General features: G+C 41.4%; 50 protein-coding genes (2 of these 50 only partly in view). 23 read left to right on the top strand and 27 right to left on the bottom strand.

The window, feature by feature from the left end:
• A protein-coding gene (locus tag ACFEL9_RS07805) for a Gfo/Idh/MocA family protein (protein WP_385888012.1) crosses the window boundary here: on the bottom strand, positions 1-289 show its beginning. 884 nt of this gene lie to the left of the window's left edge; 289 of the gene's 1,173 nt are visible here — the first part of the coding sequence; its start codon is at positions 287-289; its stop codon lies off the left edge, out of view.
• Positions 290-401: 112 nt separating this feature from the next.
• On the opposite strand from ACFEL9_RS07805, the gene ACFEL9_RS07800 reads away from it, so the two are divergent.
• From ACFEL9_RS07800 to ACFEL9_RS07770, 7 genes are all read left to right on the top strand, one after another.
• Positions 402-1,622 carry an MFS transporter gene (locus ACFEL9_RS07800; protein WP_385888009.1) on the top strand — a complete coding sequence of 407 codons (1,221 nt, stop codon included), beginning with the start codon at positions 402-404 and terminating at the stop codon, positions 1,620-1,622.
• Positions 1,623-1,671: 49 nt separating this feature from the next.
• Entirely contained in the window at positions 1,672-2,904 is a 1,233-nt protein-coding gene (locus ACFEL9_RS07795) for a nucleoside permease (RefSeq protein ID WP_385888007.1), read from the top strand.
• Between the two features lie 46 nt (positions 2,905-2,950).
• Positions 2,951-3,847 carry a hydroxypyruvate isomerase family protein gene (locus ACFEL9_RS07790; protein ID WP_385888004.1) on the top strand — a complete coding sequence of 299 codons (897 nt, stop codon included), beginning with the start codon at positions 2,951-2,953 and terminating at the stop codon, positions 3,845-3,847.
• Positions 3,848-4,222: 375 nt separating this feature from the next.
• Positions 4,223-5,908 carry a GMC oxidoreductase gene (locus tag ACFEL9_RS07785; RefSeq protein WP_385888002.1) on the top strand — a complete coding sequence of 562 codons (1,686 nt, stop codon included), beginning with the start codon at positions 4,223-4,225 and terminating at the stop codon, positions 5,906-5,908.
• 3 nt (positions 5,909-5,911) lie between these two features.
• Positions 5,912-7,636, top strand: coding sequence for a GMC oxidoreductase (locus ACFEL9_RS07780; RefSeq protein ID WP_385887999.1), 1,725 nt, complete (start codon positions 5,912-5,914; stop codon positions 7,634-7,636).
• 66 nt (positions 7,637-7,702) lie between these two features.
• Positions 7,703-8,269, top strand: coding sequence for a gluconate 2-dehydrogenase subunit 3 family protein (locus ACFEL9_RS07775; protein ID WP_385887996.1), 567 nt, complete (start codon positions 7,703-7,705; stop codon positions 8,267-8,269).
• A gap of 32 nt (positions 8,270-8,301) precedes the next feature.
• The gene (locus ACFEL9_RS07770) at positions 8,302-9,231 is read left to right on the top strand and encodes a sugar phosphate isomerase/epimerase family protein (protein ID WP_385887994.1); all 930 of its coding nucleotides are present in this window, start codon (positions 8,302-8,304) and stop codon (positions 9,229-9,231) included.
• Positions 9,232-9,318: 87 nt separating this feature from the next.
• Here ACFEL9_RS07770 and ACFEL9_RS07765 read toward each other — a convergent pair whose 3' ends face one another.
• The 6 genes from ACFEL9_RS07765 to ACFEL9_RS07740 all read right to left on the bottom strand — a co-directional run bounded on the left by ACFEL9_RS07765 (position 9,319) and on the right by ACFEL9_RS07740 (position 15,554).
• Positions 9,319-10,785 carry a lipopolysaccharide biosynthesis protein gene (locus ACFEL9_RS07765; protein ID WP_385887992.1) on the bottom strand — a complete coding sequence of 489 codons (1,467 nt, stop codon included), beginning with the start codon at positions 10,783-10,785 and terminating at the stop codon, positions 9,319-9,321.
• 5 nt (positions 10,786-10,790) lie between these two features.
• The gene (locus tag ACFEL9_RS07760) at positions 10,791-11,897 is read right to left on the bottom strand and encodes a glycosyltransferase family 2 protein (RefSeq protein ID WP_385887989.1); all 1,107 of its coding nucleotides are present in this window, start codon (positions 11,895-11,897) and stop codon (positions 10,791-10,793) included.
• 69 nt (positions 11,898-11,966) lie between these two features.
• On the bottom strand, positions 11,967-13,169 hold the full coding sequence (locus tag ACFEL9_RS07755; RefSeq protein WP_385887986.1) for a glycosyltransferase: 1,203 nt from the start codon (positions 13,167-13,169) through the stop codon (positions 11,967-11,969).
• Between the two features lie 15 nt (positions 13,170-13,184).
• The gene (gene tpiA, locus ACFEL9_RS07750) at positions 13,185-13,946 is read right to left on the bottom strand and encodes a triose-phosphate isomerase (protein ID WP_385887984.1); all 762 of its coding nucleotides are present in this window, start codon (positions 13,944-13,946) and stop codon (positions 13,185-13,187) included.
• Positions 13,947-13,976: 30 nt separating this feature from the next.
• Positions 13,977-15,155, bottom strand: coding sequence for a putative sugar nucleotidyl transferase (locus ACFEL9_RS07745; RefSeq protein ID WP_385887982.1), 1,179 nt, complete (start codon positions 15,153-15,155; stop codon positions 13,977-13,979).
• A 144-nt stretch (positions 15,156-15,299) separates the two neighbouring features.
• Positions 15,300-15,554 carry a type B 50S ribosomal protein L31 gene (locus ACFEL9_RS07740; RefSeq protein ID WP_385887980.1) on the bottom strand — a complete coding sequence of 85 codons (255 nt, stop codon included), beginning with the start codon at positions 15,552-15,554 and terminating at the stop codon, positions 15,300-15,302.
• Positions 15,555-15,733: 179 nt separating this feature from the next.
• Between ACFEL9_RS07740 and ACFEL9_RS07735 the strand changes: the two genes are divergently transcribed.
• Positions 15,734-16,621 (top strand): AraC family transcriptional regulator, encoded by an 888-nt coding sequence (locus tag ACFEL9_RS07735; protein WP_385887977.1) that lies wholly within the window; start codon positions 15,734-15,736, stop codon positions 16,619-16,621.
• Positions 16,622-16,902: 281 nt separating this feature from the next.
• Here the strand turns inward: ACFEL9_RS07735 and ACFEL9_RS07730 are convergent, their stop codons facing one another.
• The 5 genes from ACFEL9_RS07730 to ACFEL9_RS07710 form a co-directional block, all read right to left on the bottom strand.
• On the bottom strand, positions 16,903-17,394 hold the full coding sequence (locus ACFEL9_RS07730) for a YajQ family cyclic di-GMP-binding protein (protein WP_385887974.1): 492 nt from the start codon (positions 17,392-17,394) through the stop codon (positions 16,903-16,905).
• A 166-nt stretch (positions 17,395-17,560) separates the two neighbouring features.
• Complete coding sequence (locus ACFEL9_RS07725) at positions 17,561-20,056, bottom strand: TonB-dependent receptor domain-containing protein (protein ID WP_385887972.1); 2,496 nt, start codon at positions 20,054-20,056, stop codon at positions 17,561-17,563.
• A 229-nt stretch (positions 20,057-20,285) separates the two neighbouring features.
• The gene (locus ACFEL9_RS07720; RefSeq protein ID WP_385887969.1) at positions 20,286-22,781 is read right to left on the bottom strand and encodes a TonB-dependent receptor domain-containing protein; all 2,496 of its coding nucleotides are present in this window, start codon (positions 22,779-22,781) and stop codon (positions 20,286-20,288) included.
• Positions 22,782-23,137: 356 nt separating this feature from the next.
• On the bottom strand, positions 23,138-23,902 hold the full coding sequence (locus ACFEL9_RS07715; protein WP_385887966.1) for a LytR/AlgR family response regulator transcription factor: 765 nt from the start codon (positions 23,900-23,902) through the stop codon (positions 23,138-23,140).
• Positions 23,886-25,052 (bottom strand): sensor histidine kinase, encoded by a 1,167-nt coding sequence (locus tag ACFEL9_RS07710; RefSeq protein WP_385887964.1) that lies wholly within the window; start codon positions 25,050-25,052, stop codon positions 23,886-23,888. The genes ACFEL9_RS07715 and ACFEL9_RS07710 overlap by 17 nt, the downstream gene beginning before the upstream one ends.
• A gap of 101 nt (positions 25,053-25,153) precedes the next feature.
• On the opposite strand from ACFEL9_RS07710, the gene ACFEL9_RS07705 reads away from it, so the two are divergent.
• The 3 genes from ACFEL9_RS07705 to ACFEL9_RS07695 are packed head-to-tail and all read left to right on the top strand — an operon-like array spanning position 25,154 to position 28,811.
• Complete coding sequence (locus tag ACFEL9_RS07705) at positions 25,154-26,170, top strand: threonine aldolase family protein (RefSeq protein WP_385887961.1); 1,017 nt, start codon at positions 25,154-25,156, stop codon at positions 26,168-26,170.
• Positions 26,171-26,179: 9 nt separating this feature from the next.
• Positions 26,180-27,832, top strand: a complete 1,653-nt coding sequence (gene pgi / locus ACFEL9_RS07700) for a glucose-6-phosphate isomerase (RefSeq protein ID WP_385887958.1) — start codon at positions 26,180-26,182, stop codon at positions 27,830-27,832.
• A 31-nt stretch (positions 27,833-27,863) separates the two neighbouring features.
• Positions 27,864-28,811, top strand: a complete 948-nt coding sequence (locus ACFEL9_RS07695; protein WP_385887955.1) for an alpha/beta hydrolase — start codon at positions 27,864-27,866, stop codon at positions 28,809-28,811.
• Positions 28,812-28,858: 47 nt separating this feature from the next.
• Here ACFEL9_RS07695 and ACFEL9_RS07690 read toward each other — a convergent pair whose 3' ends face one another.
• The 4 genes from ACFEL9_RS07690 to ACFEL9_RS07675 all read right to left on the bottom strand — a co-directional run bounded on the left by ACFEL9_RS07690 (position 28,859) and on the right by ACFEL9_RS07675 (position 37,965).
• Positions 28,859-29,320, bottom strand: coding sequence for a DUF3276 family protein (locus tag ACFEL9_RS07690; RefSeq protein ID WP_385887952.1), 462 nt, complete (start codon positions 29,318-29,320; stop codon positions 28,859-28,861).
• Positions 29,321-29,484: 164 nt separating this feature from the next.
• A complete protein-coding gene (locus ACFEL9_RS07685) occupies positions 29,485-31,347 on the bottom strand; it encodes an ABC transporter ATP-binding protein (RefSeq protein ID WP_385887950.1) in 1,863 nt (620 codons plus the stop codon).
• Between the two features lie 468 nt (positions 31,348-31,815).
• On the bottom strand, positions 31,816-32,571 hold the full coding sequence (locus tag ACFEL9_RS07680; RefSeq protein ID WP_385887947.1) for a CHAP domain-containing protein: 756 nt from the start codon (positions 32,569-32,571) through the stop codon (positions 31,816-31,818).
• A gap of 72 nt (positions 32,572-32,643) precedes the next feature.
• Entirely contained in the window at positions 32,644-37,965 is a 5,322-nt protein-coding gene (locus ACFEL9_RS07675) for a CHAT domain-containing protein (protein ID WP_385887944.1), read from the bottom strand.
• 347 nt (positions 37,966-38,312) lie between these two features.
• Here ACFEL9_RS07675 and ACFEL9_RS07670 point away from each other — a divergent pair, with 347 nt between their 5' ends.
• The 9 genes from ACFEL9_RS07670 to ACFEL9_RS07630 all read left to right on the top strand — a co-directional run bounded on the left by ACFEL9_RS07670 (position 38,313) and on the right by ACFEL9_RS07630 (position 45,378).
• Positions 38,313-38,846, top strand: coding sequence for a GNAT family N-acetyltransferase (locus ACFEL9_RS07670; protein ID WP_385887941.1), 534 nt, complete (start codon positions 38,313-38,315; stop codon positions 38,844-38,846).
• Between the two features lie 125 nt (positions 38,847-38,971).
• On the top strand, positions 38,972-40,519 hold the full coding sequence (locus tag ACFEL9_RS07665; protein ID WP_385887938.1) for a S10 family peptidase: 1,548 nt from the start codon (positions 38,972-38,974) through the stop codon (positions 40,517-40,519).
• An 86-nt stretch (positions 40,520-40,605) separates the two neighbouring features.
• The gene (locus ACFEL9_RS07660) at positions 40,606-41,364 is read left to right on the top strand and encodes a prolipoprotein diacylglyceryl transferase (RefSeq protein WP_385888626.1); all 759 of its coding nucleotides are present in this window, start codon (positions 40,606-40,608) and stop codon (positions 41,362-41,364) included.
• A complete protein-coding gene (locus tag ACFEL9_RS07655) occupies positions 41,324-42,712 on the top strand; it encodes a radical SAM protein (protein ID WP_385887935.1) in 1,389 nt (462 codons plus the stop codon). Before ACFEL9_RS07660 ends, ACFEL9_RS07655 begins: the two co-directional genes overlap by 41 nt.
• A gap of 2 nt (positions 42,713-42,714) precedes the next feature.
• A complete protein-coding gene (locus ACFEL9_RS07650; protein WP_385887933.1) occupies positions 42,715-42,912 on the top strand; it encodes a hypothetical protein in 198 nt (65 codons plus the stop codon).
• Positions 42,913-42,996: 84 nt separating this feature from the next.
• Positions 42,997-43,413, top strand: a complete 417-nt coding sequence (locus ACFEL9_RS07645) for a hypothetical protein (RefSeq protein WP_385887930.1) — start codon at positions 42,997-42,999, stop codon at positions 43,411-43,413.
• A gap of 149 nt (positions 43,414-43,562) precedes the next feature.
• Positions 43,563-43,976 carry a DUF1801 domain-containing protein gene (locus tag ACFEL9_RS07640; protein WP_385887928.1) on the top strand — a complete coding sequence of 138 codons (414 nt, stop codon included), beginning with the start codon at positions 43,563-43,565 and terminating at the stop codon, positions 43,974-43,976.
• Positions 43,977-43,983: 7 nt separating this feature from the next.
• Positions 43,984-44,184 (top strand): helix-hairpin-helix domain-containing protein, encoded by a 201-nt coding sequence (locus ACFEL9_RS07635; RefSeq protein WP_385887925.1) that lies wholly within the window; start codon positions 43,984-43,986, stop codon positions 44,182-44,184.
• 507 nt (positions 44,185-44,691) lie between these two features.
• A complete protein-coding gene (locus ACFEL9_RS07630) occupies positions 44,692-45,378 on the top strand; it encodes a hypothetical protein (RefSeq protein WP_385887922.1) in 687 nt (228 codons plus the stop codon).
• A 3-nt stretch (positions 45,379-45,381) separates the two neighbouring features.
• On the opposite strand, the gene ACFEL9_RS07625 is transcribed toward ACFEL9_RS07630, so the two are convergent.
• A complete protein-coding gene (locus ACFEL9_RS07625) occupies positions 45,382-45,834 on the bottom strand; it encodes a DUF4268 domain-containing protein (RefSeq protein ID WP_385887919.1) in 453 nt (150 codons plus the stop codon).
• Positions 45,835-46,149: 315 nt separating this feature from the next.
• On the opposite strand from ACFEL9_RS07625, the gene ACFEL9_RS07620 reads away from it, so the two are divergent.
• The 3 genes from ACFEL9_RS07620 to ACFEL9_RS07610 all read left to right on the top strand — a co-directional run bounded on the left by ACFEL9_RS07620 (position 46,150) and on the right by ACFEL9_RS07610 (position 47,487).
• A complete protein-coding gene (locus ACFEL9_RS07620) occupies positions 46,150-46,839 on the top strand; it encodes an aspartate/glutamate racemase family protein (protein ID WP_385887916.1) in 690 nt (229 codons plus the stop codon).
• An 85-nt stretch (positions 46,840-46,924) separates the two neighbouring features.
• The gene (locus tag ACFEL9_RS07615) at positions 46,925-47,233 is read left to right on the top strand and encodes a hypothetical protein (protein WP_385887914.1); all 309 of its coding nucleotides are present in this window, start codon (positions 46,925-46,927) and stop codon (positions 47,231-47,233) included.
• 32 nt (positions 47,234-47,265) lie between these two features.
• A complete protein-coding gene (locus ACFEL9_RS07610) occupies positions 47,266-47,487 on the top strand; it encodes a hypothetical protein (RefSeq protein WP_385887911.1) in 222 nt (73 codons plus the stop codon).
• A gap of 87 nt (positions 47,488-47,574) precedes the next feature.
• Here ACFEL9_RS07610 and ACFEL9_RS07605 read toward each other — a convergent pair whose 3' ends face one another.
• The 10 genes from ACFEL9_RS07605 to ACFEL9_RS07560 all read right to left on the bottom strand — a co-directional run.
• Positions 47,575-48,915 carry an OmpA family protein gene (locus ACFEL9_RS07605; protein WP_385887908.1) on the bottom strand — a complete coding sequence of 447 codons (1,341 nt, stop codon included), beginning with the start codon at positions 48,913-48,915 and terminating at the stop codon, positions 47,575-47,577.
• A gap of 170 nt (positions 48,916-49,085) precedes the next feature.
• The gene (locus ACFEL9_RS07600; RefSeq protein ID WP_385887905.1) at positions 49,086-50,774 is read right to left on the bottom strand and encodes a L,D-transpeptidase family protein; all 1,689 of its coding nucleotides are present in this window, start codon (positions 50,772-50,774) and stop codon (positions 49,086-49,088) included.
• A gap of 193 nt (positions 50,775-50,967) precedes the next feature.
• Positions 50,968-51,156 carry a thiamine-binding protein gene (locus ACFEL9_RS07595; protein WP_385888623.1) on the bottom strand — a complete coding sequence of 63 codons (189 nt, stop codon included), beginning with the start codon at positions 51,154-51,156 and terminating at the stop codon, positions 50,968-50,970.
• Positions 51,157-51,267: 111 nt separating this feature from the next.
• Positions 51,268-51,567 carry a DUF952 domain-containing protein gene (locus ACFEL9_RS07590; RefSeq protein WP_385887902.1) on the bottom strand — a complete coding sequence of 100 codons (300 nt, stop codon included), beginning with the start codon at positions 51,565-51,567 and terminating at the stop codon, positions 51,268-51,270.
• Positions 51,568-51,583: 16 nt separating this feature from the next.
• Positions 51,584-52,582: a chorismate synthase gene (locus tag ACFEL9_RS07585; protein ID WP_385887900.1), complete on the bottom strand. Its 999-nt coding sequence runs from the start codon at positions 52,580-52,582 to the stop codon at positions 51,584-51,586.
• Positions 52,583-52,593: 11 nt separating this feature from the next.
• Complete coding sequence (gene aroA / locus ACFEL9_RS07580; protein ID WP_385887897.1) at positions 52,594-53,886, bottom strand: 3-phosphoshikimate 1-carboxyvinyltransferase; 1,293 nt, start codon at positions 53,884-53,886, stop codon at positions 52,594-52,596.
• A gap of 29 nt (positions 53,887-53,915) precedes the next feature.
• Positions 53,916-54,971, bottom strand: coding sequence for a 3-dehydroquinate synthase (gene aroB / locus ACFEL9_RS07575; protein ID WP_385887894.1), 1,056 nt, complete (start codon positions 54,969-54,971; stop codon positions 53,916-53,918).
• Positions 54,972-55,164: 193 nt separating this feature from the next.
• Positions 55,165-56,253, bottom strand: coding sequence for a chorismate mutase (locus tag ACFEL9_RS07570; RefSeq protein WP_385887892.1), 1,089 nt, complete (start codon positions 56,251-56,253; stop codon positions 55,165-55,167).
• A 265-nt stretch (positions 56,254-56,518) separates the two neighbouring features.
• Positions 56,519-57,454, bottom strand: a complete 936-nt coding sequence (locus ACFEL9_RS07565) for a prephenate dehydrogenase (protein WP_385887890.1) — start codon at positions 57,452-57,454, stop codon at positions 56,519-56,521.
• 75 nt (positions 57,455-57,529) lie between these two features.
• Positions 57,530-57,671, bottom strand: partial view of a pyridoxal phosphate-dependent aminotransferase gene (locus tag ACFEL9_RS07560; RefSeq protein WP_385887888.1) — the end only. It continues 1,013 nt past the right edge of the window; 142 of the gene's 1,155 nt are visible here — the last part of the coding sequence; the start codon falls outside the window, past its right edge — the gene reads right to left on this strand; its stop codon occupies positions 57,530-57,532.

The raw sequence follows: 57,671 nt of genomic DNA, 5'->3' as shown, positions 1-57,671 counted from the left end.
CTGGTTCAAAATGAACATGATTCGGAGTGACGATACTTACAAAATCCATTCGCTCATCTACAGGCAATGAGTTTTCAGCTCGTATCATTTCTTTATATGATCCGTAGATGCGCTGTGGCGGCAGGTTTAACAACTCACCAGCCTGTTTAGATTTTTCTGGATCGCTGCTAAAAGCACCGCATACCAATTCAATTTCGCCATCCATATTGGCTGCAATGCGGTGTACTCCGCCAATAAAAGCACCAGGGCCGCCCCCTACCATTCCCATTCGTAATTTTCTATGCAACATTTCAAACATTTGTTAGTGAAGAGAGAATTATTTTTTTCTCTCGTAAAATAAATATGGTTTTAAAAATAGTACATTTAGCTTTTACAACAATCTTAATTACAAATCTAACGACATGCAAGCTGTAAATAGAAATCAACTTTTCCTGGCTAGTTGTATTGCTTTAATTTTCACCTCACTCACTTTCGCTTTTCGTGCATCTTTAGAAGGAGTATGGGGCGCTGAATTTAATCTCACTAAAGAACAAGTCGGATGGATATTTAGTCCTGCCTTCTGGGGATTTACTCTGGCGATGGTAATTGGGGGACCTCTGTGTGATGTACTTGGTATGAAACGATTGTTAGTCTTCGCATTTATAGGTCATATTGCCGGAGCTATTATTTATATTATAGCTAAAGACGCCACCATGCTGTTTATTGGTACACTTTGTATTGGTATTGGTAATGGAATGGTAGAAGCAGCTTGCAATCCACTTGTTGTTTCGCTATATCCAAATAACAAAACCACTATGTTGAACCGCTTCCACGTTTGGTTCCCGGGAGGAAATGTAATTGGCGGATTGTTAGCTTTTGTTGTTCTTACACAACTGAATCTTGACTGGAGAATTCTTCTTGTGCCTCTATTTATAGCAGTTGCTATCTATGGTTTTTTGTTTTTCAAGTTAAAATTTCCTCAAACAGAAAGAGTGACAACAGGCGTAAGTACAAAGGAAATGTTCGCCGCTTGTTTGAACCCACTATTTCTCATCATGCTGGCTTGTATGTTTTTGACTGCCGCTACTGAATTGGGTACTACTACATGGATATTGGCTTTGCTTGAAGGGTCAGGTGTGTCCGGAATCCTGGTGTTGGTTTTCATTTTCGGAATTATGGCTTTAGGTAGATCATTTGCAGGCCCTGTTGTTCATCGTCTTAATCCGAATGGAATGCTGATCTTTTCAGCTTTATTCGCAGGAATTGGTTTATTGCTGTTAAGTCAGTCAAGCGGATATGCTGCATTTGGCGCTGCCGCCGTCTTTGCAATAGGAATTTGTTTTTTCTGGCCCACCATGCTCGGTTTTGTATCTGAATATGTACCCAAATCCGGCGCACTTGGCCTTTCACTAATGGGAGGCGCCGGCATGTTTTCTGTTTCTTTAATTTTACCTGTTATGGGAAAATGGCTTGATGAGGCGAAAGCAAAAGCTATTGCTGAGGGAATTGATCCATCCAGGGCAGAAGCAATAGCAGGATCGGAGACTTTCATGAAGGTGGCTATAATGCCGGCTATCCTGTTGGTTATTTTTACAATTATCTATTTCGTAAGAAAGAACAAACTTAAACCAGCGGTAGCCTGATCACAATAAAAAAATTCAGTATACATCTTCTTAATTTTTTTCAGATTACATGAAATCGACAACCCGTATCCAGCTCTCCCTGATGATGTTTATTGAATTTTTCATTTGGGGAAGCTGGTTTGTTACACTCGGAACATTTTTAAGTACTAACCTAAGTGCAACCGGGGGCCAGACGGCGAGTGTGTTTTCCACCCAATCATGGGGTGCCATCATTGCTCCTTTTATCATCGGCCTGATTGCAGACAGGTATATTAATGCTGAAAAAATATTGGGCTTTCTTCATATTGTTGGGGCCATCCTGATGTACCAGATGTATAATTCCGATAGCATCGCTGTATTCTATCCATACGTGTTGGCATATATGATTCTTTACATGCCAACTATAGCGCTGGTAAATTCAGTTTCATTTAATCAAATGAAAGACCCCGAGAAAGAATTTTCCAGCATCCGTGTATGGGGAACAATTGGCTGGATTGTGGCGGGTTTGTTGATCAGCTTTTTATTTCATTGGGATACCGAAGAAAACACCGCCAAAGGATTTTTAAAAAATACCTTTTTAATGGCTTCCGTTGCCTCTCTTATTTTGGGATTATTTAGCTTCACATTACCCAAAACACCACCTTCTAAAAAAAGTGGTGAAAAGGTGAGTATAAAAGAGATCATTGGGCTGGATGCATTAAAATTGCTGAAAGACAAAAATTTTGCTGTTTTCTTTATCTCATCCATTCTTATTTGTATCCCGCTTGCTTTTTATTATCAAAATACCCATGCCTTTCTATCAAACATAGGTGTAACAAATCCAACCGGTAAAATGACGATTGGACAGATCTCGGAAGTCTTGTTCCTGTTGCTATTACCTTTGTTCTTTAAAAAATACGGCTTCAAAAAAACCATATTGATCGGCATGCTGGCCTGGGCGCTTCGATATGTTTTATTTGCATTTGGCAATGCAGGCGATCTGAGTTTTATGTTGCTGATCGGTATCGCCCTGCACGGCATATGTTATGATTTCTTTTTTGTTTCAGGCTATATTTATACCAATTCGAAGGCCGGAGAAAAATACAAAAGTGCTGCACAAGGTCTTATTACATTAGCCACGTACGGTGTAGGAATGCTGATTGGGTTTGAAGTAGCCGGTATGATCACCGACTCATACAAGATTTCGGATAAAGAATTTGATTATAAAATGATCTGGCTTATCCCCGCTATCATTGCTGCGGTGGTATTTTTATTATTCTCCGTTTTATTCAAGGATGAAAAAAAGACAAATATTACAGTCTAATTCAGGCGATACCATAATTCATTTGTAACTTGTAAGGCTCAAAAAAATGACAAACAAAACAACATCCCGACGTAAATTATTAAAACAACTGGCAGCCGGAACTTTAGCGACAGCGATCATTCCTCCATTCCAGGCATGTGCCACTGATACTATGGACGAACAAAAATTAAAAGGCAACATTAATCATTCGGTTTGCCAATGGACCTATGGCTTTATGCCACTTGATGAACTTTGTGCAGAAGCAAAAAAAATGGGGCTAAAGGCCATTGACCTGATTGGCCCGAAAGATTGGCCAACGCTTCAAAAGCACGGGCTTGAATGCTCCATGTGTTATATTGGCGGAAAAGTTAGCCTCAATGAAGGGTGGAACAATCCAAAATTTCATGATCAGTTGGTAAAAGATTACCTGGAAGCAATTCCCCTTGTGGCAAAAGCAGGATACAAAAACCTGATCTGTTTTAGCGGCAATCGCAATGGCATGGACGACACTACCGGTCTGAAGAATTGCGTGGAAGGATTAAAAAAAATCTTACCCCTGGCAGAGCAACACAATGTGATTATTCAAATGGAATTGCTAAATAGCAAAGTGGATCATAAAGATTATATGTGTGATAAAACGCCGTGGGGAGTTGAACTCTGCAAGCAATTGGGTTCACCCAACTTCAAACTATTATATGACATCTACCACATGCAAATTGACGAAGGCGATGTGATAAGAACCATCCGGGATAATCATCAATATATCGGGCATTATCATACTGCAGGTGTTCCCGGCCGGCATGAGATCAATGAAACCCAGGAATTGTTTTATCCCGCTATCATGAAAGCAATCCTTGACACCGGACATAAAGGATATGTAGCCCAGGAATTCATTCCTACTGGTAAAACAACAGAAGATAAACTGGCAGCATTGAAATATGCGGTTAAAGTGTGCGATGTATAGTAACCCACAACCCCCTGATCATTCGACAAGTCAGGAGGGACATGCAGAAACACAGCCCCTGCCTACCGTCAGGCAGGCTTGCTTTTCGAAATGGTTTAAATAAAATTGAGATTGCTGAAAACCGAAGTCATAGAAAAATATTATAGAGAACCTTCCCCTTCCGCCAGCGGGCGGAGCGAATTACGTAAACTTATTTCTTTAATCGACCAGGGGTGGGTTGCCGCTACTTCGACTCTTCGATAAGCTCAGAGCTCAGTAGCGAACAAAAAGCACAAGAGTGCGGACTTGCCTACCGGCAGGCAGGCGCAACCAAGCTGATAGCAGTACTAATGCTGGTAACAAAAAACAATAAATAATAAACTATATCCTCATATTATGGCAGATAATGTATATGATGCAATTGTGATCGGTTCAGGTATCAGTGGTGGCTGGGCTGCAAAAGAATTGACCCAAAAAGGACTGAAAGTGCTGATGCTGGAACGTGGTCGAAATATAGAACATGTAAAAGATTATGTGAATGCGAACAAAGAGATTTGGGAATTTCCTCATAGAGGCGGAAGGACACAAAAAATGATAGAAGATTATCCGGTGTTGAAACGTGACTATCCACTCAATGAAACCGTATTGGATTATTGGGTAAAAGACAGTGAAAGTCCCTATACAGAAATTAAACGATTCGATTGGTTTCGCGGCTATCATGTAGGAGGCCGATCACTGATGTGGGGTCGTCAAAGTTATCGCTGGAGTGAACAGGATTTTGAAGAGAATGCTAAGGATGGTTATGGTGTAGACTGGCCTATCCGCTATAAAGATCTGGCGCCCTGGTATAGCTATGCAGAAAAATTTGCGGGTATCAGCGGTTCCAAAGAAGGTCTTGCGGTTTTACCCGATGGAGAGTTTTTGCCGCCGATGGATATGAATGTTGTAGAAAAAGATGTAGCAGCAAGAATAAAACAACATTATAAAGGTACCCGGCATATGTTTATTGGGCGGACAGCCAATATCACCGAACCGAAACCTGAACAGGGAAGAGTAAATTGTCAATACCGGAACCGGTGCTGGAGAGGCTGTCCATTCGGAGCTTACTTTAGTACTCAATCTTCTACATTGCCGGCAGCAATGGCAACCGGCAATCTTACCCTGCGCCCTTTTGCTATTGTTACTAAAATTTTATATGATAAGGATAGCAAAAAAGCGACCGGCGTTGAAATACTGGATGCAGAAACAAATAAAACCTATGAGTACAAAGCGAAGATCGTTTTTGTAAATGCTTCGGCGCTCAACTCTGCCTGGATATTGATGAACTCTGCTACTGATATCTGGCCCGATGGATTAGGAAGCAGTTCCGGCGAATTAGGTCATAATGTGATGGATCACCACTTAGGTGTAGGCGCTTCTGGCGTAGTGGAAGGATATGAAGACAAATACATATTTGGCCGCAGGCCAAATGGCATATACATACCACGCTATAGAAATATTGGAACTGATAAACGGGATTACTTGCGGGGCTTCGGTTACCAGGGTAGTGCAAGTCGCCAGGGATGGGGCCGGGAAATAGCTGAATTGAATATCGGCGGAGCATTTAAAGACGCCATCAGTGAGCCGGGCAGCTGGACGATGGGAATGGGGGGCTTTGGCGAAATGATACCGATTCATGAAAACAAGATCACGTTGGACAAAACCAAAAAGGATAAATGGGGATTGAATATACTCGCCATCGATGTGGAACTGAGAGAAAATGAAAAGAAGATGCGGATCGATATGCAAAATGATGCTAAAGAAATGCTGGAAGCTGCCGGAGTAAAAAATGTACATAGTTGGGATGGCGATGGTACTCCGGGCCGTGGCATTCATGAAATGGGAACTGCCAGGATGGGTCGTGATCCTAAAACATCTGTGCTCAATGCTAATAACCAGGTATGGGATGCAAAGAATGTGTTTGTAACAGACGGAGCTTGTATGACATCAGCTTCTTCCGTCAACCCTTCCCTGACTTATATGGCATTGACAGCACGGGCCGCAGATTTCGCAGTCAATGAATTAAAAAAAGGAAACCTCTAACCAATGCCCGATACTACAAAAGTTAATATCAATAACAGGGCTGAACAGCAAAATACCTATGATGCCATCGTAGTCGGTTCAGGTATCAGTGGTGGCTGGGCAGCGAAAGAATTAACCCAAAAGGGTTTAAAAGTGCTGATGCTGGAGCGTGGCCGCAATGTGGAGCATGTAAAAGATTATGTAAATGCGAACAAAGAGATTTGGGAGTTTCCACACCGGGGCGAAAGAACGCAGCAGATGATAGAAGACTATCCAAACCTAAAAAGGGATTACCCTTTGAATGAGACAGTGCTTGATTTTTGGGTAAAAGATAAAGAATGTCCTTTCACGGAGACAAAACCGTTTACCTGGTTCAGGGGCTATCATGTCGGTGGTCGTTCGCTTACCTGGGGAAGACATAGCTATCGTTTTAATAAATGGGATTTTGAAGCCAACCTAAAAGATGGCCATGGTGTCGACTGGCCAATACGTTATGAAGACATTGCTCCCTGGTACAGCCATGCGGAAAAATTTGCGGGCATCCAGGGCACAAGAGAAGGCTTAGAAGTATTGCCTGATGGTGAATTTTTGCCCGGCATGGGTTTGAATGTGGTGGAAAAAGATGTGGCAGCCAGAATCAAAGAACATTTTAAAGGCACCCGTCATATGATCAATGCACGGACCGCCAATATCACCGAACCCAAACCCGAGCAGGGAAGAACAAATTGTCAATACCGTAATCGTTGCTGGCGTGGTTGTCCTTTTGGAGCCTATTTCAGTACTCAATCTGCTACATTGCCTGCCGCCATGGCCACCGGTAATTTGACATTACGTCCCTTCTCCATTGTTACAAAAGTATTATACGATAAAGACAATAAGAAAGCCACCGGTGTTGAAGTGCTGGATGCAGAAACAAATAAAACTTACGAATACAAAGCAAAAATAATTTTCCTGAACGCCTCTGCATTTAATTCAACCTGGGTGCTGATGAACTCAGCCACTGATATCTGGCCTGATGGTTTGGGCAGCAGCAGCGGTGAATTAGGTCACAATGTAATGGATCACCATTTCCGTTGCGGCGCATCGGGCCGCATGGAAGGTTATGATGATAAATATGAATACGGCAGAAGACCAGGGGCTATTTATATTCCCCGCTACCGGAATATTTATGATGATAAAAGAGATTATGTGCGGGGATTTGGTTACCAGGGTGGAGCAAGTCGCCAGGGCTGGAGACGCCAGGTAGCTGAGCTGGCAATCGGTGCTGATTTTAAAGAAGCATTGACTGAACCCGGCAACTGGACCATCGGTATCACTGGCTTTGGTGAAATTTTACCCTATCATGAAAATAAGATCACATTAGATAAGAACACTAAAGACAAGTGGGGATTGCCGGTGCTGAATATGGATGCGGAAATCAAAGAGAACGAGCAAAAGATGCGCAAGGATATGATGGAAGATGCTAAAGAAATGCTGGAAGCAGCCGGCGTGAAAGATGTAAAGACAAGTGACTCCGGTTATATCTATGGAATGGGTATTCATGAAATGGGAACTGCCCGTATGGGGCGTGATCCAAAGACATCAGTGCTGAATGGCAACAACCAGGTTTGGGATGCCAAAAATGTATTTGTTACTGACGGCGCCTGTATGACATCGGCTTCTTGTATAAATCCTTCATTGACTTATATGGCAATGACAGCGAGGGCCGCTGATTTTGCAGTTAGTGAATTAAAAAAGGGAAACTTATAGGAAAGCTGCGAGTCGTGAGCCGGAAACTTTAAAACTATTAAACTTTGAACTTTTAAACACTTTTATATGGAACGCAGGGAACTTTTAAAATTGATTGCTTTAGCAACCGGTAGCGCATTGATCGGTGGTGAATTATTTCTTTCCGGTTGTAAAAACTCACCGGCCCTTGGTGGTGCTACGTTCAGTGAGGAAGACATCAGCTTTCTTGACGAAGTTGGTGAAACCATCATTCCGAAAACATCATCCCCGGGCGCAAAAGAAGCCGCTGTCGGATCATTTATGACAGTGATGGTAAATGATTGTTATACCAAAAATGACCAACAGATATTCCATGAAGGGATCAGGAAACTGGATGATGCCTGCAAGAAGGCCAATAATACCAGCTTCATGAATGCTACTCCTGAACAGCGCACCAGCTTGTTGACTGCACTTGACAAGGAAGCAAAACAATACCAGGAAACCAAAAAGAAAGAAGAACCTTCTCATTATTTTACTATGATGAAGCAATTGACCTTATTAGGATTCTTCACCTCGAAACCAGGTGCCACACAAGCATTGCGTCATGTACCTGTTCCTGGTAAATATGATGGAGCTTTCCCTTACAAGAAAGGCGATAAAGCCTGGGCTGAATAAATTATTTTATCAATCAATTAAAACATTGAAAAATGGATTTTAAAAGACGAACATTTTTGAGACTAACGGGCAATCTCGCCGCTGGCCTGGTGATAGCTCCTATGGCTTGCAAGCTGGATTCGAATAAAGAAAAAGAAACAGAATCAAAAGATTCAACCACAGCAGCAGGCCCTTCCGCTACAGAAGCTGGTACAGCACTTACTACATTTGGTTTGCAGTTATATACATTGCGTGATGACCTGCCAAAAGATCCCAAAGGTGTTTTAAAACAAGTAGCTTCATTTGGTTATAAACAGATTGAAAGTTTTGAAGGCAAAGACGGAATGTTTTGGGGCATGAGCAATACGGATTTCAAAAAATACATGGATGACCTGGGCATGGTGATTGTGTCCAGCCATTGTGATATCAATAAAAATTTTGAAAAGAAAGCAGCTGATGCAGCGGCTATCGGAATGAAGTATTTGATCTGTCCTTACAAAGGCCCGCAGAAAAAATTAGATGATTTTAAAAAGTTTGCCGACGAGTTTAATCAAAAAGGCGAAATATGTAAAAAGAACGGGATAAAGTTTGCTTATCACAATCATGATTATACCTTCAAAGAATTGGAAGGCCAAATGCCGCAGGATGTATTAATGAACGGCACCGACCCCTCACTGGTTGACTATGAGCTGGACATGTATTGGGTAGTAGCCGGTGGACAAGACATTGAAACCTGGTTGAAAAAATACCAGGGTCGTTTCAAACTATGTCATGTAAAGGACCGCACTAAAGGTGCCACAGACGCTGCTGATACCTGTACACTTGGAGAAGGAAGTATTAACTACCCGGCCATCTTAAAAACAGCAAAAGAAACCGGAATGGAATATTATATTGTTGAACAGGAAAAATATACCGGCACTACTCCGTTGAAAGCAGTAGAAGCTAATGCGGCTTATATGAAGAATTTGAAGATCCTATCGTAAAGGAGCATTCATACATTAATCATTCGGGAGTTATGTTCTGCATACTCCCGTTTTTTTTGAAAAACAGGCTGAAAGACTTTCGGAATTTTACTCTTTATCTTCTGCAAGTTTTAATGAAAACCGTTTATTCTTTAAAATTAGCCAGAAATAAGACAAAGCAAATACCCCCCCTTCCAATATGTAAAAATACAGGGGCATTTTCAGTGGACTGGTAAAGCAGTGAATAATTACCTGTATGGCCAAAATGATGACACTGATTCTGAATAAACCATCTTTAAAAATAGTCATGGCAGGGTAGTTTCTATGTACGGCGTAACCAAAAACAAACGCCGCTAAAAAATTTATAACAATAGCAGTGACGCCGGCGGCTGGATATCCGAAGAGGGGAACAAAAAAAATATTTAACCCGATACTGCATAAGACGGCTGAAATATATGTGATGGAAATAAGCCGCACTTTGTTTCCGAACTTCAATCTTTCCTCCGAAAGGCGTCCCCATCCTTTCACAAATTCGGCCACTGCCGCCAGGAATATAACAGGGTATCCGATGCGAAATTCTTTACCCAGCATGATTATTGCTATTTCTCTCGCATATAACACAAAATAGACCGTTAACGGCAAAAAAAACAATAGCCAGATATTAAATGCCTGCGACAATCGTTTCTTTGTTGTTTCACTGTCAGGCTGAAATTCCAGCGTTTTTAATAAGATTGGATCCAAAGCAGCCCAATAAACATGCACCAGGGCAGCAATGGTTATTTGCGCTATATTGTAATTCTGGTTATAGATACCAACCTCGGCCACGCCGGTATAGCGTTCTATTACAAACCGGTCAGAAGATACCAACAGCGCCATACAAAGATTAGCAATCAGCCCTATCTGGCCATACCCGACTAAATTGATTAAATCTTTTTTACTAACCCGGCTGAAAGATAATTTCATTTTAATAGCGTAAGGCACAACGACAACGGCTATTAGGGCAACGTTTAAGAAAATAACACTGGTCAGAAAAGATTCGATACCATAATCAAAAACAAAAGTGAGTATTAACAATAGCAGGAAGCCGGCAACCGAACGAATGACTTGGATAATATTGTACGAAAAAGCCCCTCCCTCCAACCGGAGCGGTATTAAAAAAAGATTCACTATTTCAGAAGTAAAAAATTGCAGGAAGCATAAAAGAATAAGCCGTTTAAGCAATGGACTATCTACCATGGTATACCAGCAGAATGAGAAAACCAATATAAGGATGGAAAACAGCAGAAAAAGAAAAACCAGGTTGGAAAATAATGCCTTAGACCTTCCTTTTTGCTTGTACTGATAATAATATCTCCATCCGCAATTGATTATCCATGTATAACAAATGATCGAAATATAACCAAAGAATAAAAACGCAAGCGAATAAAGCCCAAAATCTTCTGTGGAAAAATGCCGGGTATAAATAGGCGACCTGACAATGCCAATCACGATAGGTGCCACCGCACCCATCAGGTAAAAAAAAGTGTCTTTGAAAATAATATTTTTAGTCCCCTGTTCCTTTCCCTGTATATTCATTCATATCATTCTGTAATAGGTTTCATGAGCCCACATTCAATCAGTGATTGTGGTGATTCATATTTTTGGGAAATCTTCTGATCAAAAAATGATAATATAGAAGATTCTGAAAATTTCTTCATGTATCCTTTATACTCCATTCGCTCATGTATATTTTCCGCCGCAATTCTTTCCTGGTAACTCTTAAAATCCTGCGGCAAAAATTTATAATGCAACAATGCTATTTGTCCTACACACTCTGTATTGATTTTCCGTGGAAAAATCTGATGTGATTCAAAAAAAATACCCCTTCTATAATAAATCAACCTGGTTATGTGCAACCAAGGTTTTACGCCGAAGCAACGGCTGCGCATGCCGCCAAGAATGATCCTGCCCATTTTGTCGTATTCATACCCTGTTTTGTCAAAATAATCCACGCCTTTATAAATATCTTCCTCATTATTTTGATTCGCGGTAATCGCCTCTTTGGAATACATATCCACTACGATACCCGATATTGCGGTGATATTCTTGCGTTGAAAGTGGTTTATCAGCGAAGATATGTCCGGTAATTTGTTATTGTCATATACTAATAGTTCATCTGAATCCAGCACCAGGAACCACCGGTCAAATCCATAATAAGCCAGCATCCTGTTTATCCAGGCAAGCCTGATGTTGCTGGTATATCGCTCCTTGCTTTCAAACAGTTCCACATCCGGATGGTTATATAGGTATTCTCTTGTTCCGTCGTTGGATTGATCGTCCAAAAAAGCAAACTTATGTACTCCAAGGGCCTTATAATAGGCAATGAATTTTCGGACACGGGCCAGCTCGTTTCTTACCACACAGATGATGATCAAACCATTGTCCCTCACAGAAACGGAAGGATTTTTTCTGACCATCCTGATATCTATATTCAAAAAAAGAGGGATCACGGCAAATGGATCTTCTGTAAAACGTATGCCACCAAAGTAATTTACCATCCCGGCAAAAACTCCGCGGGGAATGGGCAGCCCCCCTTTTGGTGCAATAAAGAAGAATTGATAAAAAATACGGATCAGTCGGGGCATATTGATGAAGCCCCTGACGGCCACCTTCCAAAACCCAAAAAATTTTGAATTCACTATTGCCATAAAACATCCCGTTGCTATCTCAGAAAAATATCGTTGAAGTTCATCATGAATAAATCGTGTTGGCGTTTTTTAAGCGGGACCCTCTTTATCTAACAATTCTCTGTAAGCCCCTAAGAATTCTTTTTCTATAATTCCCCAGTTGTATCGCTCGTTTACCGCCTTTATCCCATTTCGGGAATACTTTTCATACAATGCCTCATCCATTAAAAGCCTGGTAATCGCATCTGCCAGTTCCTTCTCATTGCCTGCCTCAGCAGTGAGACCAACTTCATTTTCTTCCACATACTTTTGCATATAGCCAAACCCGCTGGCGATGATCGGTATTCCAAAATTCATATATTCAAACAGCTTGATCTGTATAATCTCCCGATGTGCTTTCAAATCCAACAACGGGTTCAGGCCGATTTTAACCTGATTGTAAAAAGCTGCAATATCACGATAAGGAACAGGATCAAGCAAAATGACATTATCCGAAAGCCCGGCGGCTGCGATAAAATCATTCATCTCTTTGTTAAAGTCTTCAGAAACCCATCCGAGAAGAAGGAGTTTAAAATCCGGCAGCTTGTCAGCAATCATCCTGGCTGCTTTTAACATAACCAAGCCTCCTCTTTGATACGATATCCCACCCACATAAGCGGCATCATATTGCCTTTTCTTAACCGGCAGATTTTCCCTCTTATCTGCCAGGTTGCTAAAATTGTATATCACTTTCCGTGGCACGCCCGGCGTTTGTGCCTGAAATCTTTCAAATAACCCATCATCGACCGTAAATATATAATCATATAGCCGGGCCTTTTTATATTCCCAATTTTGAATATGCCTTGCGTAGAAATTTATTAAAAAAAAGGGCACTCGGGCGTTTGCAAAATCAATATCCTTTAAATTATTATCATGCGGCTCCCGTGCATCATAAATCAATTTTGGTTTATGTGGCAATTTTTTCAGCTTATGTACAATGCGATTTACCTGCAAATCTTCAATCTGATACACATCTGCTTCTATTTCTCTGCAACAGGAAAACGCCAGGTCATACTCGGTTGTCAGGGGCAAAATCTTTTTAATTACCCAGTTAATGTATTTATTCTTAAAATATCTCTTGCGGCTTATCAGTCTAAAAAAAATGCCTTCCGGAGTAATACCCTGCCCGTCTTCATCACCCATAACGAGATAATGTACTTCATAACCATTGTTCTTTAAAGAAAGGGCCTGCTTCCAATAAGTCCTGTCATCATACAGGCCATGCCTGTCAGCCAAAAAACAAACTTTCTTCATTGCATCCGGAAGCTATTATTTCAGACTAAGTATAATCTCCACAAAATCGGCTGCTACCAGTGAGGCTCCACCCACCAGGCCACCATCAACATCCGGGCAGCTAAACAATTCTTTTGCATTGTTTGCTTTTACGCTCCCGCCGTATAAAATGGAAATCTGATCCGCAATATTTTGGCCATACTGACCTGCAAATACCGAGCGCAGATAGGCGTGCATCTCCTGGGCTTGCCCGGTAGTAGCAGTTTTACCTGTTCCGATCGCCCAGATGGGTTCATAGGCAATCACGATATCTTTTATCTTATCGGCTGACAAATGAAAAAGCGACTCTTTTAATTGAGTTGCGACATGTTCATTCTGGGTACCGGCTTCACGGATTGACAAGGGCTCACCACAACAGAAAATTGGTGTAATAAAATTCTCCAAACAAAGATTCAGTTTTTCTGCAAGCACGTTATTACTTTCATTAAAATACTCCCGTCTTTCGCTATGCCCCAGTACACAATAAGGAACACCGATAGAATGGATCATTTCCGCCGACACTTCCCCGGTATATGCTCCAGATTTTTTATTGTAACAATTTTGTGCGGCTACATAATAATTTTTAGCATCGTCTACTTCACTTCTTGCCATGAGAAGATAGGGATAGGGAACTGCAAATATTGCCTGCTGATGAGCAGCTAATACTATGTTTTGCTTGAGTATTTCATTCAGCAAATTTTCTCCCTGTTGAAAAGTAAGGTTCATCTTCCAGTTAGCTGCGGCGATCTGCTTTCTCATAATTTTTGATCAGGAATTTGGTGTTTAACTTTAAAAATGTTTAAAGATATATTTTAAAATACTTTTTTCGTTATCTGAGATCGAATGTTTTTTCAACTTCTTCCACCCCGTGATATCCTCGAGGGCTTTGTCGAATCCATACCGGTCTATGCCATCGCTTCCCCATGAAAAATTGGGAATATGTTTTGGCGTGAGCCCGTTGCCAAATACATTGCAACAAACGCCGATTACCGTTCCGGTGTTAATAGCTGTGTTAATCGCCGTCCGTGAATAGTCGCCCATCATCACACCGCACTTGTTTCCGGCGTTTAGCTGCCCCCCGGGTGTCCAAACCTTCACAATACCGGCATTATTTTTAAGATTAGAATTTGTAGTACCTGCACCTATATTACACCATTCACCAATAACGGAATCACCAAGGTAACCATCATGGGCTTTATTGGAGTAACCAAACAGGACCGAATTTTTTATTTCGCCGGAAACGATGCAATAGGGGCCTAACGAAGTTCCCCCATAAGCCCTTGTTCCCATTTTTATAGAAGCCCCCTCTCCCATGGCAAAGGGTCCCCTGATCATCGCCCCCTCCATTACTTCAGCATTTTTGCCAATATAGATGGGGCCATCTGATGCATTGAGATAACTATGCTCTACACTTGCACCCTTCTCAATAAATATGTTACCACTGCCTACAATTTTATTGCTCGGGGAAATGGGTTGCGATTTTCTTTTTTTAGTAATCAACTCAAAATCCTGGTGGATGGCCCAATTATTCAATTGAAAAATATCCCAGGGGTACCGGATAGTTTTTATATCATCTTCAATGATGACAGGATTGGTGACCTTAATCTTATATTCTTCACTGACTTCTTTTTTCGAAAAACAAAAAACAATGCCCGTATTGTTGTTCACCGAAATAAACTCGCCTGGTTTGAGACTGCGAACAGCTTTTATCAGTTTATTAGTTGGAAGTACATTTCCATGAACCATAATACAAATACCATCTTCAGCGGCTTTTTGTATCGTTAGCGACCGGTCCAGGTCTTTATAATCATCTTCATTCCGGTCATAAGAAATCAAACCAAGAGCTTTTTCCCACTTTTCACGGATGGTTAAAATACCGACCCTGATATCCTGTATTTGCCTGGTAAGGGTGAAGGGATAAAGATTTTCGGGTTGGCAATATTCTTCAGTAAAGAGGATCTTATTCATGGATATGAAATACTGATACTATGCGGAAAGATACTTGAAAAAAAATAGCCGGAAAAAAGCAGTCAACTTTTAATGATGCGGCTAACAAAAAAGCCCCCAATACACTTGGAGGCTGATAAAATATTTGAAGAAGAGAAAATAAGATTATTCTCCTTTCTTGGCGTATTTCTTTTTGAACTTGTCGATACGACCTGCCGTATCTACCAGTACATTTTTGCCAGTAAAAAAGGGATGAGATGTATTAGAAATCTCCAGTTTTACCAGGGGATATTCATTACCGTCTTCCCATTTCACAGTTTCTTTAGACGCAGCAGTGGAGCGGCTAAGGAATGAGTAATTGTTACTCATATCTTTAAACACCACTAGCCTGTAATTTTCCGGATGGAGACCTTTTTTCATAACTCTTTGATTTTAAGGCTGCACGGATTTTGCCGTACTTATTTTATAATTTTTGAGTGTGCGAAGATAGGCTCCATCTGCCTTTTTGCCAAATCTTAATTAAAACATTCAGCCGGCCTGCTTTAATTCGCTGGCCTTGCCATAAATTGAGCTTTTATTGTAAACACTTAAGCGTTGCCATGAAGCCTCTTTTTACCCAAATAGGTAAAACCCCGCAGGACAACCTGATTGTTGTCAAAAGAGAGGTTCCTTATTGGGATACCCCCTTTCATTTTCACCCGGAATGTGAATTAGTTTATACACTAAGTGGTACCGGAAAAAGAATAATTGGAGATCGTATTGAGGTGTTTGGACCAGGCGATATGGTTTTCCTCGGCCCCAATATTCCGCATGTTTGGTATAGCGATCCTTCTTTTTACAAAAACGACAATAACCGGCAGGCAATAGCCATAGTCGTTTATTTCAGCAAAGAAATTTTTGGTGAAAAGTTTTTTCAATTAGAAGAAACCCAACTGCTGAAAGAATTTTTAAAGAAGGCCGAGAGAGGCCTGAAAATACAAGGCCGGACATTTGAACAAATTGCTGCGATGTTGAGCAACATGGTTGAAAGCAATGGCATGCAAAAAATAGTGGGCCTCATGCAGGTGTTGGAATGCCTGGCCGGATCAGAGGAAGTACAATCCTTAGCCAGCATCACCTATAAAAATTCGTATGACACAAAAGATAATCACAAGATTGACGAAGTTTTTTTATACCTCAACAAAAACTTTATGCGTGACATATCCATGCCGGAGGTAGCTGAACTATGCCATATGACACCGCAATCATTTTGCCGTTTTTTTAAAGCAAGAACCAAGAGCACTTTTATCGATTTTTTAAACGATATCAGGATTAGCCATGCCCGTAAATTATTGATCGAATCAGAAGAGCAGACAATTGCCGAGATCGCCTATCTATGTGGGTATAAAAACTTGTCCAATTTCAATAAGCTTTTTAAAATAAAAACAAAGCTGACGCCAAAGGAGTATAAGAGGAACTTAAAAGCAAACTGGATAAAGCAGCTGTAAAATAAGAAAGCACCAGAATCGATTCCTATACTTGCTTGCGCAGGTATATTCCTTTTTTCCTGATGCTCCCCGGAGTTGTATTTATCCTGTTACAGATATTTACTTCTCCAAAGCCACAATTTTATTTGTTTTACCAAATTTCTTGCAGCGATTGTTCATTGAAGGTACGCTCCCGGAATAGCGTTTTCCAATTTTTTTTTCGTTTTGTTACGCACCTGTTTGCCACTTTTTTTTCCACCGTTTTCGGCAGTTGTGAAGGTTTACAGGCGGAATATGCACATTTAGCTGCGCATATTCTCAAACTGGAGGGGAATACCCAGGTTCCAGCTTTTTGATGACTGAATTACTTCCTGCAAATCGTCAATTTTTTTGCCCGTTACCCTTACAATATCGTCATTGATTGAGGCTTGAACTTTTAGTCCTGAATCTTTTATGTGTTTTACGATCTTTTTGGCATCCTCTTGTTTTAATCCATTTCTCACCAAAACTTCCTTCTTCCATACCTTGCCGCTCAAGCTCCCTTCTTTGGACAGATCAAAAGCCTCAGGAGCTATCCCCTGCTTGTGAGCCCTGTTAACCAATACATCCAACAGCTGGCGCATTTTCATATCATCCTCTGTTTCCAGGTTTATTTTAAACTCTTTTTTATCCAGCTTAATCACTACATGTGACCCTTTAAAATCAAACCGGTTGGTGATTTCTTTGGTAACCACATTTACAGCATTGTCCAATGCTTGTGCGTCTACTTTGCTTACAAAATCAAATGAAGGCATACACTAATTAGCGCCAATTTTAACGAATGAACGCTAAGGTACGAATGTACATGATTAATTGGATTCATTCCATTAGCGTCCATTTGCATTAATTTGAAAATATTGGTGTTTCAAAAAAAAGTCTCCCGTAGAAACGGGAGACCTGTTCACATGAGAAAATTATTTTTTATTGATTGGCGCCGCCTACCCTGTTCTGCTCATCCTGCGAACTTGAATTCCTGCGGCGTGGCTGGCTTTGCTGGCCGTTCTTACCAAACCTCCAGGTGAATGTAGCTGTAACCTGGCGTATGTCAGGCCGGGCAAGAAACTCACCATCAACTTTTCCATATTTATTTATACCGGAAAATTTTTGCCATGCAAATGGGTCACGTACATTCAGCCGAAGCGTTCCTTTTCCTTTCATGATCTGCTTTTGTCCGCCCAGGCTTAGCTGATAAATAGCCTTCATTTCGGTCAGGCCATTGATTCCTCGGTGACGATAAAATCCGCTCAGTTCAGCAGTATAGCCTTTGCCCAATGTGAAATTATTCGTGATATTGATCATAAATGAAGTGAAGTTGAAATTAATTTTAGTCGTATCATAAACACCTTCGTATTGATTGTTGAATACATTAGTGAAAATATTCGCATTCCACCATTTAACAAATGTGAAAGGTGCAGTAATAGAGAGACCAATATTGCGAAACTCAGCCACATTATCAACGGTAAGAAATCTCACTTTACTTTCAGGATTATTGGGATCCAATTTGATAATCTGCGAAATGACATCATCTGTTTTGCTATAATTTAAGGTAGTGATATATTTTCCCTTAAATGAATGAGACAACTCAATATTATGAGTGTATTGCGGACGCAGATAAATATTGCCTTGCCGGTATGATAAAGAATCGAGGAAGTAAGTGAAGGGGTTCATGTCCTGGTAATTAGGCCTGTTGATGCGCCGCCCGTAAGAAAGGGTAAAAGTATTTTTTTCGTTCGCCTTATAACTTGCAAATGCTGTTGGAAAAAGGTTGGTGGTATCTCTTTTAAATTTTGTTTGAGCCACTACACGATTACCTAACTGGTTGCCATGAGCAATTAAGTTTTCTACCCTGAGCCCTGCCTGGAATGACCATTTTTTTATTTGCCGGTTATAATTCACATAAGCGGCATTGATATTTTCATCATAGACAAAATGGTTTGACCGCACCAGGTCTTCTTCCCACTCTTCATTAATCAAACTTTCATAGTTCACTTCATTATCATTTTTAACATAGCTGAACTTTAATCCTGCTTCAATGCGCCCATTTTTAACAGGGTGAACATAATCTGTTTTGAAAGTATAAATGTCAATATCAGAAGGCAAATGCCCACGTAAAGACGAATTGCCTGTTTTTTGTAAGTAACTGTTGAAATAATCAGTTTCCAATACCATGTCGGAAACATTGCTGTAAACAACATAATCAAAATCAGCAGTGAGTTCCCTGCCGGTGGTATCAAAGCTGTGTTTCCAGTTCAGGTTAAGAGTTCCGTTTTTAAACCTGATCCTGTTATCTGTCTTCGATACAAGCCTGCTTTCCAACTGGTGGTTCTCATCACTAAGATTGCCAACAGTGGTTGGCCGTGGATGACCACTGAAAGTAAAACCGCTTACAACAATGCCAAAAATATTTTTCTTACTAGCATACCAGTCAAGACCGAGCTTTAACGTATGGTTATTGTTACCAAACCTGAAACGGGTTTCTGTATTATTATAGCCAATTATATCATCACTGTTGACAGCCAGGAAGCGGTTTTCAAAAGTGAGTGTGTTGCGGCCGCGGAAAAAGTTTGGATTATAATTTCCAAAAAAATTGATCTTATTCTTTCGCCAGTTAAAATTGATGCTGTTTTGAGATTTGGGAAGGAAATAGGTTGCATTATGTATCCGGTATATGCTTGACGTTGCTCCTACCATAATGCTGCCGTTAAAACCGTCATTCTTTCCTTTTTTAGTTTTAATATTTATTACACCGGAGTTGCCTGCGGCATCATATTTAGAAGAAGGATTTGTCATGATCTCTATTTGATCCAATGCCGAAGCCGGCATGTTCTTCAGCATATTCGCAAGGTCTGCAGCCGATAAATAAGATAACTTCCCATCAAGCATAACAATTACACCTGATTTTCCCCGTAAGCTTATATTACCATCATTATCCACTGTAATGCCCGGCGATTTTTCCAATATTTCCAATGCAGTGGCGCCGGCACTGGTGGGTGATGATTCCACATTGACTATCGTTTTATCAATCTTTGTTTCAATAAAAGGTTTCTTACCGGTTACCGTTACCCCGGCAAGGCTTTTAGCAGTTTCAGTTATGTGGATTGTCCCCAGGTTGACCTGTGGCTCCGCTTCGGTAATTTCAAACACAGGACTAAAAGCTTTTTCATAACCAACAGATGAAACGGCTACCCGGTATTTTCCTGCTGGAATATTTACAAATTCATATTCACCATTCTTATTGGCGACAGCAAATTTTATGGATGATGAATCGGAAACTTTTATAAGTGAGATGGTAGCTGACTGAATATTTTTTTGAGAACCATCTTTAATACTGCCGGTGATCCTTCCTATTTTGGATTGCCCGAATACAGCAGTAACCATGCTAAGAAAAACAACAGATAAGATTAAGATCTTCCTCATAATGCGGTTTAAGAGCATGAAGATGATAAATACAGAACTGATTTCTCAACGAAATATGACAAGTTTCGTACTTTCCGTGACGAAGGGTAAAAAATACTTATCAAACCACTGTAGTGACTCTTAACAACACTTAAAGAAGCCATCACTAAAACAAAATTCCCGCCTTTGATAGGCGGGAATCTGCTGAATTTTCGTTTAAAGGTCTAAAGGAAATGATCTTGATTTTCGATTAGTTTCCACCACCTGTATTAACTCTGTTTTGTTCGTCGCTCGCCCCGCCTCTTTTTCTGCGTTCTGGTGCGATATTCTTTTTACCAAACCGATAGTTAAATGAAAGATTGAACTGGCGGCTATCCCTTTTGCTATATATATTCACATCCACATCGCTGTATTTTGCATAACCACTGAATTGTTGCGTATAAAAAACATCACGAACGCCTAACTTAAGTGTTGCTTGTTTTTTAAACAATTGTTTGGATATAGCTGTATTAACTGCGCCCATATCATTTGCTACCAACAGACCTTCGGCTCCTTTCGTACGGTACCAACCACTTATTTCAGCAGACCAGCCTTTTTTTCCTATGGTGAAGCTGTTTGTCATATTACCCATAAAGCTGGTGAATTGTATATCAATCGGGTCATTCTTAACACCATCCTGGTAAATACCCGTATAGTGATTGTTGAACAAATTGGTATAGATATTCATATTCCACCATTTTCTTACCGGGAAGTTTGCCATCACTGCAAGACCTATCTGCTTCATTTGATTAAAATTCTCCCGGGTTTGATAAGTCACTTTCTTTTCAGTATTCTGTTTCAGCATTTGCGTAATGATATCATCTGTCTGCGTGTAGTTCAACGTTGTTGTCAAAAATTTGTTGAAAGTATGGCTTGCTTCAAAATTGTGAGTAAACTGGGGCTGCAGGTAAGGGTTACCCTGGCCATAAGTCAACGAATCCAAAAAGAAAACAAACGGATTCAGATCATCATAGTTGGGACGGGATATCCTGCGGCTGTAACTAAAGTTGAATTGATTTTTTTCATTTGCACTATAACTTAAACCTACATTGGGAAACAAATTGGTGTAATTTCTTTTGAATGAAGAATCCGTTTTGACCTGGTTACCTTTTGCATTTGTGTTTTCCAAACGAAGACCTGCAGAAAGTTCCCATTTCTTTTTTATTGACTTTGAAAAAATAGCATAGGCTGCATTTATATTTTCTTTATAGATAAAATGATTGCTTCTGTCGTCGCTGGTCCAACCTGTACCATTGTTACGTAAATATTCAACCTGGTTGTCTGTTGTTACATAACTTGTTTTAAAACCTGTTTCTAATTTTATACCATTTTTAAAAGGATGTAAATAATCTACTTTAGCGCTGTATATATCTATATTGGAAGGAATATCTCCTCTTAAGATAACATCGTCACCATTCTTTTCATTATTAGCATCAAAAATTTGGGTGGTAAGCTCTGTTTTGCTTTTGTTATTGTAAAAGGCATAATCCACGTCTGCTGTAATCTCACGGCCTGTTGAATCAAACGTATGTTTAAAGTTGACGTTGGTTGATACACCAGCCCATTTTCTTGTATTGTTACCGCTTGATCCTATCTTATAATCCACGGCCCCGGATGGAAACCTTACAAACGAAGTGCTTGTTGGATCTTCATCGTTATCATTAAAATTTCCATTTGCAACAAAACCCAGCACGGTTCTTTTAGAAAAATAATAATCCATTCCGGCTTTTACACCATGATAGATACCTTTAAAATGTGGTCTTGATCTCTGGTCTGAAGATCCTTTTAATGTAACATTATCCGCTTCATAGAATTTACGGTCAATAGTAAGATTATTGTATCCTTCATACTTTCCTGTATTATATCCGCCAAACAGGTTTACTTTCTCATTACGATGGTTAAGGTTAAACCCGCCGTTAAATCTTGCATAAAGCCCCTGTGTGTAGGATACATTAGCAGATCCGTTTGTTCCAGTTACGATGCCTTTTTTTGTTTTAATATTAATGATACCTGAATTGCCGGCAGCATCATATTTAGCTGGGGGGTTGGTCATGATCTCAATTTGCTCCAGGCTGCTGCTCTGCATATTTTTCAATAAAGCTGCCAGGTCAGCACCACTCATATAAGTAGGTTTGCCATCTACCAATATCATCACTCCCTGTTTGCCTTTAAGACTGATGTTACCGTCATTGTCAACAGTCACTCCGGGCGATTTTTCCAATAATTCCAAAGCGTTTAAACCGGTATTAGTAGGAGAAGCCTCCACATTAATGAGTGTCTTTCCAGCCTTTTGCTCAATAAAAGGCTTTTTTGATGTAACAGTAACACCAGCAATTGATTTTGCCTGTGGTACCAGTTCAATGGTTTTAAGTGTAACATCGAGGTTGGTAGCGGAAATCTCGATTGGTTCAGAAAAGCCCTTATTGTGACCAATTGCCGAGATAGCGACAAAATATTTTCCCAGCGCAACATTTTCAAATTCAAACTTGCCGGTTTTATTGGCCACACTCATTTTAGCAACAGATGAATCCGCGGCTTTATGTAATGTGATGGTGGCCGATTCAATTGTTTTAGTGTTGCCATCTATAACAGTGCCACTGATTTTTCCTGAAATCCTTTTTTCTGTTTGATTTTCGTTACTAGGTTGTGCGTAGCTGGCTAAGGATATGGTCAAAACGACTGCCAGCAAAGTCAAAATCTTTTTCATGTGCGAGTTTTTATTGGTTTTTGGTCTAATGATATTTTTGTTAGTACTTGTCTTTAATTATTACAGTCCAAAAGTAGGTACTATGTAATACAAAGAACATTGTTTTAAATTAAACGGCCATATTTACTGATGAGTGGGCCGTTTATTCTGAACACTTAGTTTGACGCAGGTCGGGAAATTCGGTTACAGGGGTATCAGCTTTTCTGATGAGTGGTTAAAAAAAGAGATAAGTGGAATTTCTCCTAATAAACTCATTGTCAGCTTAAAACTAAAAAGATAAATCTACCCGGAAAAGCCAATGTCGGTGGGTTAACGCTTTACTCGAGTGAACAGTAATTATATCCAGCTCAATTGTCTTACAGGCTAAACTCCGTCCGTATGGCGTCATAATAGGTACGGCCGGAGGTGAGACGGGTCCCGGTTTTGTCATCCATCAGGAAAAGATAGCGGCCATTGAAATGCCGGTGCATCTCTTTCACTCTATCTTTATTTATAATATATGATTTCTGAATCCGGTGGAATTGCCCCGGAAGTCTTTCGCATAAGGCTGCAAGCGATTGGTCCGTCAAATGCTTTTGCCCGTCGGCGGTATACACAAATACATATTTATCCTGCGCTTCCAGGTAAACAATATTTTCAAAACGCAGCAAAATGATCCTGTCCCCTGTTTTTATAGTTAGGGCTGTTGTTTTTGCAGGAGCCTGGAACTGGCGGATAATATCCTGCAAACCGGCAATATTAATCGACGGGTTTAGCCGGCCAAATTGCTTTAGTTTTTCAATGCTTTGCCTGAGTCTTTCTTCCTTGATTGGTTTTAATAAATAATCAATGGAAAAAGATTCAAATGCCTTGATAGCATATTGCTCGTAGGCCGTGGTAAAGATGATATTGGGCTTTCGGCTTAACTTCTCTATCACTTCAAAACCGGTGAGGTCAGGCATCTGGATATCAAGGAAAATGAGATCCGGATTTAGCTCTTCAATTTTTTGGATAGCCTCCTTGCCTGTACCGGCTTCGCCAATTATCTCAATTGTTTCTTTATAATCGTGTAAAAGGTTTCTCATGAGCCTTCTTGCAGCCGGTTCATCATCGATCAAAATAGTTCTAAATAACGGGTTCATTTTTTATCATCTTTTGAACATGTACAGAAACTTTTTTACGTGGCTCGTTACTGAAATGAATTTCATATTGGCCGGGAAAAAGCAGGTCGAGCTTATCGTATACACTTTTTACTCCATACCCTGCATTCAATTCATTTGGGAACGCGGGCCCTGAATCAGCAATGCTTAAAACAAGTCCGCCGTTATCTTCCCTGACTTCCAATTCTATCTCCGTCATTCTGCCGGTGGCTTTCAGGCCGTGCTTCACCGCATTTTCAACCAATGGCTGCAGTACAAATCTTGGAACCAGGTAATGGTTCCACTCAGGGTTTACTTTTATCGTGTAATTAAGCTGATCTTCAAATCTTATTTTTTCAATTTCCAAATACACTTCCGCCATCTCCACTTCATCTTTCACGGTAGAAAAATTGTTGTTGCTGTAATTAATACTATAGCGAAACAGATCGGCTAAGGCCACTGTCATTTTCCGGGCTTTGCTACCATCTGTAATAGAAAGATCAGCGATAGAATTAAGCGCATTGTATAAAAAATGTGGGTTTACTTTTGAATGAAGAGCTTCCAACTCTGCTTTTGCCTTCAACTCTCTCAATTTACTTAGCTCCAATTCTTTTTCATGAAATTTTCTTTTTCGTTCCAGATCGAGATAATCGATGACGGCATATACAAGTCCTGTGGCTCCGGCAAGATAAATACTCGAGACAACAGAGTATTTCATATACTGTATCGAAAAACCATATAAAATGTAATTCAGCGGTACATTGATCGCAAGGATAGTAACGATCAATGTCGCAAACACGAGTAGTTTGTGTTTTACAAAGGATAATTTTTGTAATCGTTTACTTTCCGCTACGATCCTCGCCAGGTTAAAAACAATTAATGTCAATAGCGTAGTCGAGATAAATTGCCCTGCCACCGCCCAGCCCCAGCCAAATTTGCCGAGTATATAAAAAAAACCTCCGCTCATCGGGATCATACCGCAGGAGATGCAAAAGATCACTACCCATGCAGCCAGGTTTCGGCGCAATATTTCGTTTTTGATTCGTCGCCGGAACAAGCGGCTAAAGTTTGCCAGCAGATAAAGACCCAGCAGTGACATGATAAGACTGAATGCAATCAGCAAACCATATTCGAGGAAAGTTGGTTCTTTCATACAAAGGCCAAATTAGCAAATCACCATCATTTATCATGCTGAGACCCGTCAACTGCCTGATTTGAGGAGTGAACTGATTATATTGCAAATAAATTCGGTGAATGTTTATTGATTTTCGTTCGGATACTGTTACCAAGCCTACTCCCGCCATGCTGGAAGCGATGATGACAGCCAAAGTAGGCGACGATGTTTTTGGAGAAGATGATTCAATCAATGAATTGGAAACACTGGCCGCTGGCATGTTTGGCATGGAAGCGGCTCTGTTTTGCCCATCGGGTACAATGACCAACCAGATAGCAATCAAATGTCATACACAGCCGGGGGACGAAGTTATTTGTGATGAGAGCTCTCATATCTATCAATACGAAGGAGGTGGTATTGCATTTAATTCCGGCGCATCTGTAAAATTATTGCACGGAGACCGTGGACGCATTACCGCAGAGCAGGTGAAGGCAGCCATTAATCCCGAGGATGTACACCGTGCCCACAGCAGTCTCGTGAGCCTTGAAAACACCAGTAACCGGGGCGGCGGCAGTTGTTATGATTTTGCTGAAATCAAACAAATCCGGCGAGCATGTGACGAATACAAGTTGGCATTTCATTTGGACGGAGCAAGGCTTGTCAATGCGCTTGTGGCAAAAAAAGAAACGCCTGAACAATATGGACAAGTGTTTGACAGCATTTCTATTTGTTTAAGCAAAAGCCTTGGCTGTCCCGTAGGAAGCCTGCTATTGGGAAATACCGCTTTTATAAAAAAAGCGAGAAGAGTAAGGAAAGTGTTTGGTGGCGGCATGAGGCAGGCTGGTTTTTTAGCGGCGGCGGGCATTTATGCGTTGCAAAACAATATCGACCGTTTACAGGAAGATCATGAGCATACTGCGCTGATAGCAACTGCCATCGGCGAGAAAGATTTTGTAGAACTGGTACTGCCGGTTGAAACGAATATTATCATTTTTCAATTGAAGGAAAAACAAGGCGCTCCTGCATTGGTAGCTAAGCTCAAAGAAAAAAACATTCTTAGCTATGCGATTGCACCCAACAGGATACGTTTTGTTCTTCATCTCGATATTACCAAAGAAATGGTTGCAAGAACCATTGACATCATCTCAACTTTATAATTGAACAGCATGTTACCAAAAATTAATCCAACTACTACCAACGCATGGTCACTATTACAAGAACATTTTTCAGAAATGAAGACCGTGAAAATGAGAACCCTGTTTGAAAGTGACAAAGACCGTTATCAAAAATTCAGCACCCGTTTCGATGATATCCTTTTTGACTACTCCAAAAACATCATCACCGATAAAACCATGGGATTGCTGTTGCAACTTGCGCAGGAGTGCAAATTGAAGGAGGCGATCAGCGCCATGTTCAATGGTGAAATAATCAATGCGACCGAGCACCGTTCTGTGTTGCATACCGCTTTGCGCAATTTTTCCAAACAACCCGTCTATGCTGAAGGGAATAATGTGATGCCCGAAGTGAAAAGGGTTTTACGCAAAATGAAATCTTTTTGCGAAGCGGTGCATAGTGGCGAACACCGGGGCTATACCGGAAAGCGGATAAAATATATTGTCAATATTGGTATCGGCGGTAGTGACCTGGGTCCATTGATGGTAACGGAAGCATTAAAGCCATACCAATCGCAGGACATTGAAACCTTCTTTGTCTCAAACATTGACGGTACGCATATCGCTGAAACATTAAAAAAAGTCAATCCTGAAAGAACGCTTTTCCTGGTCGCTTCCAAGACCTTTACCACGCAGGAAACCATGACCAACGCACATACGGCCAGGGAATGGTTCCTGATAAAAGCAAAAAATGAAAAACATATCGCCAAACATTTTGCCGCCTTATCAACCAATGAGAAGGAAGTAGTAAAATTTGGTATCGATAAGGATAACATGTTTGAATTCTGGGATTGGGTAGGCGGGCGTTATTCTCTATGGAGCGCCATTGGCTTATCGATTGCTCTGAGTATCGGCTATAAAAACTTTGAACAATTATTGAAAGGCGCCCACCATACCGATCAACATTTCCAGGAAGCGCCTTTTGATAAAAACATCCCGGTGCTGATCGCAATGATCGGCTTATGGTACACCAATTTCTTTGGATCGCAAACGGAAGCTATTCTTCCTTACGATCAATACATGCATCGTTTTCCAGCCTATTTTCAACAGGGAAATATGGAAAGCAATGGCAAAAGTATTGACCGGAATGGTGAGGCTGTGGAGTATGCAACCGGCCCGGTGATTTGGGGCGAGCCCGGTACCAATGGCCAACATGCGTTTTACCAGTTGATACACCAGGGCACACCTCTCATCCCCTGCGATTTTATAGCGCCTGCCCAGACACATAATCGTGTTGGAGATCATCATCAAAAACTTTTGTCCAATTTCTTTGCGCAAACAGAAGCATTGATGAATGGCAAGACAGATGAAGAAGCAGAAAAAGAGTTGGAGAAACAGGGATTAACACCCGAACAGATTTCAAAATTGTTGCCCTTTAAAGTTTTTGCGGGTAACAAACCGACAAATTCATTTTTACTAAAAAAGATTACACCCTTTACGCTCGGCCAGCTGATAGCCTTATACGAACACAAAATATTTACCCAGGGTATCATCTGGAATATCTTCAGCTTTGATCAGTGGGGTGTTGAACTGGGCAAACAGCTCGCTAATAAAATCCTGCCTGAATTGGAAACGAAAGAAGATGTCAGCAATCATGATGCATCGACTAATGGATTGATCAATGCGTATAAAGTGTGGAAGAAATAATTATCAATAAAGCCTTAAGGGGTCCGCACGAATGAAGCGAAAAAGTATTATTAAGCGTTTTTTATGGATAACACTAATACTTTTTTGCTTAATGAATTTGATCGCCTATTTACATGCTTATAAATTCACTCATTTCGACAAAGCGGGAGTTGTCAAAACTAAGGGAGCAAGTCATCTTTCGTTTGGCCAAAAATTGAAAGCTCTCTTTGCCGGAGTCAATAATCCCAGACCACAGGCTAACGAACTTCCAAACGAAAAATTTGAAACTCTTAAACTTAAAAGCAACAAAACAATTGAATGTTGGTGGGTCCCAACAGATGCTGCGAAAGGTTCGGTGATTTTATTTCATGGATATGGTGGTGAGAAATCATCTATGCTTGACAAAGCTGCGATCTTTAGAGAAATGGGATACAATACACTTTTGGTCGATTTTATGGGGGCTGGTGGATCAGAAGGAAATCAAACAACAATAGGATATTACGAAGCTGCTCAGGTAAAAACTGCGTTCGATTTTTTAAACAATAAAGGTGAGAAGAATATTATTCTGTTTGGAACCTCACTGGGAGCGGTAGCTATTATGAAGGCTCAAAAAGATTACCATCTAAAACCAACCGCACTACTATTGGAATGTGCTTTTGGATCGATGCTAAAAACCGTCCAGGCAAGGTTTGCATCAATGAATGTTCCATCTCTTCCTATGGCTGATCTTTTGGTGTTTTGGGGTGGTGTGCAGAATGGATTCAATGCCTTTGATCACAATCCAATTGACTATGCTGAAGCAATAAGTATCCCTACCCTGCTTCTTTATGGAGAGAAAGATGAAAAAGTATCAAGAAAAGAAATCGATGATATCTTTAAAAACTTAACAGGGCCGAAAAAACTAATTACCTACCCGTTGGCAGGCCATGAAAATTACCTGAATAAATATCGGGACAACTGGAAGGCAGATATATCGTTATTTCTACAAGGTGAAAAATAAAAATGCCTCCCAAAAGGAGGCATTTAATTATTTACACAAACAGGTTTTTACCATTTGTCAACTTCTTCCTGGCTGTTGTTTTGCACATCGGCAGCAGTTTCAGTTATAGGAGCCACTGCAACTGGTTCTACCTTTGGTGCAACACCATTTGTTTTAACCTCAGAAGCTGAAGTTTCTTCAGCCGCAGCCGCAGGTCCTTCTGCACCATATTCATCTACTTCATCGTGATTGAATGCATCAAAATCGAAATCAGGCATCAATTCTGTTTTCACATAGTCAACTGATTCACCCAATGCCTTGATAAATTTGTTGAAGTCTTCTTTGTACAAAAAAATCTTGTGCCTGTCATACCCGTTGTCATCAAAACGCTTACGGCTTTCCGTAATGGTCAGGTAATAATCATTACCGCGGGTTGCTCTTACATCAAAAAAATACGTTCTTCTCTTTCCGGCACGGATTCTTTTGCTGTAAATACTTTCCATTTTCTTGTCGTTGTTCTCGTACGCCACAATAGTTAATTTTCAGATTTAAAAAATACTTCCCTTTTTATGAAGTCACAAATATAGAGATGTTTTTGAAACAGCCAAAAGAGATTGAATTTTTCAGTAAGTTCCCGCGACCGGTCTTATCGTTGAATATGAATGGCTATAACCGGGGGATTCAGGACATCAGTTTATAGCATGTCTGCATATTCACCATTCTCCGGCGTACCCTTTTCTTCCTGTTGTTGCCGCTGGTATAAGGCAGCATAGAATCCCTTTTTCCCCAGCAATTCCCGGTGGGTACCCTGCTCTACTATTTCACCATCTTCCAGTACCACGATCTTGTCAAAATCAAATAAAGAGAATATCCGGTGAGTAATGATGATGGCGGTTTTATCCTGCAGGTATTCATTGAGGCTGCTGATGATTTCCTTTTCCGTTTTGACATCAACGGCGCTAAGACAGTCATCAAAAATAACCATGGCAGGATCTTTTATCAGGGCCCTGGCTATGGAAATGCGTTGCTTTTGTCCGCCACTTAATGTAACACCCCGCTCTCCAATCATGGTACTGTATCCTTCAGAGAAGCCATGGATTTCCTTATGAACATGGGCCTGCGTGGCTGCTTTTTCGACAGCTGTGGCCGTCGTTTTTTCCAATCCAAAACCGATATTATTAGACACTGTCTCACTAAACAGGAATACATCCTGCGGCACATAGCTGATTTGCTCCCTCAGGCTGCGTAAGCTGATGTTTTTTATATTAACATTATCCAGCTCCACTTTTCCTTTCTGCGGATCATACATACGGAGCAGCAACTGGGCGACGGTTGTTTTACCACTGCCGGTCCTTCCAACAATGGCGATCTTTTCTCCTTTGTTTACCTGCAAACTAAAATTCGACAAAGCCTTTATACCTGTATCCCGGTAAACAAAATCCACATTCTCAAACCGGATATTGCCCTGCAGTTTTAAGTCCACAGGCTTTCCGGGTTCTCTGATCGAAGGTTCTGTATCTAAAAATTCATTAATTCGTTTTTGTGAAGCAGCCGCCCGTTGTATCATACTTGCCGTCATACCGATGGCACTAACCGGGAAGGTGAGCATATTGATGTACATGATAAATTCTACAATTGTAGCCAACGTCACATTATGAGTGCCATTAATATAATAAAGCCCGCCAACCATTATCGTTAGCAATGTACTCAAGCCCACCAATAAAGTAATAGAAGGAAAATAGATGGCTTCCACTTTCGCCAGGCTTATCGCATTCTTCCTGTATTCTTCACTATTATTGGAAAAAAAGCCTAGCATCGCTTTTTCCTGCACAAAAGATTTGATAACACGGATGCCGGAATAAGATTCCTGGGCATTGGTGGTAAGATTTGAAAGTGAAGCCTGGATCCGCTCACTTTTTTTATGGATCATGTTATTGACATAGTAAATAGTGACAGCCAATATGGGTAAGGGCGCCAACACATATAAGGTCAATAAAGGATCTCTTTTGATCATAAAAAATAAAGCCAGCGAGATAACAGCAATCAGGTTGACCAGGTACATGATTGCCGGACCTGTAAACATTCTCACCCGGCTCACATCTTCGGCTATACGGTTCATCAGGTCGCCGGTGCTGTTTCGTTTATAAAAGGCTGTGTCCAGTTTTTGATAATGCTGGTACACCTCATTTTTCTGATCAAATTCAATGTGCCGGCTCATCACGATAATAGTTTGCCGCATCAGGAAAAGAAAGAACCCACGCAACAGTGCCAGCACCAATATCACAATGCCACATAGAACCACCACATTTGCGGGGCTATAGTTTACCGATTCCATCTTTGCAATGAACTGGTTTACCAATACGTCATAAGCCGGGCCATTATCTTTTGGTTTATAACCCGGCAGGTTCAATGACTTTTGCACAAAATCGATCACATACCCGGTGATCTGGGGCGTCAATACGTTGAAGTAGTTGGAAAGAAAAATAAACAGAACCCCTATACCCAACCGGATACGGTATTTCCAAAAGTATTTATAAACGGCCTTGAGATTTTTCATGCAAGTATGCAAGTTATAGAACAGCTGCGACAGATGGGCATCGTTTCGTGAACCCAGCTCAAATTTGAAAAGATTTTAACGCAATCGATCCTGTCAATAGCCTTCCCGTATACCAGAAGATGAAGTAAGAAAAAATCCGCCTTTATCGGTATGCTCTGTTCCTTTTGTATTAAAAAAAAACCGCCGACCTGCGAAGAGCAGACTAGCGGCTGGACGGTTCAACAAATCAGGAAGATAGTGGTTGTCTTGAAGTGGACGGGATTTTCAAGGACTAATATCTTTATTGTTTTCAGTAACAGGGTACGGATTAATGATACAAAGTAACGCCAGTGGCAGCCGCATACAAATAGAACAAGTCCTCAATTTGCGGTCATAATTACTACGAGTAAATTGTAGAGTAACTACTACACTTTATACTAACCTATTGATTGCAATCAATGATTTTGCAAAAATTGCAAAAATCTTTTGTCACTTGATGCGTCCGTAACCCAACACTCTATCCATTCTCGTTTTTACATAAGAGAAGCCGGCAACATTCGCAGCTTTGTTACCTTCTATTGTATATAGAAAACCATCCCTAAAATGATGTACTATTCCAATATGCCCGAAGCCGGAAGCCATGCTCACCCGCCACCATGCTACTATATCACCCGGTTGGGGTGACGTTAGATTGGCATCATAGATCAACCCATTTTTTTTTAGTTGATTGTAAATATTTCTCGCACCTGCATTATACCGGAATGGCATATTCTTTTTTTCACCGCCAGCAGCCTGCAAAAAACACCAACTGACAAAAGCAGCGCACCAACTATTGCCCTCATTCAATCCAGCCGGTTGCAAATATTTACGAACCCATGGCCCCATATTATTACCACCTTCCTCTCCCGCCCCTGCAGTCATTTCCCTAAGAGCGACCTGTAGTGCATTTCTGCCAACGACGCTACCGCCAAAAGAAAGCTCCGGCATGATACCATAATTAATAGCTCCACCTCCCACTTTATTGCGTGGATTTTTAAGAGCCCACCAGGTTATATCACCTACTTCGCCATCTATTTCAAGGGGAAGATTGTGCTTATCTAAATGACGGCTTTGAAAATTCCTCACCGCCTTGTAAGTAGCCGTATCAAAAATGCCGGTGACCGGGATATTATAATCCAGCTCCCGTAAAATATTTTGCAGCTCTGTTACTGCAGGCCCCTGGCTTCCTTTTTTTATAAATGTCATGGCTAAAAAGTTTGAGGTTTGAGGTAGAAAGTGATACCAGTTGCCGGTTACCGGTAACTGGCAACCTGTAACTCATAATATCCTTTCCAATTGATTTCTCATATCACTGATCTTAGTTTTCATTGTAATAGCTGTTTTCTTTTTACTTAGCGACAGTGCGTCCGTTAAAAAATCAAAATGATCTATCTCGCCCAATTTTTTCCCCTTCGATCCGGCCTTATCCCAGGTTTCTTTATAGAGATCAAATGTTTCTTCATAAGAGGGAAGTTTTGGTCTGCCTGTCTTGTAGTCGAGCATCAACAGGCACAGCCGGATATTGGCAGCAGATGCCCATTCCCAGTAACTTAATTCATCGGGTGAAGAGCTGGTCAATGCATCCAACATATTATCGAGATCTTTGACCGCCTCTTTAATAGCAGGTAAATTATATTCCGTGTTTTCCATTTTTACGACCTGTCCCCATTTTCTTACCTCCAGCAACACAAGAATGTTTTCAATCTCCAGCCAGTTGGTCAGTGAATAGGCTTCTTTCTTTTGATTATAGGCTTTATAATATTGCAGGGCGGCCTGCTTATAAGCATTTACTTTTTGGGTCTTCACTGAACTGATCAATGCTTTGTCCTTATAGGCGCTGCCCAGCATGTTCAACCGTTCGGAGGTAGGACTGTAATTGATCAGCAGGTTTAAGTCGTTAATTACATTATCAACCTTCGCCAATAGCTCCTGCTGGTTGTTTTTATTTTTTCCATACTCACTCACATAAAACTTGGGCCGGATATTGCAATACTTTTCCATAGCCGAAAAAGAGAAAGAGGCATTTTCCATTCTCAGCAGGCTTTCATACTTTATCATCGCCTGTTCATACATGCATAGGCCGCCATAGATCAGGGCCTCTAATTCTGTTATCTCACCATTCCGGATATTAGCCTTATCAACGGCTGTGGCTATAGCGTTTAATTCGGCCAGGTGTGCTTCAGTGGTGTAACCGGCTATTTCCAGTTTATTCAGCAAATTGCTTAGTTCTATTTCAGCCTCCCGGGCGATGACAAATTCTTTCGGTGGCTGTTTTTTATAACCCCGTCTCAGGGTATAAAACTGGTCGCCATAACATTGGTAAGCCCCCCAGGTATTGGTGTATTTGTATTTTTCATAAATAACCTTCCGGGCCTGCAATACGGCCTGTCCAAACTCATCTCCATTAAACATGCATTGATAAAACACATCGGTGAACTCTAATGCTGCTGCATCGTCCACGGCCCAGCCTGCAGCAATCACTACTTTTACGCCGTTCTCGATCAACTGCGTTCCAATATTGGCTGCCAGCTTAAACCGGTTTCGATACAAGTTTTCGGCGGCGCCATCTGTTTTGCCCAAATAACAACAATTCACAAAAACCAATTCCGGAACCGAACTCATCTGGCTTATTTCACGGGTTGACAAAAAAACATTATCACCGATCAGCATTCCTGAACCCTTCGATGGATCTTCGTTGAATACTCCGTGTCCTGCGAGGTGTATGATCTTGTAATCATCACTAAAAAGAGCCTGGATAATATCCGATACAGATCCCCGGGATATTTTGGTTGTCGAAAAATCGGTGCTGCTTAAAATTTCATTCACCAACTCCCCTTCCTGCAAAGCTCCCTGCAACTGGTTGACAAATCCTTTCAGGTCAGGATCGGCGATGATCAGTGCTGAGTCTTTTGAGACCGAATTAATCTTCATTCTATAATCGGAAGTTGCTAACTGGCGAACCATTCCGGCATTAATGCACAAGGGCTTTGCATTATGGGTGCTATCCTGTAACAACTCCCAGGGATAAGAAGCGGTATCCTTATCCACGATCCAATTGATATTTGCTTGTTTTTTTAACTGCTCTTTAAAATCATTTGGCACCAGCAATTCAAAAATTGTTTTAGCCAATTGCGGCGTCCATTGATTATTCCCTGATAAATCATTGATCAACTCCTGGATCATTTCACGGCTGGTAAATAAATCCCGCTGTTCTTCCCTGGCCCCGCCTGTGGAGATATTAAACTGCATGCCTTTGATCCTGGCTGCTTTTATTTCATACTCTTTCAATTTTACGTTGATCCGGGTCCACCATTCGTCTGTATTATCCAACGGCAATCTTTCTCTTGCCCCCAATAGTTTTTTAATCCGCTTTTTTTCAAACACTATGTTTACAGTATAATCGTCTTCTTTTTCTATTTCATTTAAAACGTAGAGACAACCCAATGCCCGGTCCTGGTATTGCTCAATAAATTCCAGGTGAGTAATGGTCTTGGCTCCCTCTCTTAATGTTTGCCGGATTTTAGTATTGGCATTTTGCACTCCCATTACAATGGCCCTGATCGATTTTTCCACCGACAAGCCACCGTAGGAACAAGCTATGGCCAGTGATGAAACACCTACCTGTTGTGTATCCACGCCGTTAGTGGTATGCGGAGCCTTACTGTTCACGTATAGTAAATATTTTGCCACGCCCTGTTCAACACTTTGTGTAAGCTGGTAAGCCGTCAACGAACCGGGATCTCCGAGCCCCACGATAATGGCTCCATTAAAATCTTTTTGATGTGTAATCACTACTTCGCTGGTACCAATTTCTCCCGGATAAAGTCCCAACTGGTATCGTTCGGTTAATACACCCCTCAAATTATAGTCAATAGCTTTTTCCGCATACAGGATACCATCATTTATAAAGTGCCCTGCCAACAATGGATAAGAAGAGTATTTCAGGTCTCCGTTGCTGATCGAAACACGAATAGGCACTTCACCAGCTTCTATAACTTTCTCTTCGCCTAATCCCAGGATAGTATTCTCCACACCCTCGGCTGAAAGATCAAAATCATTTACGACCGGTGTTCTGAATTGTAATTCGGCGCCGCGGATCACCGGTTTTGTTTTCTTTAATAACAGAGTAGAACCATGCTCCAGTATCTCATCGATGCTTTTAAAGAGCGAAGGATCATTGGACAATGCACCATGAGAAGCATCGGAATAATAGACCGAATTATTTTCAATCATTTTTTTAGGAATACCTGTTTCCCATGTCACACTCTGGTCTCCAGCCGCCGTGCTGAAAAAAACAAGATTGTTATTTTCATCTATTTCATAGCCGGAGGGAGTTGAGTTATCCCTGCCAGCTATATAAACAGCATTGGAGTAGTCAATATTTTTTACATTTTCATTAATAAAATCACGATAGGCCTTGAATGTATCCAATTGCTTTTTTGCAGGAATGGGCCAGGCGGCATCGCCATTAGCCCTGCTCATTTTTTTCCAGGTTTCTTCTTTGGCAAAATCATTTTGATCATCATCCGATAAAGGCAATAAACTTAACAAGCCCGGAAAGTTGGAAAAGATTTCCAGCAATTGCTTTTTGCTATGAAAGATGTCGATCTTGCTGATCTTATCAATAATGGGATCTTTACCGTACAATACATACGGAATGCGGAAAGAGCCACCCAGCGGTGAACCCAAAAACAAAAGCCGAAAGCCACTTGAATTGTTTAATCGCTGCCAGGTATCCGGGTGTGTTAAAATAAAATCACGAATCAGCACACCACCCATGGAATGCCCGATCAATTTGATCGGTTGACCATACGCCAGTAATTCAATGATCTTTTCATTCAGCAATTTGGCACAATCATTCAGTTGCTGACGCCAGTCAAATGCAAAGGTGACCACATCATAATTAGTACTTAAATGATCTGCCAGTTTTTTGTACGAAGTTTTGATCAGCGATGGAGCATCCACTCCTTTCTCAGAAATCCGCAAATCATTTAGTTCACCGCCAATAAAGCGGAAATAATTTATCCAGATCAGTTTTCCATTCTTTGACAAATTGGAACCCATGATGCCGGGTAGTAAAACAGCAATAGGGCGTTTACCGGTAACTGTATTTTTAAATACCTGCCCTCCGTCCAACTTCAGGATAGCATTGCGATCGGCCAACATTGATGCGCCCTGTTCTAACTTCACAAAGCCGGGTATCAGTGCATGATCCGTTGTCCTTAGTGCATCCAGCAGGGCCGTATTTGTTTTAGGATTTTTGAAATAATGAAAATGATCTACGGTGGTGCCTTCGTCAAAAAAATATTGCATCATGTTCAACCGCTTTGCGCCATTGTACATGGAAGCCGTATTTACGACAAGATCATTCTTCGAATCAAAGAAAAGCTTACTGGCTAGTACCACAAGAGCTTTAAAGCTTAAATTGACACGGCTGTTGCCTGAGATAACGGCCAATGGACTATCGATAGCTGCAGCAGGTCTTGGATAATTTAATACTTTGATAAACGGTGAATCAGGATTCATGGCTTCGAGACCCGGTAGCACACTCACATCTTCTTTACAATCCACTACGGAAGCCAGCAGGTTTTTAAATGAATTATAGATAGGATTGGCAGGGCCTCCTATTGCCAGGCCAATTAAATTAAAAGTGACATTAAAAAAATTATCAAGCCTGTCAGATGCCAGCGTAGTACCACTGGCCGGGCAGGCAACACGAATAAATTTTTGTACCGAAATATTTTTTTCTTTCAGCGCATCTTTAATGGCCTTACTATATTTTATATCCTCATCCCGGCCTTCTTTTTTTAAGTAATTCATTTCTTCCGCAGAGAAACCTGCATTGTTTTCATCGTCGACGCAAAACCGGGAAAGAATATCACCGACCAAACCGCCGCGGGAATGACTGATCAGATGGAGAACGGCATTGGAAGGAAGTTGCTTTACCAGTTCAGCTACATTTTGCAAAGGACTTTTGGTAAGCGTCTCATGTTGGAAGGCCAATACATTTTGATCATAGTTTTGAAAAATATATTTCCATAATTCAGTTCCCGTCAATTCGCCAAATGATCCGCTGGTTGATGAATTAGTGCCATGCAGGAAAAGCAGGAACGGCTTGCTGTTGCTGACAGGAATATCTTTAAAAAACTGGAAGCCGGCATCGAGCCTGTATAAACCACTTTTGTTATCCAGTTGTTTTTTTTCAAGGTCAATAGCTAGTTCCCGTACTCCCTTTTTTAGGTTCTTTTTGGAAAAAATCTTCAACAATTTCAATGCTACTGTTCCAATCCCCCGCTCATCAGCAGTGGATTGAATGTAATAAGGGATTTCAAAGTCACTGTCAACAGACCGGCTTTTAAGAGCTGCGGCCTCAGGGAAAACATCCTGGATCGTTTGATCAGAACTAAGCCAGACCGTATTGTCTTCAAATACAAATTCTATTACCTGGTCTTTTTTTAGCTGAATGGTGTGCCGCTCTGCTTCACCCCTTGTGGAACCCCCTAACAGGTAAACTTCTTCCAGTTTAAGATCATCGGCTGATTCAAAGGTCGATTGGCTGGGTTGTTTTTCACCGCGGATGGTGATCTTGTTAATTTTCATATTCTACAGGTTGAGGTTATGCGATTTCAATTCATCAATTACAAGTTAATGAATACTACAACCAGGCCTACGATAGAAAATAATTGCAATAGACTAAACCAGCACAAGTTCTACTACTATTGCCAAAGATGTTTATAACAGTGAGAAACACAAGTTTTCGAAGAGTCACGAAAAATTGCAGTGTAAAAATTAAGCAAAAAAAATGAGGTGGCAATACCAGCAGGTAGATGTATCAATCAGAGTTGAAAAATTTAAACAGAAGCGGGAGAGTTTCTGTTGCCAATCTATTGTAAGAACACCTGCCAACTGTAGTCATCGGCAATAACCTCAATTCCTTAATTTCGGCAATGGCTATATCAATTGCAACCAACGAAGACATTCCTGCACTGGTTCAGCTTATCAACAGTGCCTACCGGGGTGAAGCATCCAAACAAGGGTGGACCACTGAAGCTTACCTGCTAAAAGGTGAGCTTAGAACTGATGAAGACAGCCTGGCTTCGATTTTGGAAACTAAAAATGCTGTGATGCTGAAAAATGTTGCAGGCGATGGCTCCATTACCGGGTGTGTATACCTGCATAAACAGGAACGCGGATTGTACTTAGGCATGTTGACCGTGTCACCGCCTTTACAAGGCGCCGGCATTGGTAAGAAATTGCTGGCTGCCGCCGATGAGTATGCTAAAGAAAATAATTGTTCCTGCATTTTCATGAATGTGATTTCTCTCCGTTCCGAGCTGATTGCCTGGTATGAAAGACATGGTTATTATCAAACGGCGGAACGCAAACCTTTTCCCAACGATCAACGCTTTGGCATTCCTACGCAACCGTTGGAATTTGTGATCATGGAAAAGAAAGTGACGGAGGCCAAAAGTGAGAAGTGAAAAGCTAAAAGTGAAAAGTGAAAGGTCAAAAGTGAAACCGGATTTTCACTAGTTCATCGCCCATCATTATTTGCAGGTTAAAATTTTTTGCCACAATTTTAGCTTTAATAGTAAACCTACCGGATATGAGAAAAATTGTCCTGCTTATTAGTTTGATTGTTGTCAGTTGTCTGCAATTAATAGCCCAACCAAAACCATCTTCCCCGGCAACAGCCGATGAAAAACCCGCTGCAAAAGAAGAAAAGGTTGTATTACCCAATATTATTTTCAATCCTGATAAAAATGTAGTCACCGATCATACCACTACCATCAAGGGGCACCGTATTGCTTATAAAGCCACAACAGGCACCATGCCGGTTTGGGATGAAGAAGGAAAATGTATCGCCGGTTTATTTTATACCTATTATGAACGAAGCGATGTAAAAGACAAAGCAATAAGGCCCCTGGTGATATCGTTTAACGGCGGACCCGGTTCTGCTTCTGTTTGGATGCATATCGCCTATACTGGTCCAAGATTGTTGAATATCGATGATGAAGGTTACCCGGTGCAGCCTTACGGCATTAAAGAAAATCCTTATTCTATTTTAGATGTCGCTGATATTGTTTTTGTCAATCCCGTTAATACTGGTTATTCAAGAGCGGTAAGCAAGGATATACCCGGCACGAAATTCTTTGGTGTTCGTGCCGACATCAAATACCTGGCTGAATGGATCAACACCTTTGTGACCCGCAACAATCGCTGGGCTTCGCCAAAATACCTGATCGGCGAAAGCTATGGCACAACCCGGGTATCGGGCCTTGCACTGGAACTGCAGAATGCACAATGGATGTACCTGAATGGTGTGATATTGGTATCCCCCACCGAACTGGGCATTGAACGTGATGGTCCTGTTGATGCGGCGCTACGTCTCCCCTACTTTGCGGCAACGGCCTGGGATCATAAAATGTTGCCGGCCGATCTGCAGCAAAAAGACCTGACAGCGATGTTGCCCGAAGTAGAAGAGTTTACGATGAACGAACTGATACCTGCTATGAGCCGCGGTAGTTCGTTGACTGATGAAAAGAAAAAAATGATCGCTGAAAAGATGGCCCGCTATTCCGGCCTGTCATCAAAAGTGATACTGCAACACAACCTGGATGTGCCCGTCATTTTTTTCTGGAAAGAATTGTTGCGGGATAAAGGATTTACTGTAGGCCGCCTTGACTCCCGCTACCGGGGCATCGATCGTGAGGATGCGGGTGACGGTCCTGATTTCAACGCTGAGCTGACATCCTGGTTGCATTCCTTTACCCCGGCTATCAATATGTATCTGCGCAACGAATTAAATTATAAAACCGACCTGAAGTATTTAATGTTTGGCAATGTAAGTCCCTGGGACCGCACGGGCGACCGCACCGGTGAAAACCTGCGGCAAGCCATGGCACAAAATCCTTTTTTACATGTGATGGTTCAATCCGGTTATTATGATGGCGCCTGTGATTATTTCAATGCCAAATACAGCATGTGGCAAATGGACCCCGGCGGTAAACTAAAAAACAGGCTGAGTTGGAAAGGCTATCGCAGCGGGCATATGATGTACCTGCGCAAACAGGATTTGGAAACGGCCAATGAAGATATCAGGGAGTTTATTAAGGCTTCTACTCCGAAACAGGGAGAGGCGGCGAGGTATTGAGCAATTGCATTGTACTAAATCATTCTCTAGACTGAATTTGTTCAGGCGTATAATCCTTAAAACACCGAACCTTGACAATACCATATGTGCCGATACTTTTTGGAGTAAAAATTAATATCCATCTTATATTCGAATGGCTTGCTTTTTTTATTTCATTTAGATATTATGTTTATTTACGGAAACAAAATCAAGACCACATATCAGGTAGAAACAGACTTTCCATAATTCTTGGGGCTATAATCGGAGCATTTATTGGCTCGAGGTTGGTGGGATTCCTGGAAAATCCTTTAATCACTTTTAACGCTAACAACATAATCCAGCTACTTAATGCCAAATCTATTATGGGAGGTCTGTTTGGTGGATTAATTGGTGTTGAGACCGCAAAAAGAGTAATAAATGAAAAACACTCTTCAGGTGATCTTTTTACATTTCCCATCATAATTGGAATTATAATAGGACGCATCGGTTGTTTTTTAAGCGGCACCAACGAATTTACATATGGTTCGACAACAAACCTGATGACCGGAATGGACTTAGGAGATGGGCTATTGAGACATCCTACTTCTCTGTATGAATTGATTTTTCTGCTTGTGCTTTTCCTGGCTCTAAAAAGATTCAAGACCTTGCCATTGATAGAAAGCGGTTTGTTGTTTAAGTCTTTCATGATTTCATATTTTGGCTTTCGCTTTCTCATTGAGTTCATAAAGCCAAACGTCTTTTTTGTTTTAGGAATGAGTAGCATTCAATGGTTATGTATGATATGTTGGATCTATTACCTCAACACGTTTAAGAAATTAGTAAAAAATGCCTACCAGAAATTATACTTACTACGATTACACAATTAGCCTGTGTCCAGAATGTTTAAAGCGAATAGATGCAAAAATTGTTTTTGAAGAGAACAATGTCTTCATGTTAAAACGATGCCCTGAGCATGGCAATTCTAAAGTTTTAATAGCAGATGATAAAGAATATTACAAAAGGATCAGGAACTACAATAAACCTTCTGAAACGCCCTATAAATTCAACACCAGTACCCACTATGGATGTCCTTATGACTGCGGTTTATGTCCGGACCACGAACAACATTCATGTCTGACTGTAATTGAAATAACAGACAGATGCAATCTTTCCTGTCCAACTTGCTATGCGGCTTCTTCCCCTACACATGGCAGACATCGAACATTTGAAGAGGTCAAAGCCATGTTAGACACGATCGTGAAAAATGAAAAAGAACCGGATGTAGTGCAAATAAGTGGCGGGGAACCAACTATTCATCCCCATTTTTTTGATATTCTTGATTATGCAAAATCACTACCAATCAAACACCTCATGGTGAATACTAATGGTATTGAAATTGCCAAAAATTTTGAATTTGCAGAGCGTCTGAAAAGCTACACCCCGGATTTTGAAATCTATTTACAATTCGATTCCTTTAAAGAAGAGACATTAATGTCTTTGCGGGGAGCAAACCTCAAAAAAATACGGGAAAAGGCTATTGAATATTTAAACAAATTAAATCTTTCAACTACTTTGGTCGTTACCCTACAGAAAGGATTAAATGATGATGAAATAGGCAAAGTAATTGATTATGCTCTAGAACAGAAATGTGTACGAGGGGTTACTCTCCAACCAACGCAAGTGGCCGGCAGACTTGCCAATTTCAAAAATGGATCTGATAGAATTACCCTAACAGAAGTCAGACGAAAGATACTTGAGCAAACAAAAGCATTCGAGCCTGATGACCTGATTCCAGTACCGTGCAACCCGGACGCCTTAGTAATGGGATATGTGCTGAAATTAGAAGGCAAAATTATCCCTCTTACCAGATACGTCAATCCGGCGGATTTACTCGACAATAGCAAGAATACAATTGTCTACGAACAGGATGAAGAACTGCACCAAAAAATGTTCGAGATTTTCAGCACAGGAACTTCAACAGACAAAGCTTCATCTAAATTACATACCTTACTCTGTTGTCTTCCTTCTGTGCAGGCACCAAAACTCAAATATGAAAATCTTTTTAGGGTAATAATTATGCAATTTATCGATGCCTATAATTTTGATGTCAGAGCAATCAAAAAGTCCTGTGTGCATATTGTAAACAAGGACAATAAGATTATCCCCTTTGAAACAATGAATCTTTTTTACAGGGACGATAAAAATCTATATTTAGAAAAACTTAGATCGTTTTAAAAATGGTATTATTAGAAATGGGTGGTATACTATCGTTAATCATAATAGTTTACCTGATCTGTCATAGCCCGGCAATTATCTTGTTGATCGTCGGTTTAAACAGGCTAAAAACCAAACCAGAAAACGCAAAAAAATTACTGATCATCGCCGGTATCTATTTTTTAATTGGAGCCGGTATCTGTGGAGCACTGTTGACCTAAAAGCCGAGCGAAACAAGAAATTGCAAGTTGCTATACCGAAATAAAATAAATGGCATCGAACCTAATTGGCAAACCTTTGCTAACATGTTTAAGGAGCTTGTATTTACGAATGAAGGTATTTCAAAAGTAATTGCACAACTCTCACTAATGAAAAGCGCCAGGTTATCAATTGTGACGGAAAATCAAAATGCTCTTAATAAAGCAGAGAAACTAGCCAACCTTATTTCTGCAACTCTTACAACAGAACCTGATTTCCATATCGAGAAATACGAAAAGTTTGAGAACTCTTACAAACTTGACTTTGTCATAAGATTTGAAGGCCTACAAAGTTCAATTATTGAAAGTATAGAAAAAACGGATAGGCTTTGCTCTCCCTGGAATGTTAGACTAAATCGCAGCCAAAATGAAATTGAACTAACATTTAATAAGTCGGCTAATGCAACATTCTCTAAAAATGAGTTTAATGTTATTGTTTGGGCCAATTGGGCGGTTAACGAGTAAAACGGCCTCGCCATGTTTCGTATCCCCACGAAACATTCAAATAATATATTTTCGGTTTGGGAGACACAAACCGGGGCAACAGAAAAACAGAGAAACTGATTAATTTAAAGTCTTCATTGGTTCGATCATTCAAATTTCAACCAGCATCAATGCCCAAATCAAAAGACATCCACAATCCCGCGGCTGTTACAGCCTATATTCAAAAACTCGATCCTGTATTTGCAAAAGCCATCGAAACGTTGCGGCAGTCAATACTCGGCGCTGGCAAGGAAATTGGTGAGCAAATAAAATGGAACTCACCCAGCTTTTTCTATACCGGAGAAATGAAAGCCTTTAATGCCAAAGAGTACAAACGGGACATCGTAGTGATGAACCTGCACAAAGGAAATATCCTGCTGGTGTTCCCGACCGGTGCCACAATCAAAGACAGCAGCGGTTTGCTGGAAGGCGATTATAACGACGGCAGAAGATTAATGCGCTTCAATGACCTGGCCGATATCAAAGCGAAAAGCAAAGCCCTGCAAACCATTATCAAAACCTGGCTGAGCCAGGTGGAAAAATAAAACTGCTATGAAAACGAATGACGAGCTTCCGCTGAAATTAGCCAAGCCTGCTCAACGGGCACTGGCGAATGCGGGCATCACTTCACTGCAGCAACTGGCAACACACAGCGAACAGGAAATTGCTTTGATGCATGGCATCGGGCCGAACGCATTACGGGTAATCAAACAAGAATTAAAAAAGCACGGATTATCATTTACGAAAAAATAATTGAGCAGGAAGCAACAAAACCATTCAGCAATTTTCCGGATCAATCTCTTTGCTGCTATCTTTTTGCATCAAGACCAATATTGCAACGTTTAGATGAAACTGGCCAATCGCTTCTCCATTTTTATCTGGCATAGTTTTTTTACCTCTACCGGTAAATTATACATTATGCAAAATTGGTTAAGAACGTTACTGGCTGGTTACGGTGCTTATAAATGGGGCGGCGGCTGCTTAGGCTTTATCGTCGTGTTTGCCTTATTATATTGGTTATTGGGTCATTGCTAAGTTTTCCCTGAAAATTGTTGATTTTTTTACACAGATGCGCTATTTCAAAAAGCCAGTTTGTTTGGCCTATTGAGTGTATCGAAATATTGACAAGCAAATGGTCAGCCTTCGGCAAGCGCAGGCTGGCGATGGTTTTGACTGTCTCTTTTCAGGCATATAAAATAAGCCGGCTTATTTTGCGTTGTTGGGATTGTTAAGTACATTAACAGTCCAAAACCTGTCTGCATGAAATACGCTTTTTACCCCGCTTGTTTGCTGATGCTTGTGTTGGCTGCTTGTGAAAATTCGGGCGGTGGCATCCGCCGGGAGCAAAACCTGAAACCGCTTAGTATCCCTTCCAATGCAGGCACTGCCCCGGCAACTACACAGGGGCCGGTACCGGTAACGCAAACTCCTCTTCAACTCGACAGCAAATCCCCCGTTGCACCGGCAGTTGTTGCCAATCCTTCTGCCCCGGTAGTAGGATCCAAACTTAACCCGGCTCATGGTCAACCCGGTCATCGTTGTGATGTAGCAGTAGGTGCTCCTATACCTGCAACTGCCCCGGTTTTAAATACTTCTTCAATAAAGCCAGCCGCAAACAATGCGGTTGCTACAACAACGCCTGCAATCACGCCAGCCACGACGACTTCAACTGCACCGGCATCCGGACTGAATCCAGCTCATGGAAAACCCGGTCATCGTTGTGATATTGCCGTCGGCCAACCACTGAATAGTCCGCCAGCCGCAAAAACAACTACTTCCCCTGTAGCGACTACGGCTCCTGCTTTACAGGCATCACCACTGCAAACAGCCACGACAGCCGCTACGCCGGCTAATGGTTTGAATCCGGCACATGGTCAGCCCGGACATCGTTGTGATATTGCCGTAGGCCAGCCACTGAGTAGTGCACCGGTTAAAAACAAAAAGTAAGGTTCACAGAAATCCTTCTTTTACCAGGCTCCAGAAATTATCGAGCGCCAATATCCGTGGTTTTAAGAAAGAAATGATAGCCGGCCAATCAGCATTATTAAAAATATTGACGCCATTGATTGTTTTACTGATGCGGGACACCGGTTTCCCATCTTCGTCCGTTCCGTGTAGTTTCCACTCCCATTCTTCCCGCAGCGTATCGTGAAATATATTTTTCAATGCAACAAATTTTTCAAAATATTCTTGTTGCAATGAAAGTTCAGGATGACGCATCTCGATAGCAATACTGGCCCGTTTATTATCAGCATCCATTCTGAAATAAAGATGCCTGACGCCGGTTTTATAATTCAACCAGTTTACCGTTTCTCCTTCCGCATTGGGCAAGGGACGCATGTATTGCCCAAAGCTTGTCCAGAAATTTTTCCGTAGCTGAGATGCTTCGTGCCTGCTGTACATGTCGGCAAAATAATTACATGCCTTGTATACCAAAAATTTATTTACCGACTGGGCTAAAGAAGGAAAATGGTCTATAATTCCTTAGTGGACTTTGCGAAAAACCTGTCTGCCGACAGGCAGGGCTTTGTGTTGCTTTGCGGTTAGATCTTCTTTTACCGCAAAGGACGCCAAGAAAAATACGCAAAGAGAACAAGTTCGATATTGGCCAAGTCAATGGAAATTTACCCTGGCACCTCAAAATAAGAATTAGCCATCGACTACCAGATCGGCTTCGATCGAAATCAATTCATCTATCTTTATCGAAACAATTATTAAATGAAAACAATCGGTCTTATTGGCGGATTAAGCTGGCTTTCTACTATCGACTATTACCGCATGCTGAATGAACTGACTAATGAAAAACTGGGTGGTGTATCATCCGCAAAAATCATTTTATACTCCGTCAATTTTGAAGAAATAAAACAATTGACAGAACAAGGACGCTGGGACGAAATAGAAAAGCTAATGACGACGATTGCGCAAAACCTGCAAGCTGCCGGCGCTGATTGTTTGTTACTCGGCGCCAACACCATGCACAAGATAGCTGATGATATTCAGCGATCGATCAGCATCCCGTTGATCAATATTGCAGCGGAAACGGCGAAAGAAATAAAACAGCAGCAATTACAGACAGTAGCATTGATCGGTACGAAATACACGATGCAATTTGATTTTTATAAAAACAAACTGGCAGACCAGGGCATTATGACCATCATACCCGGAGTGGAAGATATTGAGTTTATCAACACTGCGATTTATTCAGAAATGGGGAAGGGGATTTTTTTACCCGCCACTAAAGAAAAATTCCTGGCGATCATCGGGAAACTGGCTGGGCAGGGAGCACAGGGAATTATTCTTGGCTGCACAGAAATTCCGATCCTGGTCAAACAAAGCGACTGTAAAATACCGCTGTTCGATACTACAAAAATACATTCGGCTGCCGCTATCCGTTTTGCTCTCTCGTAAAGTTAATTTGGCATACAATTATATATTTAAAAAGGAAGAGCTTTCGGTAAAGGCTACCGGACTCCTTAATAAAATAATTTGAAGTATGAAAAATAAACGGCTTCGCAATTATCTGCAACAAAAAGCGACCATGAAAGCAAACAGCCCCATAAAAGCTGGCACCATACAAACCCTCCCGGATAAAAGGATAGACCAGGATTTTGTGGGTTACCCGCATGCACCGGCAAAAGAAGAATTGATCAACCCCAAAACAAAAGAGCAGAAGAAAACAGCCGCAGTGGATGTAAAAGACGGCGAAAAGATGGACCAAAAGAATAAGAAAAAACAAACCAGTGAGGAAAAATCGAATGGCTCGGCCAACGCTTTTGAAGGTAGGGAAGAAGTAAAAGAATGATGATTGACTTCAACAAATAAAAACCATATACAATGAGCCAGGCATTTGTAAAAGAAAGTGAAGAGCAATGGTTACATGATGTGTCACCTGCTCTTTCCGCATTAATCATCTACCTTACCCGGGAAAACAACGGCATCAGGGTATACGAAAAAAATAATCACTTCAGTAAAAAATGGGGACGGGAAGTACATGTGATGAGCAATGGACTTGGATATGCAAAGGATGATGAAGGAAAATGGTTTATCGCGGAATGAATGAACGGGATACAGGATGCGGATGACAACTAGTGCAATAAAAAAAGACTGCCTTTTGAGACAGTCTTTTTTTATTGTGTTCTTACTTTAGAAGTAGTTCAATTTTAATTCTACCCGACGGTTCTTTTGACGACCCGCTGCTGTTTTATTATCTGCTACCGGCTCTGTTTCGCCATGACCAACTGATTCAAGCCTGCTTTCATCTACACCTTTTTTAACCAGGTAGGCCTTTACTGCAGCGGCCCGGTTTTCACTAAGCTTTTGGTTAAATGCATCGTTACCTACATCATCGGTATGTCCGTCTATTGCCAGTTTCAGATCAGTATTTTCTTTCATGATCTGTGCCACTTCATTTAATCCCTTAAATGATTTGCTTAGCAAAGTAGATTTACCCGTTGCGAAATAAATATTCTGTGCAGCATAGTTTACTTTTTTCACCACTTCTTCTTTCACTTCCGGGCAGCCCTGGTTTTCTTTTGTACCTGCCAGGCTAGGACATTTATCTTCCGGATCAGGAATGCCATCACCATCTGTATCTACAAACGGACATCCCTGGTTGCTGGCAGGGCCGGCTTCAGCGGGACATTTATCTTCCTCATCATTGATGCCATCTTTATCTGTATCGGGAATCGGGCATCCCTGGTAACGGGCAAGACCGGCCGCCTCAGGGCATTTATCTTCTTCATCATTGATGCCATCCTTATCACTATCAGGAACAGGGCAGCCTTCATATTTCTCCAGACCGGGCACTGTGGGACATTTATCAAGACTGTCACTAATTCCATCCTTGTCGGTATCTGCAGGTGGAGCCGGTGGCAACGGTTTTAATGCTGGTTCTTTCTTTTTACCAATTCTGCCGGCAATACCAATTTGATTGAAGAAATGGTGCACGGCAGTTTCTGTCGTAACGGGAACCCTGTATTGAGACGTAGCAAATATATGTGCGTCGTCAAACAAGTTTAATTTTATTCCAAGACCTAATGGTACAAATGCTCCAAAATAGGTACCGCCATACATTTGCGCACCAATGCCTGCTATAGCATAAGGTTGCACCCAATATTTTTCGGAAACGAGTTTGAAATTTAAAGCGGCATCTGCTTCCAGTAAAAAACGATCGCCGGAAGTAGCTGTGCGGTTAGGAAGATTAAAACTTGGAAATGTACCGGCAAGTGTACCTGAAAAATCCATTAATCTTCTCAATCCTTTAAAATAACTGATAGCAATGCCGGGCGACATATCTTTCAACTTTGCCCAGTTACCTTTATTCAAAACACTTGAGAGGGAGGTAGAACGGATACGGTCAGCAGTCTTAAAATCATTTAACAGAAAACTTACTCCAATTGCTGCGGGCCTTATTTCATCATCCTGCGAAAAACCTGCAGGACCTGTTAAGGACAGCACCAATAAAACGGCAAATATCTTCTTCATAAGCAGAGGGTTTTGTTTTTAAACTAAACAAAAATAGCGGGTCTGTTTTATTTGTTGAAAAAAATATTACCCTTACAAACCGCGTAAATATTACAAGAAAAACAATTGTGAAGTTTGAAAGTGCGATAGAAACAGAGAATCAAAATCACTAAAGCAGGTTGTGTTCTCACTTACTTTCCTGCAAAATATTTTGCCTGCAATGCCTTGTCTTCACCATAAATATCATCATAAAATACCAGCCTCCCTTCTTTGCCTTCACAGGTAAAGTAACGAATATAAAGCGGCAGACGGTTCTTTACAGGGATCACATGTTTTTCCTTCCGCTCCAGCCAGGCTGTCAATGAATCCTCAGTTGGTGAAGGCTCGTCGAAATACAGATCCTTATAATCATAGCGAACAATATAGTAAGCCAGCTCTTCCCATTCCTGTACTCTTACGCAACCATGACTTAATGATCGCATTTCACGACTGAATAAATATCGCTGGTTGGTATCGTGCAGGTACACGGCATACTTATTGGGAAAATTGAATTTTAAAATGCCTAAAGCATTTTCATCACCACTACCCTGCACCACTTTGTATGGAATGCCTTTACTGTATTTTGACCAATTGACATCACCAGGATTAATAATATCGCCATTGTTATCGATCAGTGTATAACCTTTGCGGGCCAGGTAATTCGTATCTTTTTTTAAGCCAGGCAATATTTCTTTAACAATGATGCTGGTAGGTATGGTCCATTGCGGATAGGTGATCATATCTGAAATGGCACTGGTGAGTAATGGGGTGCGGGTAATATTTTTTCCGCAAATGATCTTCGATGAAATCAATACTGTATCATTTTCTATCAACTTCAAATTAAAAGCAGGCAGGTTCACCCATAGATACCGCTCAGGCATTTTTTCCGGCAACTTTTTATACCGGTCAAGTGTAATGGCGATACGAATAAACTTATCCCTGTCCGATTCATTTAGCAGCCGCAAAGTACCCTCGCCGGCTTTTCCGTCGACTGTTATTTTTTTACTGCGCTGAAATTTTTTAACCGCGTCAGCTAAGCTTGCTGAATCAGCCTTAATACTATCATAAGCGATAAAGCCGCCCTCATACAACCGGCGCTGCAGTAGCACGGGGTAGTTAATTGAATCTTTTTTTGGTGATGGAACAATGGTGTAAACCCGGTTATCGGCGCTGTCCAGGAAGCGCTTAATTCCTTCCTTCAAATTGACATAACCTTCATGAGCCGGTTCCAGTGCATGAAAGATATTGGTGATTGATCTGCTCTGTTGAGCTTGCTCAAATTGTTGCAGGTAGAATTCATCGATCAATGTCGTGTCTTTTCTCTGCGTCATGCTGTCCTTCGGCAACCGCCCCAATTTTAAATCTTTGATGATGTGAATGAACGCATCCGACAGCATCAGGTCAGCCTTTGCCCAAAGCACCACGTCTTTTTTTGCCAGCGTATCCGTCAGCAATTTTTTATTCAATGAATCCAAATCGTTATGATGGTAATCCTGCGGGAATAAGCCAAACAATTTTGCATCCCTTATAAACCGAAACATTGAATCGGCCAGCGGTTCCCAGCTTTCCTTACTACTCCATACAGAAGCAAAATTTCTTTTTTCATACACCAGTTGCACCTGCGGCGTATAGGCCAACCGGATGCTGTCATCGATCTTTCCATTATTGGATAATGCAAAGGCCAGCGAGCTTTGGATAATGTCCGGTATCTTCTTTTCCAGTTCTTCCGGTGTTTTTGCAATCTCAGTTACAGGGGGACGCTTGTCATTATTGCATGCTATAACTATGCAACAAAAAAATGAACACAAAAAAAGAGAGTACAACAATACTTTTTTAACCATGCTAAATCCAGGATGTGGTGGTGATCTTATTATACGACTTTAATCCCATCAACACATATTCATAACAAATTAAGCAATCCTGCCAGTATTTGTGGGTTGCCTGTTTGTTATTTTTCTAAGATGCTGTTAATAAACAGAACAAAAAAGAAAAGCCGTGAAAAAATTTATTAAAAGGGTTTTGTCCACCGTAAGTTTAGCGGAATTTGTCCGTTTTTTCATTCGCAGTTATACTTCGGCCGCTCCTGATCTGCAACTGTACATTACTGATCCACTCAGCACAGCCTTTGCTATAAAGAAATTCGTTTATCGCATGAATGACTTGCGTGACCTCATCATAAGTCCCTTCCAATACAGTGGCAAAAGGACCCACTTCGTGACGAATGCCGGAGTGCTGAATAATGGCAATGGCTTCATCGACCCATTCATAAGGGCGTTTATCTAAAACGATGGAACAATTTGAATAGATGCGTTTACAAGGTATCCGTGCATATGTTTAAATGGCTATTATATCCGTGACAGCCTCCTGGTTTATGGGACCATATACATGAGGAAAAGTGTCTTTGGTAGACGGAGACCAGTCAAATACAAAGCGGCTGGTGAGTTTATCGGTATCGATAACCAGTTTTACCAGGCCGGTTTTATCGGCAAAATATCTTTCCAAAACGCCGGCCACCTGGTGCTCCTGTGAACAATGAATAAAACCTTCTTCTTTCAGGGATGGTGCCTCATAGAAACCTTTCTGTTTGGCTGCATTCCATTCGGCAGCAGTGGTGACATGATAAATGATTGGCATAATCGTTATTCCTTTCTTACAATATTACTCTCTTAACCTGTTGTTCCAATAAAATTAAGTCAACCAAAGCAATTGCCGTGGCAGCTTCCAATATGACAGGTGCCCTGAGTGCTACACAAAGATCGTGACGGCCTTTGATAGAAAAATCTTCCACTTTACCGGTATCCCAATTCAAACTGTTTTGCTGTTTAGGTGTCGAGGCTGTCGGCTTGATGGCAATGCGAAACACTAACTCGTTGCCATTGCTGATGCCACCGACAATACCACCCGCATGATTGGTTCGCGTTTTGCCCTCCATATTTTCAATCGAATCATTGTGCTGCGAACCAAACATTTTTGCCGCAGCAAAGCCAGCGCCGAATTCAATTCCTTTTACGGCGGGGATCGCAAAAGCGATATGGGCAATTTGAGATTCTACCGAATCAAAAAACGGTTCACCTAAGCCAACAGGTAACCCGGTAACACGACATTCCACTAAACCGCCCACTGAATCTTTGGCGTCGATAGCTTTTTGCAGCCCTTTTTCTAAATCTGTTTCGCCACCGATCTCAATGACCGTTGATGCTATATTTATGCCTGATCCCAATAATTTTTTCGCAATAGCGCCTGCTGCAACCAGCCCTGTTGTTAACCTGGCACTGAAATGCCCGCCGCCGCGGTAATCCTCGTTGCCACCGTATTTTTGATGGGCTACCCAATCTGCGTGACCGGGCCGGGGAAAACTTCTTTGTTTTTCATAATCACCGCTGCGGGTATTGTTATTTTCAAACAATATCGTAATCGGAGCGCCGGTTGTTTTTCCATTAAACAATCCACTTTTAAAAAAGGGATAGTCGGCTTCCTGCCTGGGTGTTGTTCCTTTTTGCTTCCCTCCTTTCCTTCTTTCAAGATCTGCTAACAGATCCTCTTCCGATAGGGCAAGGCCGGCGGGACAGCCATCAATAACAATACCTACTGATTCGCCATGCGACTCGCCAAAAATATGTACACGAAATATGCGGCCAAATGAGTTCAATGTTGTCTGTTTTACTGGTTCAAAACTTGGTAGGGTAAAGATAGCGATGCACCCAATGCTTTAAGATCGCTGTAAAAATCAGGATATGATTTCTTTACGGCCATCGCTTCATCAATGATCACTTTACCCTCGGCCCGCAACGCGGCAACAGCACAGGCCATAGCAATCCGGTGATCGTGTCTTGAATGTACTCTTGCTCCTCTCACTTTATTGGATCCGTGAACGATCATAATATCTCCGTTCAATTCAATTTTTATTCCCATCTTTCCAAATTCTTCCTGCAGTGTCAATCCGCGGTTACTTTCTTTATGTGCTAAACGGCTTACTCCTTTAATGGTCGTTTTTCCTTTGCAATAAGCAGCCAGGGCAACTAACGGCGGAAACAGGTCAGGGCAATCAGTAGCATCAAAATCAAAGCCCGTCATGGCTGCCGGCGTGAGTTGTATGCCTTTTGCTTCAATAGCTATACCGGCATTGGCTTTCATTAATGCATCCACAATAGCTTTGTCCGCTTGTGTGGAAGTAATATCCAGTCCTCTTACTGTGATAGGACCTGCAATGGCACCTGCTACTAACAGGAAAGCACCGCCACTCCAATCTCCCTCAACAGTATAGTTGCGTGTTTCAGATGGCTGTTGATGATCTTCGTTTCCAAAGTAAAACTCTTCGTAATTCCTGTTCTCCGGCATCTTCATTCCAAACTGTTTCATCACATCCAATGTCAGGTCGATATAGGGTTTACTTTTTAAGTTGGTTACTTTCAAAGAAACATCTTTTGCATCAGCATAGGAATAAGCCATCAATAAGCCTGTAAGAAACTGTGAGCTCAAAGAACCATCTACTTCAATAGTTGCCGGTTGCAATGGCCCCTGCACTACTAAAGGTAATTTGCCATCATTGCTTTGGATATTGACTTTTAGCAGCGGAAATACCTGGTCAAAAAAATCCATCGGCCTGGTCAATAGACTTCCTTCACCGGTGATGGTGATCTCGTCCTTACTTAATGCAGTGATAGAAGCAAACATCCTGATGCTTAGCCCGCTTTCACCACAGTTTACCTTTCCTGCAACGGGATCAATGCCATTGCTTTTGACGTGCCAATCCTGGTCGATTAATTCCGTAGTAGCACCTAATGACTGTATGATACCCAAGGCAGCTTTATCATCATTACTGCGACCCGGGTTCTGAATAATTGTTTCACCTTTCGCCAATAAAGCAGCCGCACAAGCCCGCTGCATCGAACTTTTCGAAGCCGGCGCCTGGATATTGCCTTTCAACTGCGATGATTGTATTGTTACTTTCATGATCTGATTCGCCTATGGCGATGAGTAATCTAAAATTTTGAAATAATTTTTTCTAATTGTGTTAACGGAATGGATTTAACCACACCCTTCCCGATCTTTTCTAACAACACGTAATTCATTTCTTTTCTTTCTCTCTTCTTATCCATTTTCAACACGTCAAACACTTTTTGTTTGTCAAAAGACATATAAGTGGGCAAACCATATTGATCCAGCACTCTTACGACCTGATCGGTTTGCTTAAACCCCGTGAGTTGTTCTGAAATATGACAGGCATAGGTCATTCCTATCGATACTGCCTGGCCGTGCATCAGGTCATACTGATTTTCCAATGCATGACCGAGCGTATGCCCGAAATTCAATAGCCTCCTTTCATTTTTTTCAAACTCATCTTTCTGCACCACTTTGGCTTTGATCATAGCATTTCGTTGCACGAGGTTACAGATAGCGGCTTTTCTTTTTTGATAGGTGAGCAAAGAATTCATTTCCAGGTCACGGAACATGACCGCATCTTTTATGCATGCATGTTTGATGATTTCTGCAAAACCATTTTCCCACTCCCGCTGCGGCAGGGTATTTAGAAAAATCATGTCGTGCAGGATAAAAGAAGGCTGGCGAATAACACCTACCATATTTTTATACACGCCGACATCAATTCCATTTTTACCCCCGATGGATGCATCTACCAATGCCAGAAGAGATGTTGGTATAAATCCAACCCTCAATCCCCGCATATAGACAGATGCAACATATCCTGTAATATCGGTGATGACACCACCACCTATTCCAACCAGGGTTGTTTTGCGGTCCGCCTCCATGTCAATCAACTGTTGAATGATTGTATCAACCGTTGACTGCACTTTAAATTCCTCCCCCGGTTTTAGCACAATCGTTTTCCAGCCCTTGAATCTTTTTGCATGAGCATCAAAAAGATTTTGATCCGTGATCAGTATCGTTGCCTTGGGATCAGTAATCTTTTTGAGCTGACTGAAGCCAGCAGCGAAAAAGAAAGCCGTAGATGAACTGCCAAACTTGTATGTAACTCCATCTCCGCCAATCGGCGAAATGTTATTGGAACCTTTACTCATTAATAATATTTCAACTTTGCTCAATAGAATTACTGAACGTACAAGAGTGCGACGCAACGGAAGTTGACAATAGCACAATTGCTGATAAAAAAATAGAAAACCTATTCCTTTAATACACCGTCAACAATAAAATGGATACACGACCTAAGTCTCCCCTTTCCTTCGACTATGCTCAGGACGGGACAGGGGGTGCTTAACTATCCAACACCTTTTTCTGGTGATTGATACTTTCCATGTGCACCGCATCAAAATATTTCACGATAAACTCCTTGCTCAATCCTATCTTCTCTCCTTTTTGGGATGCTCTTTCGAGTATCTCGTTCCAGCGGTTGGTTTGCAGGATCGTAATGTTGTTATCCTTTTTATATTGACCGATCTTATCAGCGATCTTCATACGTTGACCCAACAATTGCATCAACTCATCATCGAGATGATTGATCTGCTGGCGCAATTTTTCTAACGCGGCATGAAACTCATCTGAATTAATATCTTCTTTTCTCCAGATGATGGTATCCAGCATTTCTTTCAATTGCTCGGGCGTTATTTGTTGCTTGGCATCGCTCCAGGCATTGTCCGGATCAATGTGGCTTTCAATCATCAACCCATCAAAGTCAAGATCTATTGCACGTTGTGACACATCCAATAAAATATCACGACGGCCGCAGATATGTGAAGGGTCATTGATGATCGGCATACCGGGATTACGACGTTTCATTTCGATAGCCAAATGCCACATCGGCGCATTGCGATATTCTGTATTTCCATAAGAAGAGAACCCCCGATGGATCAAACCAATTTGTTTGATGCCGGCTCGTGCAACACGTTCAACGGCGCCACTCCATAACTCCAAATCAGGATTGATCGGATTTTTAATGAGCACCGGTACATCCACACCACGCAAAGCATCGGCTACTTCCTGCACACTGAATGGGTTTACGGTTGTTCTTGCACCGATCCACAATACATCCACATCAAAAGTCAGTGCATCCTGCACTTGCTTACCGGTTGCCACTTCAACTGTTGTTGGAAGACCAGTCAGCTTTTTTGCCTGCTGCAGCCATGGCAAACCTTTGGCGCCAATACCTTCAAACAAACCGGGTTTGGTACGGGGTTTCCAGATGCCTGCACGAAGCATATCCACTTTGCCTGTTGCGGCTAAACGCTGCGCTGTTTCCAGCACCTGTGCCTCTGTCTCTGCACTGCACGGTCCGCTGATGATCAGTGGCCGTTTGCCCCATGCCTTCTGCACGGTTTCATTTGTTGGTTGTTCTGTTGTCTGCATACTTTTATATTGGTTTGTAAAGTTAAGCTCCATTTGTGTGAAGCATTTTTAATTTTATGTTTTATGTTACTAGTAGTGAGCGTGGCCGAACTATTGTTTTTCATAGCACCTGCCTGCCGGCAGGCAGGTCGGCTGTTGCGTCGCACTCTTCAAGGTTCGGTTCGGTATTCAACAATTGTCAGAACCGGGATTTATTAGATTAAAAGATAAATGGGATCATAACTTTCTCACACATCTCAAAAAACCTATTAATCCAAGTTCATACTTACTTTATTATCCTCCTGATCATGTTTGCATGTTCAATCAATCCTTTCAGCTCTTCTGCTTGCCCATTCTGTATACTATCCCTAAACTTTGTCAACTGTGCAATATGCTCATTCAGTACGTCCAGCACATTTTCCTTATTCTGCATAAAAATGGGTACCCACATAGCGGGGTTACTTTTTGCCAGTCGCACCGTACTTTCAAAGCCAGCTGAGGCTAATTCAAAGATGGCATTCTCTTCTTTTTCCTTTTCCAATACTGTATTCGCCAAAGCAAAAGAGGTGATATGTGAAATATGACTGACATAGGCAGCATGCAGGTCATGAGCTTTTGCTTCCATTTCCAGCAAATGCATCCCGATCTTCTTATACATTCCTTTTACCCATTCCAGCGCATCCACGTCACTTTCCTCGGCGTTACAAATAATGACTGCCTTATTTTCATAGGCGCCACGCACCGCTGCCTGTGGACCGCTGTATTCGGTACCCCACATAGGATGCGTGGCTACATATCTCCCCCTTTTGGGATGATCTTTTATTACTTCAATCAATTGATGCTTGGTAGAACCCAGGTCAATCACAATTTGCCTGTCAATCTTATCCATAATGGATGGCAATAGTCCCACCAGTTTATCAACCGGTATCGCCAGCACAATAACATCCGATTCACTGATTGCTTCATCCAGCGGCATTGTTTCATCTACCAGTTCCAGTTCAACCGCCTTTCTTGCATGTTCGGGATTTGCATCCACGCCAATCAACTTCGACGAGAGTTTCTTCTCATGTAACTGGATGGCCAATGATCCACCGATCAGTCCAACACCTACTATCGAAATTCTTTTTCGAGCCAAGGCCCCACCCAGCCTCCCCAAAGGGGAGGAGCCCACTTCACTAACCTCGCTTTTCGAAGACCCTGATTGCTTTGATCGCTCCTTCATTAAATTATTTTTCAAATCAAGTAATATAATTCCAACTTTCAGACTCTAAAGTCTTCCGCCAGCTGGCGGAGAGATTTAGAGGGTTTTCTTGATTCTTTCAATCGCCTCTTCAAATCTTTCAATCGAACCGCACAAACTTACCCGGATATATTTTTCTCCGGCACTACCAAAAATTCCACCCGGCGTAATAAATACATTGCTGTTATATAAAACTTCG

The organism is Terrimonas alba, from assembly GCF_042434975.1.
Classification (GTDB): Bacteria; Bacteroidota; Bacteroidia; order Chitinophagales; family Chitinophagaceae; genus Terrimonas_B; species Terrimonas_B alba.
This window is presented reverse-complemented; position numbering and strand designations above follow the sequence as displayed.

Excerpts from the sequence above, each read along its gene's own strand:
- ACFEL9_RS07800 (WP_385888009.1), top strand. The coding sequence starts at position 402 with ATGCAAGCTGTAAATAGAAATCAACTTTTCCTGGCTAGTTGTATTGCT.
- ACFEL9_RS07795 (WP_385888007.1), top strand. The coding sequence starts at position 1,672 with ATGAAATCGACAACCCGTATCCAGCTCTCCCTGATGATGTTTATTGAA.
- ACFEL9_RS07790 (WP_385888004.1), top strand. The coding sequence starts at position 2,951 with ATGACAAACAAAACAACATCCCGACGTAAATTATTAAAACAACTGGCA.
- ACFEL9_RS07785 (WP_385888002.1), top strand. The coding sequence starts at position 4,223 with ATGGCAGATAATGTATATGATGCAATTGTGATCGGTTCAGGTATCAGT.
- ACFEL9_RS07780 (WP_385887999.1), top strand. The coding sequence starts at position 5,912 with ATGCCCGATACTACAAAAGTTAATATCAATAACAGGGCTGAACAGCAA.
- ACFEL9_RS07775 (WP_385887996.1), top strand. The coding sequence starts at position 7,703 with ATGGAACGCAGGGAACTTTTAAAATTGATTGCTTTAGCAACCGGTAGC.
- ACFEL9_RS07770 (WP_385887994.1), top strand. The coding sequence starts at position 8,302 with ATGGATTTTAAAAGACGAACATTTTTGAGACTAACGGGCAATCTCGCC.
- ACFEL9_RS07765 (WP_385887992.1), bottom strand. The coding sequence starts at position 10,785 with ATGAATATACAGGGAAAGGAACAGGGGACTAAAAATATTATTTTCAAA.
- ACFEL9_RS07760 (WP_385887989.1), bottom strand. The coding sequence starts at position 11,897 with ATGGCAATAGTGAATTCAAAATTTTTTGGGTTTTGGAAGGTGGCCGTC.
- ACFEL9_RS07755 (WP_385887986.1), bottom strand. The coding sequence starts at position 13,169 with ATGAAGAAAGTTTGTTTTTTGGCTGACAGGCATGGCCTGTATGATGAC.
- tpiA (WP_385887984.1), bottom strand. The coding sequence starts at position 13,946 with ATGAGAAAGCAGATCGCCGCAGCTAACTGGAAGATGAACCTTACTTTT.
- ACFEL9_RS07745 (WP_385887982.1), bottom strand. The coding sequence starts at position 15,155 with ATGAATAAGATCCTCTTTACTGAAGAATATTGCCAACCCGAAAATCTT.
- ACFEL9_RS07740 (WP_385887980.1), bottom strand. The coding sequence starts at position 15,554 with ATGAAAAAAGGTCTCCATCCGGAAAATTACAGGCTAGTGGTGTTTAAA.
- ACFEL9_RS07735 (WP_385887977.1), top strand. The coding sequence starts at position 15,734 with ATGAAGCCTCTTTTTACCCAAATAGGTAAAACCCCGCAGGACAACCTG.
- ACFEL9_RS07730 (WP_385887974.1), bottom strand. The coding sequence starts at position 17,394 with ATGCCTTCATTTGATTTTGTAAGCAAAGTAGACGCACAAGCATTGGAC.
- ACFEL9_RS07725 (WP_385887972.1), bottom strand. The coding sequence starts at position 20,056 with ATGAGGAAGATCTTAATCTTATCTGTTGTTTTTCTTAGCATGGTTACT.
- ACFEL9_RS07720 (WP_385887969.1), bottom strand. The coding sequence starts at position 22,781 with ATGAAAAAGATTTTGACTTTGCTGGCAGTCGTTTTGACCATATCCTTA.
- ACFEL9_RS07715 (WP_385887966.1), bottom strand. The coding sequence starts at position 23,902 with ATGAACCCGTTATTTAGAACTATTTTGATCGATGATGAACCGGCTGCA.
- ACFEL9_RS07710 (WP_385887964.1), bottom strand. The coding sequence starts at position 25,052 with ATGAAAGAACCAACTTTCCTCGAATATGGTTTGCTGATTGCATTCAGT.
- ACFEL9_RS07705 (WP_385887961.1), top strand. The coding sequence starts at position 25,154 with ATGTTTATTGATTTTCGTTCGGATACTGTTACCAAGCCTACTCCCGCC.
- pgi (WP_385887958.1), top strand. The coding sequence starts at position 26,180 with ATGTTACCAAAAATTAATCCAACTACTACCAACGCATGGTCACTATTA.
- ACFEL9_RS07695 (WP_385887955.1), top strand. The coding sequence starts at position 27,864 with ATGAAGCGAAAAAGTATTATTAAGCGTTTTTTATGGATAACACTAATA.
- ACFEL9_RS07685 (WP_385887950.1), bottom strand. The coding sequence starts at position 31,347 with ATGAAAAATCTCAAGGCCGTTTATAAATACTTTTGGAAATACCGTATC.
- ACFEL9_RS07680 (WP_385887947.1), bottom strand. The coding sequence starts at position 32,571 with ATGACATTTATAAAAAAAGGAAGCCAGGGGCCTGCAGTAACAGAGCTG.
- ACFEL9_RS07675 (WP_385887944.1), bottom strand. The coding sequence starts at position 37,965 with ATGAAAATTAACAAGATCACCATCCGCGGTGAAAAACAACCCAGCCAA.
- ACFEL9_RS07670 (WP_385887941.1), top strand. The coding sequence starts at position 38,313 with ATGGCTATATCAATTGCAACCAACGAAGACATTCCTGCACTGGTTCAG.
- ACFEL9_RS07665 (WP_385887938.1), top strand. The coding sequence starts at position 38,972 with ATGAGAAAAATTGTCCTGCTTATTAGTTTGATTGTTGTCAGTTGTCTG.
- ACFEL9_RS07655 (WP_385887935.1), top strand. The coding sequence starts at position 41,324 with ATGCCTACCAGAAATTATACTTACTACGATTACACAATTAGCCTGTGT.
- ACFEL9_RS07650 (WP_385887933.1), top strand. The coding sequence starts at position 42,715 with ATGGTATTATTAGAAATGGGTGGTATACTATCGTTAATCATAATAGTT.
- ACFEL9_RS07645 (WP_385887930.1), top strand. The coding sequence starts at position 42,997 with ATGTTTAAGGAGCTTGTATTTACGAATGAAGGTATTTCAAAAGTAATT.
- ACFEL9_RS07640 (WP_385887928.1), top strand. The coding sequence starts at position 43,563 with ATGCCCAAATCAAAAGACATCCACAATCCCGCGGCTGTTACAGCCTAT.
- ACFEL9_RS07635 (WP_385887925.1), top strand. The coding sequence starts at position 43,984 with ATGAAAACGAATGACGAGCTTCCGCTGAAATTAGCCAAGCCTGCTCAA.
- ACFEL9_RS07630 (WP_385887922.1), top strand. The coding sequence starts at position 44,692 with ATGAAATACGCTTTTTACCCCGCTTGTTTGCTGATGCTTGTGTTGGCT.
- ACFEL9_RS07625 (WP_385887919.1), bottom strand. The coding sequence starts at position 45,834 with ATGTACAGCAGGCACGAAGCATCTCAGCTACGGAAAAATTTCTGGACA.
- ACFEL9_RS07620 (WP_385887916.1), top strand. The coding sequence starts at position 46,150 with ATGAAAACAATCGGTCTTATTGGCGGATTAAGCTGGCTTTCTACTATC.
- ACFEL9_RS07615 (WP_385887914.1), top strand. The coding sequence starts at position 46,925 with ATGAAAAATAAACGGCTTCGCAATTATCTGCAACAAAAAGCGACCATG.
- ACFEL9_RS07610 (WP_385887911.1), top strand. The coding sequence starts at position 47,266 with ATGAGCCAGGCATTTGTAAAAGAAAGTGAAGAGCAATGGTTACATGAT.
- ACFEL9_RS07605 (WP_385887908.1), bottom strand. The coding sequence starts at position 48,915 with ATGAAGAAGATATTTGCCGTTTTATTGGTGCTGTCCTTAACAGGTCCT.
- ACFEL9_RS07600 (WP_385887905.1), bottom strand. The coding sequence starts at position 50,774 with ATGGTTAAAAAAGTATTGTTGTACTCTCTTTTTTTGTGTTCATTTTTT.
- ACFEL9_RS07590 (WP_385887902.1), bottom strand. The coding sequence starts at position 51,567 with ATGCCAATCATTTATCATGTCACCACTGCTGCCGAATGGAATGCAGCC.
- aroA (WP_385887897.1), bottom strand. The coding sequence starts at position 53,886 with ATGAAAGTAACAATACAATCATCGCAGTTGAAAGGCAATATCCAGGCG.
- aroB (WP_385887894.1), bottom strand. The coding sequence starts at position 54,971 with ATGAGTAAAGGTTCCAATAACATTTCGCCGATTGGCGGAGATGGAGTT.
- ACFEL9_RS07570 (WP_385887892.1), bottom strand. The coding sequence starts at position 56,253 with ATGCAGACAACAGAACAACCAACAAATGAAACCGTGCAGAAGGCATGG.
- ACFEL9_RS07565 (WP_385887890.1), bottom strand. The coding sequence starts at position 57,454 with ATGAAGGAGCGATCAAAGCAATCAGGGTCTTCGAAAAGCGAGGTTAGT.